Genomic DNA, 55,559 nt, shown 5'->3' with positions numbered 1-55,559 from the left:
GCCCGCGCCCTTGGACGACTCTTCGTTCAACGGGATGCGGATCATCCCATCGGGGGCGCTCATGGCCTTGGAGGTCAGGCCGGTGTATTCGCCCTTGATGTCGAAGTAACGCGCTTCACGGAAGTTGAACAGCTTCTCGTAGAAGTTGGCCCAATAGGCCATGCGCCCGCGGTAGACGTTGTGGGTCAGGTGGTCGATGACCTTCAGGCCGGCGCCCACCGGGTTGCGGTCCACGCCTTCGATAAACACGAAGTCGATATCGTAGATCGAGTTGCCTTCGCCGAAACGGTCGATCAGGTACAGCGGCGAGCCGCCGATGCCCTTGATGGCCGGCAGGTTCAGTTCCATCGGGCCGGTTTCGATATGGATCGGCTGGGCGCCGAGTTCCAGGGCACGGGTGTAGGCCTGTTGCGAATCCTTGACGCGGAACGCCATGCCACACACCGACGGACCGTGCTCGGCGGCAAAGTACGAAGCGATGCTGTGGGGTTCGTTGTTGAGGATCAGGTTGATCGCGCCCTGGCGGTACAGGTGCACGTTTTTCGAGCGGTGGCTCGCAACCTTGGTGAAGCCCATGATCTCGAAGATCGGCTCCAGGGTGCCCGGGGTCGGCGATGCGAATTCGATAAATTCAAAGCCCATCAGGCCCATTGGGTTTTCGTATAGATCTGCCATGATTTGGCGCCTCATCATCTTTTTAGAATTAAGTAAATTAATTGCCAGCAAGGATGAGGTAGGCCGGTGGCGCACAGGAAATGCCCCGCACGCTGCGGGCGAGGAAGTCACCGTAGATGAGTTGGAACCCGAGTAGCTTCATGGTTGGATCGGTCTCTTACGGGCGTCTCTGGCGGACGAGGCCTGCATGGAAACAGGCGCTTATTCTTGTATGCGTAAATTGATTCTACACAGCGTAAACCACTTTGTCCGTATTCCTTATCAAATCCCTATGCCCGGGCGGGCGCAAGGGGTTTGTTGCACAGGTAGATGCCCAGCAGGATCAGCACCGCGCCGCCGAACATCGGCGTGTTGAGTTGCTCGCCCAGCAGCAACGCGCCACAGACCACCGCCGTCAGTGGGTTGAGGGCAATAAACACCCCGGCCCGGGTCGCCCCGATACGCCGGATGCCGTCGTAATAACCGATGTAGGCCAGGGCCGAGCCCAGTACCCCGAGGTAAAGCAGGCCCAGCAGATGGGGCCAGTGGATGGCCCCCAGCGCCTGCACCGTCAGCCTGCCCGTCACCACGGTGGCGAGGCACAGCATCAAGGTGCCCAGCAGCACCGACCAGGTCACCGTCTGCAAGGGGCCAAGGCTGTGGTTCAACTCACGGGAACCCAGGGAATACACGCCCCAGCTCAGCACACAGCCGAAAATCAACAGGTCGCCGACCCATGCATCCGCCCTGCCCTGCAACAGCCACGGGTCGCGGCTGACAATCACGCCCGCAGCGCCAGCCAGGCACAGGACGATCCCCAGCAGCTTGCTGCGCCCCAGCCGCTCCTTGTACAGCCAACATGACGCCAGGCCGATCACCGCCGGGTTGAGGGCCACGATCAGCGAGGCGCGTGAAGCGTTGATAAAGTGCAGGCCATAGAAGAAACACAGGTTGTAGAAAAAGATCCCGAAAAACCCCAGCAGCAGCAACCGCGCCATCTGCGCAGGTGCGGGACAGGCCAGGGGGATACGCGCAAAGGCCATGAACAGCAGCAATGCCAGGCTGGCCAGGACAAAGCGCAGGCTCGCCGTCAGCAACGGATCCAGGTCCGCCGCGAGGAATCGGCCGGCAACAAAAGTACCGCCCCAGAGCATGGTCACGGCCGCCAGCTTGGCGTAGGTCAGGCGGTCGCCGGCAAGTACAAGGGTTGAGCTGGGCATAAGGATCCTGAGTATTGAAGAGGCGGTTTGGCGTATTCTTTTCCTAATGCCCAGTCATCGTAAAATGAGTAAAACCTCATGACCCTCACCCAATTGGAAATCTTCTCGCTGGTGGCGCAACTGCACGGGTTCACCAGCGCTGCCCAGCGCCTGGGCATCAGCCAGTCAGCGGTGTCCCACGCCATCAAGTCGCTGGAGCAGGAACTGGGGGTGGAACTGTTCCGCCGCCAGCAGTCACCGGTCGAACTCAGTGATATCGGCCAGCAACTGCTGCTGCGCGCGCGGGCGATGCTCGGGCTGGCCAACACCTTGCAACAGGAAGCGGCCGATGCCCGGGGCATGAAAAGCGGGACCTTGCGCATCGGCTCCTTCGGGCCAACCGCATCCATTCGCCTGTTGCCCAGGATCCTCGACCCCTTTTGCCAGGCCCATCCGGGAATCGAAGTGCATGTGGACGAGGGCCCTGATCGCCAGGTGCTGCAATGGCTCGACGAGCGGCGCATTGACGTGGGCTTTGTGGTGTTGGAACAGGAGCGCTTCGACACAGTTGCGCTGTTCGAGGACCAGATGGTCGCCCTGCTGCCCCTGGGCCATGCCCTCGCCCACCAGGCCAGCGTGACACTCAAGGAGCTGTGCCACGACCCGTTTATCCTGACCGAGGCGGGCTCTTCGGAGTTGGTGGAACGGTTATTCCACAGCGCCCGGCTCAAGCCCAACGTGCGTTACCGCTGCTCGCAACTGCTCAGCACCCTGGACACCGTCAGCCGGGGCGCAGGCGTGAGTGTGGTGGCCCAGGCTTCGCTGCCGCAGGACAGCCAGCTGCGCTACGTGCAACGGCCATTATCGCCCAACGTGCCACGGCAGATCGGCTTGGCGGTGCTGGACCGTCGCCAGTCCTCGCCGGCGACCCTGGCGTTTATCCAGATGGCGCAGCAACTCTCCCCTTTATAAAACCAACGCCTACAGGGGGCTGAGCGGCGCTTCATGGTTGCGGGCGTGGCCGTGATCGTCCAGGGTGGTGAAGTGCACCCGCGCCTCGCCCGCCCCACTGCCCGGCGCCCCATGCAGGGTCACGATAGCGCTGGATCGGGGAGCCAGCATGGGCGGGTCATCATTGCGGTACTGACGCCCTTCGATCCCCAGTACAACGCTGGCCAGGCTCACATGATAGGCACTGGGGTTTTGCACCTGCAGGGTGACGCCCTTGAGCACACGCCACTGCAGGCCCTGGGCGGCGGCCTCCGCCCGCCCTGGCGACAGCGGCGGACGCAGGAACAGTTTGATCCGGCTGCGGAAGGCGAGCTGCAACGCATGGCTCGTGTCCGCTGCGGGCCGGATACCCAGCACGTTGAGCCAATACACCTGCTCCACATCCGACTGCGCCGCCGCCCCATGGTAGGCCACTCGCAGCGCCTGGCCTTGGCCGGCGTCCATGCGCAGGATCGGCGGGGTCACCGTGAACGGTACATCACTGTCTTCAGGACGGGCCCGGGGGTCGCCCGCATCAATCCACACCTGCACCAGGCGCGGGCTGTCCGCCTCATTCGTCAGGTTGACCGTGACCTGCTCCGAGGTAGCCGGGTAAATGATACGGGTCCGGTCAATCACGATTTCACCCCGTGCGCTCCACGCCAGGCCTATACCCAGTATTGCCAGCGCCAGACGCATCCAGGCGCTGCTCATCGGTAGCTCAAGGTAAAGGTAGCCAGGCCATTGGCCGTGCCAGGGCGTACGGCGGGTTCGGTCTGGATGTAACGGGCCGTCAGCGGAATCAGGAAACTGCCATTGCTCGTGCTGCCGGCCTGCCACTGGTTGGGGTTGCCGATGGCGTTGGCGTCCGCGCCATAGCTCACTACGGTGCTGCCGTGGAGCAGTTGCAAGGCGATGCCGGAGGCGGTGGAATCCCCAGTCAGGGTCAGACGGTCACTGCGGTTGGCCGGCTGGGTCTGGTCGGTCACTGTCACCAGCACATCCTGCTGGCCCCCTGTCCCGCCCGCGCACTGCAGTTGAATATCGCGGGTGGCGCTGCCGGCGATACTGCCCACTCCCCCCCTGAACTCGGTCACGGCCACAGGGCCCAGATTGATCGGGACCGAGGGCGTGGCGACCGAGCAGGTGGGTTTCAGGGGTGGCCCGACAGCGATCGTGCCGAAGGTAAATAAATGCGCCGCATTGAAATCGGGGTGAACCCTGAACTGCGCGAACGGCCGCGAGAATATCGGCCCACCCTGGACCGCGCCGGTCACGAAGAACACCACGCGCACGCGTACGCCCCAGGTGGCAAGGCCAGGGCGCATCGGCCCGCGCAGGTTCGAGATGCCTTGGTTGATAAACTTCCACTCCCCACCGTCACGGTCCTGTGCCATCACGCCAAATCCCACGCCTGGCGTGCCCGTGGCAAAAATCGGCAGCGATAACCCGGAATGGCCAAAGTACTTGCCGGTAAAACCCATGTTATTGGGCACGCTCATGTACGACCAATGATCAGAAAGAACGCCAACCCCGTAGGAGCAACTCAGGGCGTTGGGGGAGTCGAGCACATACCCCTGGGGGTTGCCCAACACCTGCCCCATCTGCGGGTTGGCCGGCACACTGATGGGCTCAATGGAAAGCACCACGGGAGGTGCCGGGCTACACCGGGCATTGGCTTGTACGTCGCATGCCGACACCACGCCGACGATCATCAACGTTGCCAGCAGCGCACAGCGCTTGGGTACGCGGCCAGGCCGGGTTGTCGGGTTCATCGCGCCGTGACCTCCCGACCGGGTGCCATGCCCACGCATTGGCCCTGCAACAGATCGGCCCGGGTCTGGCGTCGGGCCGCCTGGGGCGGCAAGCGGTAGTGGATATAACAACGGTCGGCGGCCGTCTCGCTCCATTTGACGGTGAGCGTACCGCGCTCGGCGATACCCCTGACAAACGCTTTACTGGCCTGGCCAATGACCCCGACTTCGCCACCCTGCTCATCGAACACCTGGGCGGCGAATGGCAGCGGCTGGCCGTTTTCCCGCAGGGCCTTGACCACCACCGCACGGCCGGCCACCGTGGCGAACCGCAGGCGCGCCAACGCCCCGGAGGTGGGCACAATACGTTGCGTCGTCTCCTGCAGCTCTACGTCATAAGCGCTGCCCGCAGGATCGACCCCCACGGTATTGGGCTGGAATGCCCTGAGCGAAGGCACCACGGCATAGCCCTGGCGATCCACCCGCAGGTGGTTGCCATTGCTCAAGCGCGCGCCCTGCGCATGGGGGACATGTACCAGGGCGGCGGCTTCGCCAAGGTAGTGAGAGAACGTCAGGCCCTCTTCGTGGAGCACCATCCCACCGTCGGCGCTGAACGACCATTGGCTGCTGTCCTGGCTCTGGCCATAGCCTAGCCGCAGGGCCGCCGTGCTGGCGTTGTACCCGGCATACCCGTTGAAACTGCCCTGGGCGGCCCCTGGGGTTGCAGCGCGGCTGCCGGTGAGGCCGTAGTTGAGCGTCGCGTCGTCATCGAGCATGCCGCTGATACCGACTTGCTGCTGGCTGCCGCGGCTGTCACCGGTACTGCGACTGAGGCTGCTGCTCAGGCTGGGGGCGCGTGCGCTACTGCCCACGGGCATGGACAATGTGACCATCAGGCGGTTATCGACTTGGCCGGCGTTGTGCGAACGGGCAAAGAATAGCGATTCGCTGTCCTCCTGCTGGCTGGCCGTGTGAGCGGTTTTGACCCGGGAGCGTTGTGCGCTGAGGTTCCAGTTGAGTGTGCGCCAGGTGGCGCCGTAACTCAGATTAAAGGCGGTTTCCTGGCCCAGGCGCGGCCCCCAATATTGGGTAGAGCTGACATAGAACCCCAGCGTGCCCTGCCCCAGTTGCTGGCTGACGGTGAGGTCGACACGCTGCTTTTGCCGGGCGTAAATGCTCGCGTTCTGGCCTTGGCGGCCCAACTGGCGCACGTTGATGGCATCCGTCAGGTTCAGGTAGCCCTGCGTGGAAAAACGATAAGCACCCAAGACCAGGTGAGTCCCCGATTGCGCCAGGTGTTTGTTGTAGCCCACCCCTATATTCTGCCCCGACAGCTCTCCACTCCCTGGCACCTGCGTGCGCGAAGTCGTAGTGTCCAGGGAAAATGCGCCCACGCCTGTATTCAGGGCCAACCCGGTTTTGCCCTGGGCGTAGCCCTGGGAAACACTGGCGCCGCCATACAGCGTCAGATCGTCCAGCACACCCTGCTGCAGGGTGCCCTGGAACGCCAGGGGCGCCTGGCCCTCCACGCCCTGTTGACGGACCTCGCCAAGCGCCAGGCTGTAGCGGCTCGCGCCATGGCGCAGCAGCTGCGGCGCCACCGAGAAAGGCACGCTGTAGCTGTATTGGCGGCCATCGACCTCCCGCACCGTGACCCTCAGGTCGCCGCCACCTGTGGGGTACAAGTCAGTGATGACAAAGGGCCCGGGCGCCACTGTAGTCTCGTAGATCGTATAGCCGTCCTGGCTGACCGTGACCGTGGCATTGCTGTCGGCGATGCCCCGCACCACCGGGGCATAGCCTTGTTGCGATGGCGCAAGCATTTGCTCATCGGTGCCCAGGCTGATCCCCCGCATGCGAGCGCTTTCCAGGATCTGGCCACTGCTGAAGCTGTCGCCCAGAGTCAGGCGCGAATGCCAGGCACCCAGGCTGCGCTGCACGTAGGTCGCGGTATTCTGATAGCGCTCGGCACCGCGCCTGGAATCCCAGGACTGCGCGCCTTGGTGACGCAGGCGCCAACTGCCCAGGTTGATGCCACTGTTAAGCCCCAGGTACCCACGGTCTGCACCGCTGCCTGCTGTCATGGTCGAGGCGCTGAAGTTGTAGCTGAGCAAACCGGCATCGATCCCCTCATCCCACTGGGACGGATCGACGCCATCACGGGCCGCCGGCGTCAGGTACACCTGTGGCACGCTGAGGGCCAATTGCAGGGCACCGGGATCAACGGTGCTGGAGGCCATGGGGATCCATTGCGCCAAGTCCCCGCACATTGGGCCGGGGGCCACGGGCAGGCCAGCCGGCCGGTCGCCGTCGACCTTGTCCTGGGCCACGCCCAGGCGGGCCAGTAGCGGCCAGTCCAGGCAAGGGACTACAGCGTCCTGGCCGGGCAGCCCGATGAAATCCAGGGCATGGCGCCCGGCCGGCTGGCCATTGACCAACACATCGACGCGATACTTGCCGGGAGCCAAGCTGTCGTGGCGGTTGAACCGGGAAATATCGACACCCGGTGCAAGGCCACTGGAAAAGGCTTCCAGGTCGAAGGTCACCGACGACGCCAACGCCTCGGGGCAAAAAAACGCCGTAACGATCTGGCTGGCAGCCACAAGGCCGGGAAGGTACAGGGCTGGCAGGGGGAAATACCTGCGCATCCAGATTTGCATGTAAAAAAACATAAGTCAGGTTTCGTATCGCTAGAGAGGTGCCCGTTGGGGTGCCGAGAAACCACCGAAATCGTCGATGTACTGGAACTGCACCTGGGCATCCTCAGGCACCGTCTGCATCAATGGCGGCAAGGCCAGATCCAGGCTGGCGTAGGGTGCAACCATGCCTTGCTGGTCGGTCAGGATCCGTGCGGCTTCCGCCTGGGGCCCCATGGCCAATGCCACTTCATGAAACGTCACATGGAAAGGCGACGGATTGAATACCCGCAGCACCGCCTGTTTGCCGGTACGCAAGGTCCAGGTCAGTTGACCCGGCGCGTCCTGGGGATTGCCCGCCAAGCCATGGGGCCGGAAAAACACCTTGGTGCGAATGCGAAAGGCAAAACGCAAGCGGTTCTGGCTGTCTTCGGCGGTGGTCACGCCTGGCTTCTGGCCTTCGGGCGGCACCTCCAGCACATTCAGCCAAAACAGCGACTCCTTGTCGGCGGGCAGCGGCTGCTGGGTGTAGGCCAGGCGTATGGCCTGGCTCTTGCCCGGATCCAGGCGGAACACCGGCGGGCTGATACTGAACGGCACATCGCTGTGTTCGGCTGCCAGCCGGGTATCACCATCATCCATCCAGACCTGGACCAGGCGTGCGGCTTGCCGGTCATCGTTGGTGACCTGCACGGTGATTTCCCGGCGCGGCTGCGGGTAGACCTGGCGTGTGCCGCTGATGACCACCCCCGCCTGCACCTGCCCGACGGCCAGGCACAGGCAGAGCGCAACCTGAAGACGCAGCGGCAAACTAGGCATGGTCGGCACCCTCACGGGTCAGGACTGAACGTGGGTGTGGTACGCGCTCAGGGGAAAACCACTGAGTACTGCACCGCCGTACTGACCAGCCCGACCCCCGCCGCGCCGCCCGTGGCTACATACCGTGCGGCAAAGGGCAATGTCGCCAGGCCTGCGGTGACGGTGGCCGTGGTCGACGCATGCCCCGTGCGCAAGTCCAGCGGCTTGAGGGTGGCGCCGTCGATAATCTGCACTTCCACTTTGGCGGCGGCAGTTTTTGGCGCCGTGTTCCGCAAATTGCCCGTCGCGGGGTTGATGGCTGGGCTGGTGCTTTCATACAACACCGCGACCTTGGTCGCATCCGCGCAACTGGCACCACCGCCCACATAGATGAAGAAAGGTTTCGAGCTGGCGGTTGCACCGTCGCTCGCCAGGGCGCTGGCTTGCACCTTGTCCAGGACCACCGGGAAGTTCGCACCGGAACCTGCGACACCGCCGGTTCCACCGCTGATCGTGCAGGTAGTGCCGGTGATTTCACCGGTCAGGGTGATGGTGCCATCTGCCGCAATAGCCAGGGGGGCGATAAAACCGCTAGCAAGCAGCAGGACACTCATCAATAAATTGCTTTTCATGACACAAGTTTTCCTAAGCGTTAAGTAGATGCCCATCCAAATGACAGGCAGGAACAAGCCCACCCGCAGGATTCGGGCTTGCTGACACAAAAAGTTTTCAGGTCTTGAATCGTCGCCTCTTCCCGAGGCGGCGAACGGTTCCGGGCACAGGACCGCTGATACTCTTATTAGGGCCGCCATCAATCCAGACAATAACGCAATGGACCAGGCGGCTTTTAATCGTCAAAATATGTTGCAAAGTTTGGCAAGGTTAAAAAACATCCACAACTAGCTAAGTGGCTAGGTCAGCCCACCGAAACAGGCTTATTTCCCATAGGCCAACTATCATGCTGATATCCGACGCATCGCCTGTAATCGTTGCCAGGCGCCTCCCTTATTCCGCTACAGGCTGCGCACATGCCACTGACCCTCAAAGGCCCGCGAAAACGCGTCGCCCGCAACTTGATCACCGCATTGTGCGGGCTGTTGCCGATTTTGCTCGGGGTGCTCATCCTCCACCTGCAGGCCGAACGGACCCTGGAACAAAGCACCGCGCAGACGGCCATCGAGGCCGTGCGCCAGTTTGACCTGATGCTCGACAACACCGCCCTCGCCGCCCAGGCGCTGCTCCCCCTGGCGGGCAAGGACTGCGACAGCACCGCGCAACTGGCGCTGCGCGAGCAGGTCACCCGCCGGCCCTTTGTCCGCGCGACCACCTTGTCGTGGAAAAAAACCATTTATTGCAGCTCGTTGTTCGGCAGCACCTACGTGTCACCGGTCAACCCTGACGACTACGTCAACGGTCGCCTGTGGTTGATGAATGGCAACCCCGTCACCCCCGATACCGCCCTGCTGGTGTATCGCCTCGTTGAGGGTGACAAGGCCGCGTTTGCTTCGATTGACGGCTACCACCTGACCAACGCCCTGCGCCTGATCAGCCGTTACGCCGACCTGGTGTTGCAGGTCGGCCCCAACTGGCTGGGCAGCGATGGGAAGGTCCAACAGACTGCCACCCCGGTGTTTGCCGTAGCCCACCAACACCTCGCCTCCCAGCGCTATGCCTACAGCGTGGAAGCCGGCATGCCCGAGGGTGAAGTCTGGCGCTATATGGAAGCGCGCTACCCGGCGCTGTTCAGCCTGGTGGTGTTTTTCGGCGTATTGGCAGGGGTGTTGACGCACTGGTTGCAAAAGCGCTCGTCGGCGCCCACCCATGAACTGCAACGGGCGCTGGATGCCCACGAGTTTGTGCCGTACTACCAACCGGTGGTACGCGGCGACAGCCTGCAATGGGCCGGCTGTGAAGTGTTGATGCGCTGGAACCACCCGAAGGAGGGCCTGGTACGCCCGGATCTGTTTATCCCCCTGGCCGAGCACTGCGGCCTGATCGTGCCAATGACCCGGGCCTTGATGCGCCAGACGGCCACCCAACTGGCCCCCCATGCCGGGCGCCTTGGCGGCAACTTTCACGTGGGCATCAACATCACGGCCAGGCATTGCCAGGACTTGGCGCTGGTCCAAGACTGCCGCGAATTCCTTGCCGCCTTCACCCCGGGCCAGGTCCTGTTGACCCTGGAGCTGACCGAGCGCGAATTGATCGAACCCACCGACGTGGCCCGCCAGCTCTTTCAGGCCCTGCACGAACTGGGGGTGCTGATTGCCATTGATGACTTCGGCACCGGCCACTCCAGCCTGGCTTATTTGCGCAACTTCAACGTTGACTACTTGAAGATTGATCAAAGCTTTGTCGCGATGATCGGGGTCGATGCATTATCGCGGCATATACTCGACAGCATCATTGAACTGTCGGCCAAGCTTGACTTGGGCATCGTCGCAGAGGGCGTGGAAACACAAGAACAGCGCGATTATCTGGCGGCGCAAGGCGTGGACTTTTTGCAGGGCTACCTGTTTGGTCGCCCGCAGCCTTTTGACGCGTTCATTAAATCTTTTCACAGCCATTGAATGGCCATCTAGCGCCACAATGAAATATTGTTATTTATACAAAAGACATGATTTACTCGTGGCTCATTAACTACTACAATTTTTCCTGCCTGCGCTGAATCGGCAGGAGAGCCACTTTTACCGAGTCACGCTGAGGCTCTTGGCTTATAGCTTTGTTTGCAGTTGGTATCAGCCAAATACACTATTGGAGTAAATATTTTGTCCAGACTCGCCGAATTTCGTGCAGCAGAAAAAGCCCTTCAAGAGCAGCTCGCCCAGCTGGAATCCCTGAAGAACGACGCTGGCCTGAAGAAAGAAATCGAATTTGAAGAAAAACTTCAAGGCCTGATGAAAACCTACGGTAAGAGCCTGCGCGACATCATTTCCATCCTTGATCCAAACCCAGGCAAGTCGGGGATCCAGGTAGCGCCCGCCCCCAAAACCCGGCGTGCCCGCGTAGTCAAGGTGTATCACAACCCGCACACCGGTGAACTGATTGAAACCAAGGGCGGTAACCACCGCGGCTTGAAGGCCTGGAAAGAACAGTATGGCGCAGCCACTGTAGATTCCTGGCTTCGCGGCTAATACCAGCGCACTAATAAAAAACCCCGCAGACGCGGGGCTTTTTTTGTTTTGGTGCCTGGGTTTGAAACCCCGGCGCTCGCGAAAGTGAACTTTGCAATACATTCCACCGGGCACACATTTGACCACCGGGCACTGAGTGCCAATGCCTTATAGTTGTGCACTGTTCATCACGCAGCCAAGCCAGGCATCTAGCCTTTGCTCATCAAAGTTTCAAGCTTGCGCGTACCGAGCGGACTTCTTCCTTGCTCGACTCATAAGCATCAGCTTGTCCGGCGTATGAAAAAACATAGGCCTTATTCACATCAACAGCACCCACCAGTGTTTGCGAAAGCACATGCCGGCCGTTCTCGGTAACGACACAGGTAGTTTCCAGCGCCTCAAGACGACTTAAGGTGGTCGAGTGCATCTTGTTGCAGACACTTTGATAACCACTGCGGGCAAAGTCCTTCTGGATGGACTTGCGCATCTCCAGCAGCACACCTTGCAGATTGACCACATGCCCAGGTTCGATCGGTGTTCCCGTCAGCTCCATGACCATTAGCGTCTCGCCGTTTTCATCGTTCTTTATCGCACGCTGGCGAGAGACCGGCGACGGCGTGGCCGGTGCATCGGCATCCGGCACCACTTCCTCCACCTGCCAGCCGCTGGGCCAATGAATTTCGGGATCTGCCGCCCAAACAGCAGTGCTGCCCAAGATCAGGCACAAGGTGCTCAACAACGCTTTGTTCGATCGGCTCATTGCGAAAAACACTCGAAGTTCAAGCCGCAAAGTTTGAGCCTGGGCACAGGATGCTCGCAAGGCCCGTGTGAGTTTTTCATTTGGCGCGGCCTGCGCGGCTTGCGTATCATGGCCCGGCTGTACGGATACCTGCCAGCCGCAAGCCAAAGGGACCGCTCAAGTCACGAGCGGCGCCTGCCCCATTTTTTCTGGAGGGCCCATGAGCCTGCACGAATTGAACAACTTCCCGGGCGTCACCGCCCAACCCGACACCGCCACGGCGAACTTCGTGTTCAACCACACCATGCTGCGGGTCAAGGACATCACCAAGTCCCTGGACTTCTACACCCGTGTCCTGGGGTTTTCCCTGGTTGAGAAACGCGACTTCCCGGAAGCCGAATTCAGCCTGTACTTCCTCGCTCTGGTCGACAAGGCGCAAATTCCGGCCGATGCCGCCGAACGCACCCAATGGATGAAGTCGATCCCCGGCATCCTGGAACTGACCCATAACCACGGCAGCGAAAACGATGCCGACTTCGCCTACCACAATGGCAACACCGACCCGCGCGGTTTTGGCCATATCTGCATTTCGGTGCCGGATATCGTCGCGGCCTGCGAGCGGTTTGAAGCGTTGGGCTGTGATTTCCAGAAGCGCCTGACGGATGGGCGCATGAAAAGCCTGGCGTTTATCAAGGACCCGGATGCGTACTGGGTCGAGATCATCCAGCCAGCGCCGCTGTAAGCGGCCCGGGTGACGCGCAGCGTCATGGGAGGCATTCCCACGCAGAGCGTGGGAATGATCAGCATCGGGCCTTACGCCCGGATCAGGTGATCAAAAGCACTCAGGGAAGCCTTGGCGCCCTCGCCCACCGCAATCACAATCTGCTTGTACGGCACCGTGGTTACGTCACCGGCGGCAAACACGCCGGGCAGTGATGTCTCGCCACGGGCATCGACAATGATCTCGCCACGGGGCGACAGCTCCACGGTGCCTTTGAGCCAATCGGTGTTGGGCAGCAAACCGATCTGCACAAAGATACCTTCCAGGTCGATGGTCTTGAACTCGCCGGTATCGCGGTCCTTATAGGCCAGGCCGGTGACTTTCTGGCCATCGCCTTTCACTTCACTGGTCAACGCACTGGTAATCACGTCAACGTTCGGCAGGCTGTAGAGCTTGCGCTGCAACACCGCGTCGGCGCGCAACTTGCTGTCGAACTCCAGCAAGGTCACGTGGCTGACAATACCGGCCAGGTCGATGGCCGCTTCAACGCCGGAGTTACCGCCGCCGATCACCGCCACGCGCTTGCCCTTGAACAGCGGGCCATCGCAGTGCGGGCAGAAGCATACGCCCTTGGCCTTGTATTCCTGCTCGCCCGGCACCCCCATTTCGCGCCAGCGCGCACCAGTGGCCAGGATCACGGTCTTGGACTTGAGGGTCGCACCGCTTTCAAAGCGAATTTCGTGCAGCTCGCCGGGATTTTTCGCCGGGACCAGGCTGCTGGCGCGCTGCAGGTTCATGATGTCCACGTCGTACTGACGCACGTGGGCTTCCAGGGCGCCGGCCAGTTTCGGGCCTTCGGTTTCCTGTACCGAGATAAAGTTCTCGATGGACATGGTGTCCAGCACTTGCCCACCAAAACGCTCGGCGGCCACACCGGTGCGGATACCTTTGCGCGCGGCATAGATCGCAGCCGCCGAACCGGCCGGGCCACCCCCGACAACCAGTACATCGAAGGCGTCCTTGGCGCTGATTTTCTCGGCGGCTTTTTCGATACCGCTGGTATCGAGCTTGGCAAGGATCTCTTCCAGGCCCATGCGGCCCTGGCCGAAGTTCACGCCGTTGAGGTAGACGCTGGGCACCGCCATGACCTGGCGCTCATCGACTTCAGCCTGGAACAGTGCACCATCGATAGCAACGTGGCGGATGTTCGGGTTGAGCACGGCCATCAGGTTCAGTGCCTGGACCACGTCCGGGCAGTTCTGGCAGGACAGCGAGAAGTAAGTCTCGAAGCTGAACTCACCTTTAAGGCTACGGATCTGTTCAATCACTTCGACACTGGCCTTCGACGGGTGGCCACCGACTTGCAGCAGGGCCAGCACCAACGAAGTGAATTCATGCCCCATGGGGATGCCGGCAAAACGCAGGCTGATATCAGCACCCGGGCGGTTGATGGAGAACGACGGCTTGCGCCCATCATTGCCATCGGTTTTCAGGGTAATCAGCGTGGAGAGGCTGGTTACGTCCTGCAAAAGACCAAGCATTTCCTGGGATTTCGCACCGTCGTCGAGGGAGGCGACGATCTCGATCGGCTGGGTGACCCGTTCCAGGTATGACTTCAACTGAGCTTTAAGATTGGCGTCCAACATACGGGCGATTTCCTATTTCAAATCAATTCGGTAAAAAAAAACGCCCGAGCGAATCTCGCCCGGGCGTTTTTGAGGGCGGTGCGGCTTACTTAAGGTGCGGTCATCCGCCCTTGATACTTCACAGGCTTAGATCTTGCCGACCAGGTCCAGGGACGGAGCCAGGGTAGCCTCGCCTTCTTTCCACTTGGCTGGGCACACTTCGCCCGGGTGGGCAGCGACGTACTGGGCCGCCTTGATTTTGCGCAGCAGCTCGGAAGCGTCACGGCCAACGCCGCCATCGTTCAGCTCAACGATCTTGATCAGGCCTTCCGGGTTGATCACGAAGGTGCCACGGTCTGCCAGGCCAGCTTCTTCGATCAGCACGTCGAAGTTGCGCGAGATGGTCAGGGTTGGGTCGCCGATCATGGTGTACTGGATCTTGCCGATGGCTGGCGAGGTGTTGTGCCAGGCCGCGTGGGCAAAGTGGGTGTCGGTGGAAACGCTGTAGATCTCGACGCCCAGTTTCTGGAATTCGGCGTAGTTGTCAGCCAGGTCTTCCAGTTCGGTAGGGCAAACAAAAGTGAAGTCGGCTGGGTAGAAGAACACGACAGACCACTTGCCTTTCAGGTCAGCGTCCGACACGTCTACGAAGTTGCCGTTTTTGTAAGCGGTGGCTTTGAACGGTTTTACTTGGCTGTTGATGATAGGCATCGTTGACTCTCCGTCAGGGGTTAGTAAGTTGATGGGTGAATCCTACCCAGTCTCATCGTCGATGGCTCATTGGCAAACCTGATGCTGCCGATTGGTTTTGGCTATCAACCGACTGTATTAATAGAAGAAATCCTAAAGCAGCGGGTCGCGGGCCTGAGTCATGCCAAGAAAGGGCGTCGCTTCAACATAGCGCATGGCGGACTTCATGTCCTTCCAGCCGACATACGTCATCAACGACTTCAAATCCCAGCCGCTGCGATGGGCCCAGGTGGCAAAGCCCCGGCGCAGGGAGTGGCTGGTGTACTGCTCGGCGGCAATGCCTGCCCGCTCCAGCGCCTGGCGCAGCAGCGGGATCACGCTGTTGGCATGCAACCCCTCCTCGCCCAGGTTGCCCCAGCGGTCGATCCCGCGAAACAGCGGGCCGCGCACCAGGGCCGAGGCACTCAGCCATTCGCTATAGGCCTGCACCGGGCACAGGCGCAGCAGCGCCGGGGTTTGGTAGGTCTGGCCGAGGTTTTCGCGGTCGCTCTTGCTGCGCGGCAGGTACAGGGTGATGCCCGCGCCCGGCACCGCCTGCACATGCTCGATCTGCAAACGGCACAGCTCATCGCTGCGAAAGCCGCGCCAAAAGCCCAGCAGGATCAAGGCCGTGTCGCGCTTGGCACGCAGCCAGCGCGGTCGATCGCCCTCTGCCCGCGCCTGCTCGGCTTCGCGCTCAAGCCAGCCCACCACCTGCTCCAGATGCTGGAGCTGCAAGGGTTCGGCCTGTTTTTCCTGGGCCGGGTGCAAGGCGCGGATGCCCTTGAGCACCTTGCGCACTACCGGCGCCTTGGTCGGATCGGGAAAACCCTGGCTGGTGTGCCATTGCGCCAGCGCCGAGAGCCGCAGTTTCAGCGTATTGACCGCGAGCACCCCGGCATAGGCCACCAGGTATCGCGCCACGCTGTCACTGGTGGCGGGCAGGAAGCCGCCCCAACTCACCTCAAAGTGCTCGATGGCAGCGCGATAGCTGCGACGGGTGTTATCGCGGGTGGCGGCGTTCAGGTAACGGTCTAGCTCACTCATACCGCGATCGCTGGCAAGGGGGTGGTGTACGGATCATAGGGCTGGATCTGCGCCAAAGGGGTCTTCACACGGGATAATACGCCAATACCCCATCTGTTTAATCATGATTTTCAACGTATTTTAGTTCGTGATACAGTACGTAAATACATAATACATACCACAGTACTAAATCGACGGAGACGCCATGGCTCGCGGCGGCATCAACAAAGCAGTAGTTCAAACGGCACGCCTGGCAATCCTCGCCCGCGGCGAAAACCCCAGCATCGACGCCGTGCGCATCGAGATGGGCAATACCGGCTCGAAAACCACCATCCACCGCTATCTGAAGGAGCTGGACGAGAGCGAAACTCGCCTCAGCATTACCGAAGCGCCGCTCGACGACGAGTTGGGCGAACTGGTGGCGCGCCTGGCCCAACGCCTGAAAGAGAAGGCCCAGGAGCCCATCGACCTGGCCCTGGCGCAGTTCGAGCAACAGAAAAGCGCCCTGCTCGCCCAGGTAGAGGCACTTACCGCAGCCCACAGCCAACTCCAGCAGCAATTTGATATCCAGGGCGCAGCCCTGGCAGAAGAAAGCGCCGCCCTGCAAACCGCCAGCACCAGCCTGCAGACCGAGCAGACCCGTAACGCTGGGCTCAGCCAGGCGTGCAGCGACTACGAGCTACGGCTCTCGGACAAGGACGAACAGATTCGTTCGCTGGAAGAAAAGCACCTGCACGCCCGCGAGGCCCTTGAGCACTATCGCAATGCCATCAAGGACCAACGCGAGCAGGAGCAGCGCCGCCATGAAGGCCAGTTGCAACAGTTGCAGGCCGAATTGCGCCAGGCCCAGCAGAGCGCCATGGTGCGCCAGGACGAGATCACCCAACTGCATCGCGACAATGAGCGGCTATTGATTGAACACCGGGTTACGGCGAAGGAATTGACTGCCCTGCAGGAGCAAAGCCGTAAGGATCAGGCCCAGCAACTCAAGCTGAGCGAACAATTGAGCCTGATTGATAGCGAACGCACCCTGCTCCAAGAGCGTCTGCGGGTTGCCGTGCAGGACAGCCAATCACGCCAGGACGCACTGACAACACAGCAGCACGCCCACAAAGCCGTGGAACTGGACCTGATCAAGGCCCAGGCCACTATTGAGGCGCTGCGCCTGGCTGGCGTCGTTGCAACGGCGCCAGAGGCAACAGCCAACCCCTGATCAGCCAGCCACTGGCGTGCGCATGGTGACGAACTCTTCCGCCGCCGTCGGGTGCACGCCGATGGTCTCGTCGAAATGCTGCTTGGTCGCCCCCGCCTTGAGGGCGATCGCCAGGCCTTGGATGATCTCGCCCGCATCTGGCCCGACCATGTGACAACCCAGCACCTTGTTGGTGTCGGCATCGACCACCAGCTTCATCAGCGTACGCTCCTGGCACTCGGTCAGGGTCAGCTTCATCGGCCGGAAACGGCTTTCAAAGACCTGCACGTTATGCCCATCGGCCCGAGCCTGCTCTTCACTCAGGCCGACGGTGCCGATATTCGGCAAGCTGAACACCGCCGTCGGGATCATCGCGTAGTCCACCGGGCGGTATTGCTCAGGCTGGAACAGGCGCCGCGCCACGGCCATGCCTTCAGCCAAGGCCACGGGCGTCAGCTGCACGCGCCCAATCACATCACCAATGGCCAGGATCGACGACTCGGCAGTCTGGTACAGCTCGTCAACCTCGACAAAGCCACGCGCGTCCAGCTTGACCCCGGTGTGTTCCAGGCCCAGGTTGTCCAGCATCGGACGCCGGCCGGTGGCATAGAACACGCAATCGGCTTCCAGTACACGACCGTCTTTCAGGGTGGCCTTGAGGCTGCCATCGGCCTGCTTGTCGATGCGTGCGATATCGGCGTTGAATTGCAGGTCCAGGCCGCGTTTGGTCAGCTCTTCCTGCAAGTGCTTGCGCACCGCGCCATCGAAGCCACGCAGGAACAGGTCGCCGCGATACAGCAACGAAGTCTGTGCACCCAGTCCATGGAAAATCCCGGCAAACTCCACCGCGATATAACCGCCCCCCACCACCAGCACACGCTTGGGTAGTTCTTTAAGGAAGAACGCCTCATTGGAGCCAATGGCGTGCTCATGCCCGGGAATCTCGGGGATCTGCGGCCAGCCGCCAGTGGCGATCAGGATGTGCTTGGCGGTGAAGCGCTGGCCATTGATCTCGACCTCGTGGGGCCCAGTCAGGCGCGCATGGCCTTCATGCAGGGTCACACCACTGTTGACCAGCAAGTTGCGGTAGATACCGTTGAGGCGATTGATCTCGCGGTCCTTGTTGGCGATCAGTGTCGCCCAATCAAAGTCCGCCTCGCCCAGGGACCAGCCAAAACCGCTGGCCTGCTCGAAGTCTTCGGCAAAGTGTGCGCCATAGACCAGCAGTTTTTTCGGCACACACCCCACATTGACACACGTCCCGCCCAGGTAGCGGCTTTCCGCCACGGCCACCTTCGCGCCAAACCCTGCGGCAAAGCGTGCCGCCCGTACGCCACCAGAACCGGCGCCAATTACATAAAGATCAAAATCGTAGGCCATTTCACTCTCCTCGGCAGGGCATCAGAATACCCGCTTGCAGCCAAAAAACCAGAAAGCCACCCGAAGGTGGCTTTCTGGAGACTCAACAGACCAAGCTTGAATCAATAAGCCTTGCCAGTCTTGTAGAAGTGTTCGTAGCAGAAGTTGGTCGCCTCGATGTAGCCTTCAGCGCCACCACAGTCAAAACGACGCCCCTTGAATTTGTAGGCAATGACGCAACCGTCCTTGGCCTGCTTCAACAAAGCGTCGGTAATCTGGATTTCACCGCCCTTGCCTGGCTCGGTTTCTTCGATCAGCTTGAAGATATCCGGGGTCAGGATATAGCGACCGATGATCGCCAGGTTCGATGGGGCATCTTCCGGCGCCGGCTTCTCGACCATGTCGCGCACGCGAATCAGGCCATCGCCAATGTCGTCGCCAGCGATCACGCCGTACTTGTTGGTTTCCGAAGGGTCGACTTCCTGCACCGCAACGATGGTGCAGCGGTATTTCTGGTAGAGCTTGACCATCTGGGTCAAGACGCCGTCGCCTTCCAGGTTCACGCACAGGTCGTCCGCCAGGACCACGGCAAACGGCTCGTCGCCGATCAATGGGCGACCGGTGAGGATGGCATGGCCCAGGCCTTTCATCTGGGTTTGACGGGTGTAGGAGAACGAGCACTCGTCGAGCAGCTTGCGGATACCGACCAGGTATTTTTCCTTGTCGGTGCCCTTGATCTGGTTTTCCAGCTCATAGCTGATGTCGAAGTGGTCTTCCAGGGCGCGTTTGCCGCGCCCGGTCACGATGGAGATTTCGTTCAGGCCGGCATCCAGTGCCTCTTCGACGCCGTACTGGATCAGTGGCTTGTTTACCACCGGCAGCATTTCTTTAGGCATGGCCTTGGTCGCTGGCAGGAAGCGAGTACCGTAACCGGCTGCTGGGAACAAGCATTTCTTGATCATAAAAGTCCTTAATAAGGGCTGTGCGTACGAAATTCGGCGCAGTCTAATCAGGCCGCAGCCACCTTACAATGGGCGCTGCTGGCATTGCGATGTCAACATAGAGAAAAAATCTCGATGTAAGTTCCGCCCACGTTCAAACAAGCACGCCCAACGGCTCCGGGAAATATCCAGGGCGCCCCGGTTTCAAAGGGCCACATCCTTTTTAGCACGCTTTATGGGGTTCGGCACTGACCTGCAACAACTTACGCGCCCCCATGGCATTTGGCGCTATCATTGCCTGCTTGAACCAGACCACGAGATTGTTAATCGATGTCAGAACCCAAAGGCGTAAACGGCTACCTGATCACCAAGCGAGCAGACGGCTGGCACCTGATCAATTTTCACGGCGACAGCGTTGCCGGGGTATTCGCGACCGAAAGCCAGGCGATTGCGGTCGCTGAAGTGTTTGTAGACGAAGCCGGTCACGCGTCGAGCAAAAGGCCCAAGGGCAAATAAGCCCCCGCGATTGCCCATGCATGAAGGCCCCGATGATCGGGGCTTTTTTGTGCCCCCCTACCCGCCATCACCTTGGCGCTAACGTCGCGCAGCGCGCCGGGAGAACGAAAAAGTTCATTCCCTGGCCGATACGTTAGTTGCCTAAACGCAATAAATACGCGTGCCTTCCACAAATTTTAGTCCTACGCTTACAACAGCCTTTACTCCCTCCCTCAAGCCATATGTAGCCCAATTCTTACGGCTGCTTCTCAAGTTTTGGCAAATTGCCACAACTTTCCTATGCACTTCAGTATTACAAGACTACACAACCAAGAGAACCGGACGACTTTCTTACAAAAAGCGCTAGCCCAATAATTGCACCGCCTCGAACGTGCTCCTCAATTGCAATACACGTAATTGAAAAAATTGGACTGCACTGAACTCGATTGAGTTTTCTGCAAGCCACCCTTGAGGTAATAGAGCTGACTGGCTGGCCCTTTCCGGCCTGCCAGGCGGTCAGGGGCGGCGCAATAAAAAGTAGCGCCCCAAGTCGCAAGTTTCGATACCTGATAGGAGGAGAAAGCCAAACCGCTGAAACCTGGACACTGAACGGCACTTACCATAATCGCTTATTTAATAAGTCCTTCGCACTATTGCGAGCGGACGCCTAAATGACCTTTATCATGTGGACATCTGCAAATGAAAAACAAATTTAAAACCGCACTATTAACTATCGGGTTGTTCGCAGGCTCGATCGGCGCTGCGCATGCAGCAGATGGAACAATTACATTCTTGGGGTCTGTCCACTCGGGCGCGTGCTCTATCAAGCCTGAGTCCGTAGATCAAAGCGTTCACCTTGGCGCGATCGCAAAACATCAATTGCAGACCGGAGGTAAATCTGAAGCCCGACGCGTACTGATAGAACTTGAAGGCTGCGATTTGACCGGCCTTACCGATAACACCGTGACCACTACGTTCACCGGTGCGCCCTCCAGTGTGGTTCCAGGTGCACTGGGCACTGTAGGCAGCGCGGGTGGCATTGGCATCATGATGACCCATGGCAGCCAGCCCATTGAACTGGGTGTCGCAACAACCCCGCAAGCCATTTCCGTCGGTGATAACACACTGGAGTTTGGCGCGTATGTGCAAGGCGCCGCCACCGGCACGATTGAGCCTGGCGATTTCAGCGCGGTCACCAACTTCACCTTGGCCTATCAGTAAGTACCGCCCCCCGCCACTTCAGGTGGCGGGGGACGCTGGCGGGAGATACAGGTGAAAACAATTATAAGTTTCGCCGTCACCTCTTCATTGATGTTGTTCATCAGCCCCTGGGTGGCCGCAGATACCTCAGCGCAAGGCGATGGGCTCGTCACACTGGGAGGAGAAATCATTGACTCGGCTTGCGGGCTGGAACTGGTCAGTGCCGATCAAACCATCGAGATGCGCCCCGAACCCATAGGCCGGCTGTTACGCAATGCCATAGGAGACCCCCATCCCTTCCAGTTGCGCCTGGTCAATTGTTCGCTGACTCGCCCTGACCCATCACGCCCGGATGTAAACCTGCCTGATTGGCAGCACCTGCAAGTGACCTTTGACGGCCCTCGCGACAGGGACGGTCGCTCGTTTGCGGCTTTTGGCGGCTCGCAGGGGGTAGCCCTGCATATCTGGGATGCCGCCGGCCAGGAGAGCGTCCCGGGTGAACCAATGCCCCTGCTTCCATTGGTCGAAGGCGACATGACACTTCACTACACGCTTCGCCTGGTAGGCAACGGGCTGCCGCTGATGCCTGGTGCTCACGGTGCCGCCGTGCGGTTCAAGTTGGAATACTTTTGAACATTGATGAGTTGCTTTTTCATGTTGAATACGTCGAAGGTCAAATATGCGCTGCGTCCCAGCCTGTTCAGCGGGTTGATGTCACTGGCTGGCACGGCCATGAGCGCCGGGGATATCGAGTTCAATACTGACGTTCTTGATCTGAATGATCGCACCAATATTGACTTGTCTCAGTTTGCGCGCAGCGGCTTCATTCTGCCTGGCACCTACTCGATGGTCGTGCAGATAAACGCCCAGCCGACTGCCGAACAATCGGTGGCGTTCTACCCCCCGGACCATGATCCCAAAGGCAGCCAGGCTTGTTTATCCCCTGAGCTCGTGGAACAACTGGGCCTCAAGGCATCCAGCACGGCAAAACTCACCTGGTGGAAAAACGGGCAGTGCCTGGATATCCAGGGGTTGCCTGGCATGGAGGTCAGTGGCGACCTGGCCACCTCCACCCTGAATATCAACCTCCCCCAGGCCTATCTCGAATACAGCGACATCAACTGGGACCCGCCCTCGCGTTGGGATGAGGGCGTGCCGGGGCTGTTGGTCGACTACAGCCTTACCGCGCAGTCCAACTATCAAAAGGACGGCGGCAACCGCAATAACCTCAGCGGCAACGGCACGCTCGGGGCCAATGCCGGGGCCTGGCGCCTCAGGGCAGACTGGCAGGGACGTTTCGAGCGCGCCAATGAGGGTGTCGCCCAGGACCGCAAGCTGGACTGGACCCGCTACTACGCCTACCGCGCAATCCCTGCGCTGAAGGCGCGCCTGGTGGTGGGCGAGAACTACCTGTATTCGGACCTGTTCGACAGCTTCCGCTTTACCGGCGCCGCGCTCAATTCCGATGAAAGCCAGCTGCCACCCAACTTGCGTGGCTATGCCCCGGAAGTCGTCGGGGTGGCCAAGACCAATGCACGGGTCGTGGTCAGCCAGCAAGGGCGCGTGCTGTATGAAACCCTGGTAGCGGCAGGCCCCTTTCGCATCCAGGACCTTAATGACGCCGTGTCGGGCACGCTGGATGTGCGGGTGGAAGAACAGGACGGTACGGTGCACAGCTTCCAGATCGATACCGCAGGCGTCCCTTACCTGACGCGCCCCGGGCATGTGCGTTACAAGCTGGCGACGGGGCAACCGTCCAACCTGCAGTACGGCGCCGAGGGTGACGTGTTCGCGACCGGCGAGTTCTCCTGGGGGGTCAGCAATGGCTGGTCGCTGTTTGGCGGCGGGATCACGGATAACAACTACCGCGCGCTGTCCGTCGGCGCCGGTCGTGACCTGCTGGCGTTCGGCGCCCTCTCGCTGGACGTTACACAATCCCAGGCCAGCGTGTGGAACGAGAGGCTCTCAGGCAAATCCTACCGCCTCCAATACTCCAAGCACTTTGAACAGTACGACAGCCAAATCACCTTCGCCGGCTACCGGTTTTCCGAAAGGAACTTCCTGAGCATGAGTGAATACCTCAATGCCCGGCACTACGGTTTGAACGGCGAGCTCGGCGGGCGCGGGGGATACAACGAGAACGGCGAGCCCATTGATGATGTGAGGCCGATCGGCGGCAACAAAGCCCTGTATACCGCGACGGTAAACAAGCAGTTTCGCGACCTGGGGACCACCGTCTACGCCAGCTATAACAAACAAACGTACTGGGATCGGCCACAGACCCAGCGCTGGAACATGTCGGTGTCACGCTACTTTGATGTGGGCACTGTGAAAAACATGAGCCTGTCCCTGAATGTCTTCCGCACGCAGGAATACAACTATAAGGATAACGGCGCGACGCTGACGGTCAGCCTGCCATTGGGGCGCACCGGCACACTGTCGCTGGATGCCTATCAGGGCGCAGGCGATAACAGTTTTTCAACGCGCTTCAGCGATCGCCTGGATGCGCGCAATAGCTACCAACTGCGGGCCAGTGACAACTCAGCCAGCGGCTATCTGAGCCATATGGGGGACCAGGCCGATATCGACCTGAGCGCCAGCCAGCAAACCGGCAACAGTAGCCTCAGTGTGTCGGCGCGGGGCGGTGGCACGCTTACCGCCCACGGTGCCGCGCTGCACCGCACCCATAGCACGGGCGGAACCCGACTGATGGTCGATACCGGCGGCGTACCCGATGTGCCTGTACGCGGTTACGGCGCGCCCACCCGCAGCAACGCCTTCGGCAAGGCGGTTATCGCCGATATCAGCAGCTACCAGCGTACGGCCGCCAGCGTTGACCTGGAGAGCCTGCCGAGCAATGTCGAGGCCACTCAATCGGTGACGCAACTGACCTTGACCGAAGGGGCGATCGGTTACCGATCACTGGACGTGATTGCCGGTGAAAAAGCCATGGCCGTGCTGCGCCTAGACGATGGCAACTCACCGCCGTTCGGCGCAACGGTCAAGAACATGAAACAGCAGGACACCGGCATTGTGAATGACGACGGCAATGTCTATCTGAGCGGCATACAGGCCGGCGGGCAAATGGTTGTCAGTTGGGGAGGTGTCGAACAATGCGTCCTCACGCTCCCTGTCACGTTGCCCGCGGACGGTTTGACCGATGCCCTGCAATTGAGCTGCCGCAAGACAGCCACCGATCAATCCCTGCCCGTGCCAGCGGTGCTGACCGGGACGCCTACCGAGACGGAGAACCCATCCTCATGACGCTGAACACGCGCCTCACCCTCCAGGCATTTGCCGTGGTGGCCGTCGGCTTGAGCCATAGCGCATACGCCGCTGTCGGCCTGGATCGTACCCGAGTGATTTTTGATGGTGGCAAAGATGCCACCAGCGTCAACATCACAAATAACAACACCCAGTTACCGTATTTGGCGCAGGGCTGGATTGAGGATGAAGCGGGCACAAAAATCACCACGCCCCTGATCGTGCTCCCGCCGGTTCAACGCCTGGAGCCGGGCAAACAAAGCCAGGTCAAGGTCCAGGCGCTGCCGGCGGCCAAATCGCTGCCGCAGGATCGCGAGACGGTCTACTACTTCAACTTGAGGGAAATCCCGCCGCGCAGCGACAAGTCCAACACCCTGCAAATTGCCCTGCAGACCCGGATCAAACTGTTCTACCGACCGCAAGCCATTGCCCCAAGCCAGCAAGACTTGTCCACCCCATGGCAGGAAAAGCTGACCCTGACCCGCAAAGGGCCCCACTACCAGGTAAACAACCCGACGCCTTACTACGTGACCCTGGTGGATGCGCGCAGCAGCAAGGACGGCAAAACCGTGCCGGGCTTCGAGCCCTTGATGGTGCCGCCCAAAGGCGCGCTGACGCTGGGGCCATCGGCCGAGACACTCGGCACAACGCCCTATTTATCCTACGTCAATGATTACGGTGGGCGTCCATTGCTGGCCTTCACCTGCAGTGGCGAGACCTGCAAGGTCAACGCACAAGCGGCACCGCCCAATGAGTAGCGCCTGCTGCGGGAGAACATCATGAAGTTGCATACGGTGAAGATCTTGGGCGGCTTGTTGCTGGCCTGTGTGGGAGGCGTACACGCCGAGGATGATATCGAGGGCATGAATGGCCTGCTGAACATCAGCGGGGCCATGCATGAAACCCCTTGCAGCCTGGAGATGGCCTCGCTGCATCAAACCATTGACCTGGGTGCGGTCTCGACCAGCCAGCTGCAACGCCCCGGCGACCAGGCAACCGCGGTGGCTTTCCAGCTGCGGTTCAGCGATTGCCATCGCACCGCAGGCGGCATCCGCAGCGAACGTACGGGGAACCTGGCGTGGAGTGCCTTTCAACCGGTGCTGTCGGTGGCCTTTGTCGCCCCCGCCGATGCCGACGATCCACGGCTGGTCAAAGTGCAGGGCATCACCGGGATGGGCCTGCGCCTGACCGATGCCCTGGGCCGCGATGTACAGCTGGGCTCACGGGGCGAACCACTGTTTTTGGCCTTGGGCAGCAGTACCCGCACGTGGCATGTGCAGCCTACGCGCACCTCGGCGCCGCTGACCAGCGGGGCATTTCGCGCCGTGGTGGATTTCAGGCTCAATTATGATTAAGGGTAAAGCAATGGCTAAGGCAACCGGCGCACAGGCCATTCTGGCTGGCAGCCTGCTGTGGGCGGTCAGCCAGGGAGTGGCGGCCGATACCAATCTGATCATCCGGGCGCAAATCATCGCCCCTCCGCCGTGTGTCATTAACAGCGGGAGCACGCTCGATGTGCCTTTTGGCAATGACCTTCTGACATCACGGGTTGACGGGGTCAACTACCGTCGAGACGTGCCTTATACCGTGACATGCGACTCGCCCTTCAGCAACGCCATGACCCTGGAACTCAAGGGCACCGCCGCTGCGTTTGACAGTCGCGTACTGGTGACCCGCAAGACGGACCTGGGGGTAAAACTGTTCGCCAATGGTGCCGACTGGCCTCTGAATACGGCCGTGAGGTTTACCTACCCAAACTTTCCGATCGTGCAGGCGGTGCCTGTCAAGCGTGCGGGCAGCCGTCTGACAGGAGGGGCATTTGATGCCGCCGCCACCCTTGTCATCGAGTACCAATGAAGAGGAGCGATCCATGACCTGTTGGCAGCAGCGAGCGTTGTTCGCCTTGTGTTCCATCGGCCTTTGCAGCAGTGCGTCGGCCAACCTGACCTTCAGCGGAACACTGAACGAACCGCCACCCTGCACGATTGATGCAGGTAACACCATTGAAGTGGATTTTGGGGATGTCGGGGTCAAGCGGGTCGACGGTGTGAAATACCGTCGAGGGGTCGGCTACACCATCAGTTGTGCCCCCGCCACACTGCCATGGGTACTGAGGCTGAGTGTCAACGGCACGCCCACGGGCTTTGACGCCGCCGCCCTGCAAACCAGTGTGCCTGCGCTGGGCATTCGGCTCTTGCAGAATGACCAACCGTTTCTACTCAACACGCCACTGGACATCACCCTGTCGTCGCCACCGGCCCTGGAGGTGGTGCCCGTCAAACAGCCGGGGGCCACCCTGCCCCCCGCAAGGTTTACGGCGGTGGCCACGCTGTTGGCCGAATACGAGTAGGAGATCCGTCCATGGGACATGAAATGATGCATAAAGGATGGCCAAGGGCCGGGCTGGCCTTGCTGCTCAGCGTCGGCCTGATCCCCAAGGGGCTGGCGGCAGACAACCTGCGCATAAAGGGCAACCTGGTTGAAGAAGCCTGCACTATCCGCCCCGGCGACGAGGCAATCACCCTGGAACTCTGGGACCTGACCAGCAAGCACCTGTATATCAACACGCGTTCCCAGGGCAAGGGTTTCAAGCTGCACCTGGAGGATTGCAACACCACGGTCGGCAAGACCGTCACCATCACCTTCGGCGGCCGGGAAAACCCGGCGCTGCACGGGTTGCTTGCGCTGGATGCCGGGAGTGGCGCCTCGGGTATTGGCGTGGGCATCGAGACACCGGGCAATAAGCCTTTGCCGCTCAATACCGTCAGCGACGAACAGGTGTTGAGTGATGGCAGCAATGTCATCGAACTCAAGGCCTACGTCCAGGGTGAGCCGAATGCCATCCGGGATCAGACCATTGGCCATGGTCCCTACACCGTGACCTCCACTTTTACGCTGGATTATCCGTAATTCATCCGCTCAAAAACCAAACTCACAGGCTTTCAGGTCAGCCAGGTTTGCACGGACTGTTTGTTCGCTGGCCTGGCCCTGCCTACAGAAGCAACGAGAGATCAAAATGAAACGACTCTTTGGAGCCATTGGGCTTCTCCTGTTGATCAGCGTTAGTACGACCGCACGGGCTGTCGATTGTCGGGTCAATGGCGGTGAGTGGGCGCGTGTCACCCATCTGACCGTCCCCGTAGAAGTGCGACTCGATACAGATCGCGTGAGGATTCTGATGGAGGGCGCTCGGCTCGAATGCCGATTTACCGCAGGAGCAGGCCCGGTTTGGGGTGAGGACTACTGGGAAACCGGGAATGCCTCAGGGACGCCTTGGACATCCGGCCCCAAATTCACCGCCGAAAGGAGCGGCTTGCGCATCAATGGCGCGTTCCTCAATACCCCGGTCCCGTCGGGTATACGGGTGGCGACCATGCCCAACAACGGGGTCGGCTACCCGATCAATATCACCCCCTACATCCTGGTGCGTAACGATCCAACCAACCCAATCGACGTGCGGACAGGCGACACCCTCGGCCTGTTACGCCTCACCAGTTCAAATAATTTCGACGCCACCCGGCCACAACTCACGGTCACATATACGGCGGCCAACAACTTCACCATCTCCCCGTCAACCTGCACGATCAACAATAACAACCCGATCGAGATCAACTTCGGCGATGTACACCAAAGGGCTATCGGCACCGATCCGCTGACTACCACCATCCGCCGAGACCGCAGGCTCACCTACGCCTGCCCGGACCCGGGGATTACCACGCCGATCACCATTACCTACAAAGGCATCCCATCGTCGTTCAACGCCAATCTGCTGGTGATGAGCAACCCGGATGTCGGCACCGCACTCGTGCGGGGTGGAGCGCCAGTCCAGGTCGGTGGCGCCTTCCTGTCCCGTATCACCAATAGCGTGGGAGGCGACGATGTGACGTTCACCCTGGTCCGGCGAGCCGGCTCCCTGCCTACCCCGGGCCCCGTAAGCGGCAGCGGCGTGCTTGTGATGGGCGTGCCGTGACACACCCTGGAGGCCAAGGCGCAAGCCATCTTGTGCGCACCGTCACAGGCGCGCCAGGTGGCAGTTCGTTATACTCTTGCGCCAACGCCCCACGACTGTGTCAGCGCCCCTCCAACCCCTACGACGACGACTCAATTCATGAACAAGATCCTGGCACTGACTTCGCTGCTGGCCCTCGCGGGCTGCACCACCACTTCCGACATTTACCTGAAAAACGGCGAACAAGGCCTGACCATCGATTGCTCAGGCGAGGCCAACTCCTGGGCCAGTTGCTATGAAAAAGCCGATGCCTCCTGCGCCGGCACCGGTTACCGCATCGTGGGGACCGAAGGCACGCCGGCCCTGAAGGAAAGCGACAAGACCCTGGGCGCCGATGTGGGTAACTTCAAGGGCCGCAGTGTGGTGGTGGTCTGCAAATAGCCCGGGCGGCTACATGTGGATCTCGGCGAACTTGATGCCAAGGCTGCGAATGGTGTCGATCAGATCATCGAGCTTCTCAAAGGATTCGACCTCGTCCTGGTCATCCACCAGGAAAAAGCTGCGCCCGCCGCTTTTCTTGAAAAAAACAATCCATTCCCCCGAATTGGCTGGATTTTGGATCACATGGGTCGCAGAGATGTGACCCTCTGCATGCCGTTCTCTGACGCATTCACGTTTCATACTTGGTTTTCCAGAATGACAATGCCGCGCAAACCCGGGGTTTGCGCGGCATTTTTTGTGGTCAACCCATAGTTTAACGGATGCCTTGGCCAATCAGTACGCCATCGACCGTTTGCCCATACAGATTCACACCGTCATTGGCGTGGAACTTGATGCGGGTTTTCTCCACCGAGCCGTCCACCAGACGCGGATCCTGCGGGCGCTCGTGGCGGTTGACGTAGGCCGCGACGTCCCAGGCCTGCTGGTCGGTCAAGCTACCGGCCTTGCCCAGCGGCATGTTGTGCTTGATAAAAGAGGCCGCCGTGTTGATCCGGTGCATGCCGGCGCCCCAGTTGTAGGAGTCCTTGCCCCACAGCGGTGGCATCACGTAGCTGTCGCCCACCTTCTGCCCCTGCCCTTCGGCGCCATGGCACACCGCACACTGTGCCTTGTACACCTGGGCCCCCTGCGCCAGGTTGTAGCCTTTGGCCGGTGGCGGCACCTCGGGGTAGCCACGCCCCGGCAGTTCCACGCCCAATGGCGCCTTGCTCGCCAGCCAGTAGGCATACACCGACAGCGCGGTAATCTCATGGCTATCTGCCGCCGGTGGCTTGCCACCGTTCATGCTGAACTGGAAACAGCCCTGCAGGCGCTCGGCGAACGTGTTGACCTTGTCATTCTTCTTTCGATAGGCCGGGTACATCGGGTACGCCCCCCACAGCGGCGCCGAATTGGCCAGGCGCCCCTGATCCAGGTGGCAATTGCTGCAATTGAGGCCATTGCCGACAAACTGCGGGGCCAGGCGCTTGGTGTCGACGAACAATGCATAGCCCTGCTTCACCAGCTTGCCGTAGGCGTTGTCGGGCAGTTCGCTTTCCTGGGGCGGCTGGAACGCCGTTGCGACGGGAACGGCCGCCGGCACCTGCAATTGCGACTGATCTTCCATGGCAATCGGAGCGGCCAACACCGGCCCGCCGATCAACACGGCCAGCATGGGTGCAAATGACAGGTTCTTCATGGCTTGACCTCCTGGCCAGGCAAGGCGGCGAAGTAGCTGGCAATCCCCTGCACTTCATCATCCGTGAGGGATTTGGCCACATGCCCCATCAGGTCATTGGGATCATTGTGCCGGGTGCCACTGCGCCAGGCGTTGAGCTGGGAGACCAGGTAGGCGGCAGATTGCCCGGACAGCGGCGGGAACGCTTCGCCAACGCCGACACCTGACGGGCCATGGCAGCTGACACACGCAGGAATCGACCGCTCCCAGGCGCCTTGCAGCGCAAGCTTTTCGGCAGGGTTGGTGGGGGTAGCGCTGCGATGGCCGGCTTGCACGGCCGGCGCCGGCATCGCCGCCAGTGTCTGGGTCACCGCCGCGATTTCTTCCTCGGTCAGCGCCTTGGCCAGCGATGTCATCACCGGGTGGCTGCGCGCGCCACTTTGGAAGTCATGCAGTTGCTTGCTCAGGTAGGCCGCCGACAACCCCGCCAGCCGCGGGAAACCCGCAGCGGCCAACCCCAGGCCATCGGCGCCATGGCACGCCATGCACGCCGCCGCGCCAGGCTGCGCGCCCCCTTCACTGAATACCTTTTTGCCTTCCAGCGCCTGCGCGCTGCCGAGCATGAGCAGCAGGGCGCCACCCATCAACACTCTCTCCACAGACATCATCACGACTCCATTTTTATAGTTATATGCTTAGACCTACAATGCATAAGCATACAAATGGTAGGGTAATGAGCTGACAGTCACAACCGCCGCGTAGGAAATTTCAGGCAATAAAAAGCCCGGCACTGCAAGCGCAGGCCGAGCTTTTCGATCGGAGTTGATCGCGTATGAATGGCGCGTGGACTCAGCCGGAAATACAGTCTTCCGCAGCTTTCTTCACGTCACCCGGACGGATCGGCACATTGGACATGCTCTCGTAGAGCTTGATGCTGCTCCCGCTGGAACGGTCTTCAATCTCGAAAATAGCCGATGGGTCAGCCGAGAATTTTTGCGGCACAATCACGCGCACGCCTTCCTTATGGGGCTCGATCTGCGACGGACGCCGGGTCGACGACAGTTTCTGCACCACACAGGCCGCGTATTCCTGCGGTTTTTTCCCGGAGATGACCGCCAGGGTTGGCGGTGTCTGCTTGATGTCCGACACCGAAGCACATCCACCTATTGCCAGGGCCAGAACCAATACACTCCACTTCATACAAAACCTCCGATAAAGATCCTACGACAGCGGAGATGGTATTTTTCTCCCGCCCACGTAGGATTTATCCCTGATATATCGGTAAATAACTGTTTTAAATTGTCGAAGACGTCGACGACGACCCGATAATAAACGTGCTGGGGCTGATAAACTCCATCTTAACCTACGTATCGTTCTGATTTTTCAGAAAAAGCCCTTCTGGAGACACCCCCATGAAATTCATCCACCAGCGTGAACACTTGAACGAAGGGGACATTGTTGTCATTGAATGCTCGCAAACCTGCAATATCCGCCTGATGAGCGATGCGAATTTTCGCAGTTTCAAAAATGGCGGTCGCCACACCTATCACGGTGGCGCATTCGACACGTTCCCGGCCAAGATCACCGCCCCCAGCACCGGGTTCTGGAACATTACCCTGGATGTGGTGACGCGCCGCGCCATCAGCGTTACCCGCAAGCCGGCCTTGTCCCATAAAATCCGCATTGTCCGCCGCACCAGCAGCAAACTCAGCTGATTGCGCCGCCTTACGCCACAGGAATGCCCGTGAACCAGACCACTAAATACGTCATCAAATACAAGCTCAACGGCGAACGCCGTTTTGAATTTGCCCAATTGCAGTCGGCCAGCACTGAAGAAGCCCAAGCAGCCTTGGCGAAAATCCACGAGGCCAGTGACCAAATCACTGAAATCACCGTGAGCAAGGCCCTGTAAACCCTCACCAGCAGCGGAGTGATTGTGCAACATGGACCCGCATTCCACCGGCGACCTGTTCAGCGACGAGGCCCTGCAACAACCGGCCCGTCGCGAGCAAATCGGCGAACAATCCTACGTCCTCAGGGGCTATGCCCTGCCCTGGCTTGAGCGTGTCTTGCCCGAGTTGCGCGCGGTCCTGGCCCAGTCCCCCTTCCGCCATATGGTCACCCCCGGGGGCTTTACCATGTCGGCGGCCCTAAGCAGTTGTGGCGAACTGGGCTGGACCACCACCACCCAGGGCTATCGCTACAGCCCGCTTGACCCCGAACGCCAGCAACCCTGGCCGGGCATGCCGCCCATACTGCACGAGCTGGCGATCGATGCTGCCAGCGCCGCAGGCTTCGACGCCTTTGCGCCCGACGCCTGCCTGATCAACCGCTATGTACCGGGCGCCCGGATGTCGCTGCACCAGGACAAGAACGAGCGCAACTACAATGCCCCCGTGGTTTCAGTGTCCCTGGGGCTGCCGGCGGTGTTTCTGTTTGGCGGCCATCAGCGCAGTGACAAGACGCAGAAAATCTCGTTGTTCCATGGCGACGTGGCGGTCTGGGGCGGCGTCGATCGCCTGCGCTACCATGGCGTGCAGCCGATCAAGCCAGGCGTGCACCCGCGCATGGGGCCGCAACGGATCAACCTGACGTTTCGCACGGCCGGCTGACCCGGTGAATTCAACCGCAAGCAACGGAGTGTCCGGGCGGGCGCCGATGATTATCCTGGCCACTGATCCATTGCCGAGCGACTGCCATGAGCACTGAAGATGATCTGCGCTGGGCGGCCATTGTCGCCCGTGACGCCACGGCCGACCTGAGCTTCGTCTACGGGGTCAAGACCACGGGTGTGTATTGCCGCCCCAGCAGCAGCGCACGCCAGCCGCTGCGCAAAAACGTCGAGTTTTTCGACACACCGCAGCAAGCCGAAGCCGCCGGTTACCGCCCCAATAAGCGCACCTCGGCCGACCAGACCCAGGTTGCGCAACGCCATGCGCACCTGGTCGCCGCCGCCTGCCGCCATATCGAACAGGCCCAGGCCTTGCCCTCCCTGGAAGACCTGGCCAACGGCGCCGGCCTGAGCCCGTTCCACTTCCACCGGGTGTTCAAGACCCTGACCGGGCTGACGCCCCGGGGCTATGCCCGCGCCCATCGCTCGCGCAAGGTCAGGGCCCACCTGCAGGACAATCAGTCGGTAACCGATGCGCTGTACGACGCCGGTTTCAACTCCAACAGCCGCTTTTATGCGTCCGCCGACCAGTTGCTGGGCATGAAGCCCAGCGACTACAAGGCCGGTGGCACCCATAACGATATTCACTTTGCCGTCGGCGAGTGTTCCCTGGGGGCGATTCTGGTAGCGCAGAGCAATCGCGGGGTGTGTGCGATCCTCCTGGGGGATGACCCGGACCGGTTGGTGCGCGACCTGCAGGACCAGTTCCCGCAGGCCAATGTGATCGGCGCCGACCCCGGTTTTGAACAATTGATTGCCCAGGTGGTGGGGTTTATCGAAGCACCCGCCCTGGGCCTGGACCTGCCCCTGGACCTGCGCGGCACGGCCTTCCAGGAACGGGTCTGGCAGGCGCTGCGGGAAATCCCAGTGGGCAGCACCGCCAGCTATGCCGAGATTGCCCAGCGCATCGGCGCGCCCAGTGCCTTTCGCGCCGTCGCCCAGGCGTGCGGCGCCAATCGCCTGGCCGTGGCGATTCCCTGTCACCGTGTGGTGCGCAGCGATGGCCATCTGTCGGGCTACCGCTGGGGCGTGGAGCGCAAGCAGCAGTTGCTCCAGCGCGAGGGGCATACCCCGCCTGAACAGGCGCCGGCGTCTACTGAATAAAACAGGCTGGCCTTGCCCCGGCGGCCTCTGTTAAAAGTGCCGGGCAGCCCTTCCTGAGCGTTACACCCTGGAGAAGCGATCCATGAGCACCTGGCCAGACACCCGTATTCTTGACCTGTTGGGCATTGAACTGCCGATCATCCAGGCGCCCATGGCTGGCAGCACCAGCCCGCAGATGGTGATTGCCGCCAGCCAGGCCGGCGCCCTGGGCTCCATGCCGGCGGCCACCTTGAGCCTCGAACAACTGCGCCAGGCGCTGAGCACCATTCGCCAGGCCAGTGCCGGACCGTTGAACGTCAATTTCTTCTGCCATCAGCCGCCGGCCCCCAACCCCGAGCATGATCGCCAGTGGAAAGCTCTGCTGGAGCCCTACTACCGTGAGCTGGGTGCCGACTTTGAGGCGCCCACGCCGGTTTCCAACCGCGCACCGTTCGACAATGCCAGTTGCGAAGTGGTGGAAGAGTTGCGCCCCGAAGTGGTCAGTTTCCACTTTGGCCTGCCGGAAAAAGCGCTGCTGGAGCGGGTCAAGGCCACCGGGGCGAAAGTGTTGTCGTCCGCCACCACCGTCGAAGAGGCGATCTGGCTGGAGCAGCACGGCTGCGATGCCATCATCGCCATGGGTTATGAAGCCGGGGGGCATCGCGGGATGTTTCTCAGCGAGCGCCTTAGCAGCCAGATCGGGACCATGGCCCTGGTGCCGCAGATCGTCGATGCGGTCAGCGTGCCGGTGATCGCCGCCGGCGGGATTGGCGATGCGCGGGGGATCGTCGCCGCCCTCGCCCTCGGCGCTTCAGCGGTGCAGATCGGCACTGCCTACCTGTTCACGCCCGAAGCCACTATCACGCCCTCCCACCACCAGGCCTTGCACAGCGCCCAGGCCAGCGAGACGGCCCTGACCAATCTGTTTACTGGGCGCCCGGCGCGCGGGATTATCAACCGGCTGATGCGCGAGGTTGGGCCAATCAATCCAACGGCGCCGACCTTCCCCCTGGCCGGCGGTGCCTTGATGCCTCTGCGCGCCAGGGATGAAGCAGGCTTCAGCAGCCTGTGGGCAGGCCAGGCCGTTGGCCTGAAGCACGCCCTGTCTACGGCGCAACTGACACGCCAACTGGCCGCGCAAGCGCACGCCCAGTTGACCCGGCAACCGGCCTAGAGTGGCACCGGCTCGGCGGTTTCAAGCCCGCTGAGCCGGCGTTCATGTGCCGGGCTGAGCACCATGAAACGCTGCTGCCGCAAGGCGCTGATACCGTACACAATCCGTGCAAACAGCTCGTTGCTGTCTTCATACGGCTGGCAGGTCATGATCAAGGCAAACAACCCCTCGGCCTGGCGCGCCACCTGCATTCCACGGATAAACTCCAGGCCGATGGCGAACAGGGGCTGGCCGCTGGTGATCGACAACTGTTCATAATCGGCATGCCGTAGATGATGGACCTGGCGCTCCTTGCCCTTGGCCAGGGCAGCATGCAATGGGTCCAACACGGCCCTCAGGCACAGATCGAGGCTGGCCTGGTTACCCGAGGCATAGCGTTCGATCTCTGTCTTGAGCAGCCCCCGCCAGTGTTCATCCTCTTGGCCCGCGCGGGTGGCGATCCAGTCGACACAATCAACTACCGCGTTTTGCGTCACCGCTATCGGGCTGTCCACCCCCACCTGCAACGCATCCAGGTGCAGCAACGCACTGCGCACCAGCCCCGCCTCCTCAGCGACCACGCCGTCCATGAGTTCGCGGTAGCCTTCCATCGCCTCTGCGCGCCAGGCGTGTAAAAAGCCCAGCAGTTGAACGCGCAAGTCACCAATATTGCTCACCCCGATGCTGGCGCGCAGTATCTGCTCTGGCTCGCTGATCAAACCGTTGAGTGTGCTGACCTGCATCAGCAGTTCATCCTGATTGAACGCACCCGGACCGCCTTCGGTGACACTTGAGCCGAGCGCGGGCACGGAGGTGCGCTGTCGGAAAACCCCCGTCCACAATCGCGACAATTGGCTTTCCAGCAAGGGGATAAACCGTGAAGGCAAAGAGATAAGGCGATAGTTGCCCGTATTGAAAAAATGCCCCCAACTGATGCCCAAAGGAAACATTGCATCAATCTCATAGCTGGCCCTGGCAAGATGCTCGTACCCTTTGCACACCACCAGCTTGTCTTGCAGTGGCAGCAGCGAGCGCAGGTGCTCCTGCCAACTGTCAAAGGAGCCAAAGTAGGCACGCCCTTGGGCCTCGGAGTCCAGCCGGGACATGGCCATATCCAATACCGCCGTATCCCCCCGATTCCTGAGAGACAACGCAAAATGCCCGCGCGGTCGGTCATCGTGGGGCTCGGCAAAAATCAATACGCCGATCGCCTGGATGTCCCAGGACTTGTTCTGCAGATAGTCCGCACATTGTTTCGATAACATATAACTTGAGGCGCTCGAATCTTGAAGCGCACTGCGCAGTGCCGAGAGGTTGAGCCCCTCGCGCAAGGTTTTTTCCAGCCGATCGCGCAGTTCGCGCAACTCTTCAGGGCTGCGCATAAACAGATCGGACTCACTCTCCAGCTCCAGCTTGAAGGGCAGATCCGCAGAGGAGTGCCGGGTCAGCAGCGGGACAAAGGTTTTGGCGGCCTGGGTCGACTGCTTCAAGACCAGCCGCAGTTTTTTCCTGACAAGTGTGATATCCGCTCCCAGATCAACCAGCCCCAGCAGCACCCCCAACTTGCACTCCTGTACATAAGCCGCGTAGTCCGCAGGGCGGTCGGCCTGCTGCCCAAGCCAGTAACTGGTACTGGCGTCGCCTATATTCGCCAACAACCGTGCAGCGCCGGCCAGCATCAACCCGCCAACCCCCGTCAAGCTGCCGACAGCGGCAATCACCAGGCCGGCAACCGCTCGCAAGGCCGACCTGAACAGCTGGGTCCGTGCCCTTCGGCGTTCTTCGTTGGAAGAAAACACCACGTAATTCATCTGCTGCTTGATTTCATCAATGGCCACTTGCAGCAAGGCACTGTTGATATCGGCTGTCTCGCGAAACGATACCGGCTCAGGCGGATGGCGGCGGTAATGGTAGCCATAGCGGTTCTTCCGGGGATAAAAGTCGCTACGGGTGATACTGGTTTTTTCCGGGAACGGAAGATGCTGTGTCATGAACGCCACCAACGCATCACTGGGCTGACCGGCGACGGTACTCGGTTCCCACTTCGCCCACGTCAGCTCTTCCATGTTCAGTGATACCAGCAAGGCCTTTTGCGAGCTGTGCTTGAGCACAAAGACATTGGGTATGGCCTTGTCGTTGAATAACAACAGCCGGGGCTTTAATTCGCCATGCAAAAACGCAAAGGCGCACTCGCGCAACGCCAGGTCTTTCTCGCTGTCATCGGCCAGGAACCGACCGACCCTGACCCTGGCCAACGCATTACAGGTGTCATTGAATAACTGCTTGTACTCCAGGCCGTTAAACAGGTTGTTGATATCGGCGAAGAACTCGCTCAACAGGCTATCCCTCAACCCATCCAGTGCTTTTACTTCGGCCGCCGACAGTGCCTGGTTGCGCAGTTGCACGGAGGCGACGGTCTCCTGCAAAAAAGCAATGCGCTGAGGCTCGCCCACCAGGATCTGGTTAAACGAGAAGTAGCGGTATCGAGGCGGAACATACGCAGTGAAATGCGGCGAATAGACCGCATGCCCCACTTGGTACTTGTACCTGAACGCCGTCTGGGCCCTGAAGTCCTGCTGGGTTGACTCAGGCAACCCTGACTTCGCCAGGCTGCGGTCGATCAGTGTCTTGACATAGTTGCTGGTCAACTCCCCCACCCCAAGCCCCGCCAACAGCGCATCCCATTTCTGCCAGGATTTGGTGGCCACCGGAAGGGTTCTGCCGGAGGTAAAGTCTTCAGTCCACTGCGCCATTTCAAAGGGCAGCAGACGAATGTCGACAGCCATCTGCGTGGCATCGCACCTGAAGAACCAGCTGTTTTCCTGGTCTCTGGCCGGGCGGACGACGCCGTCCTGATTCAACACGCCGTAGGTCAGCCACGGGCAACAGTAGCTGAGGTAGATCCCCACGTAATACCACCAACGGTCCCGTGGCCAGAACGCTGGCGGAACCTTGATCACATACCTTGTGCGCGAGCCGCCCGGGATATTGTTGATCGTGACGTCCACAACCTGATCCGCCTCGATATTATCGCCAGGCAACGGTAAAGGCTTGCGCGCCCAGCGCGGGTAGATCCCGATGTCGACATCCAACACCGGTTCTTTGAAGCGCTTGAGCCATAGGCTGTTTTGGGCGGCGTTTGCGGAATAACTGAAATGGTCCCCACTCCTGACCCCTATGTGCATGCCTGGCCACTGCCCACTGATCATTTTTGGCCATTTGCTGGCCCCCCGTTCGCTCGGCGTCACCTCAAACCAGATCTCTGCCAGCAAGCGCTTGCTCACTCCCCAGACCGATAACAGCACCACCTCGCTCTTGAGCACCGCCCTGTCCGGCAACTCCAGATCCTGCCTGAGCATCTCGTCCTCGCTGCGTTGACCGGCGATGCGGATACTGCTCAAAAAAAACCGCGTAGCCGTCAGCTCCTGAGCCAAGGCGCCATAAAACTCCGGCATCTGCACGCTCGTCTTCACATTGCCTTCCGGTTGCCCCTTGCCATAAAAGCTGCGCCAGGGGTATCGATCCGTGAGGATGTGCCACAAAGGCACCTCCTCGCGCCGCACAATAAGCGGCGAACTGCCATCAGTCTCGAACTCATCAAATACCCTGAACTCCACCGGCAACATTGAGCGGGTGTTGATCAGTTGCCTGGCACTGGGCTCAAGCGTTGAAGCATCCAGCACACGTTCAAGCCAGTTTCGGACGTAGGCTTCACTGTTCCATCGTTCATCTGCCTGACTGTCTATGTAGGCGTATTCCTTTTCCATGCCCTTGTTCCTTCAGAGTCCTGTCACCGTCACGATTGGCGACGACAACGGCGAACTATCAGGGCTTGCACCGCGCCTGGCTGTAGGGGCCGTTTGGCAAGCGCGTGGAGAAAGGTCAGCCCGAGCCCCCCCACAAATCCCCAGGCAGGTCTGGGCCGTTGATTTTCCTTGCCATTTTTTCGCTATATACCTATACATACAGCGCCTGCCCCCAGAGCGCCGCTCCCGTGTCGGGCGTCTCGATCCCCACCTTTCATGCGGAGCCGTTCCTGATGTTCAGTCCCTCTCGCTTTATCCCAACGTGCCTGGCCACGCTGGTGACCCTGTTCGCCGCCACGCAGGCCCTGGCCGACGAAGTGCAAGTGGCGGTCGCCGCCAACTTCACCGCCCCCATCCAGGCCATTGCCGCCGACTTCAAAAAAGACACCGGGCACACCCTGGTCGCCGCCTACGGGGCCACTGGGCAGTTCTATACCCAGATCAAGAACGGCGCGCCGTTTGAAGTGTTCCTCAGCGCCGACGACACCACCCCACAAAAGCTCGAAAGCGAAGGGGATACGGTCAAGGGCTCGCGCTTTACCTATGCCGTGGGCACCTTGGCGCTGTGGTCGGCCAAGGACGGTTATGTGGACACCCAGGGCGCGGTACTGGCGAAAAATCAATACCAGCATTTGTCCATCGCCAACCCGAAAGCCGCCCCCTACGGCCTCGCGGCCACCCAGGTGCTGGCCAAACTGGGCCTGGCCGAACAGGTCAAGGGCAAGCTGGTAGAAGGCCAGAACATCACCCAGGCCTATCAGTTTGTGTCCACCGGCAATGCCGAGTTGGGGTTTGTCGCCTTGTCGCAGATCTATAAAGACGGCAAAGTCAGCAGCGGCTCGGCGTGGATCGTTCCCGGCCAGATGCATGACCCGATCAAACAGGACGCGGTAATCCTCAACAAAGGCAAGGACAACCCGGCTGCCAAGGCACTGGTTGACTACCTCAAGGGGCCAAAAGCCGCCGCCATTATCAAATCCTACGGTTATCAACTGTAAATGCCGCTATCGAGTGCCGACTTCTCCGCCATCTGGCTGACCCTGAAACTGGCGTCGCTGACCACGGCGATCCTGCTGGTCATCGGCACTCCGATTGCCCTGTGGCTGTCGCGCACCCGCTCCTGGTGGCGCGGCCCCATCGGCGCAATCGTGGCCCTGCCGCTGGTGCTGCCACCGACGGTGATTGGCTTCTACCTGCTGCTGACCATGGGGCCCCATGGTTACCTTGGGCAGTTCACCCAATGGCTGGGCCTGGGCACCCTGACCTTCAGCTTCGCCGGCCTGGTGATTGGCTCGGTGATCTATTCCATGCCGTTTGTGGTGCAACCGTTGCAGAACGCGTTCTCGGCCATCGGCAGTCGCCCCCTGGAAGTCGCCGCCACGCTGCGGGCCAATCCCTGGGATACCTTTTTCACGGTGATCCTGCCCCTGGCTCGCCCCGGGTTTATCACCGCCTCGATCCTCGGTTTTGCCCATACCGTGGGCGAGTTTGGCGTGGTGCTGATGATCGGCGGCAATATCCCCGACAAGACCCGGGTGGTCTCGGTGCAGATCTACGACCACGTCGAAGCCATGGAATACGCCCAGGCCCACTGGCTGGCCGGGGCCATGGTGGTGTTTTCTTTCCTGGTGTTGCTGGCGCTCTACTCCAGCCGTAAAACCAAAGCGGGCTGGAGCTGATGTCGATGATCGAGGTGCGCCTGCAACTGCAGTATTCCGGGTTTGCCCTGGACGTGGACCTGAAGCTGCCGGGGCGTGGCGTCACCGCGCTCTACGGGCACTCGGGCTCGGGCAAGACCACCTGCCTGCGCTGCATCGCCGGGCTGGAGCGGGCCGGCGAGGGTTTTGTGCAAATCAACGAGCAGGTCTGGCAAGACAGCCGCAACGGCGTGTTTGTGCCGCCGCACAAACGCGCCTTGGGCTATGTGTTTCAAGAGGCCAGCCTGTTTCCCCACCTGTCGGTGCTGGCCAACCTGGCGTTCGGCCTCAAGCGTATCCCCAGGGCCCAGCGCCGCGTGGACATGGCCCAGGCCACACAACTGCTGGGCATCGGCCACCTGCTCGATCGCCACCCCCAGCACCTGTCCGGCGGTGAACGCCAGCGCGTCGGCATCGCCCGCGCCCTGCTCACCAGCCCGCAGTTGCTCCTGATGGACGAGCCCCTGGCCGCCCTCGACAGCCAGCGCAAAAGCGAAATCCTGCCGTACCTGGAGCGCCTGCACGACCAACTGGAAATCCCGGTGCTGTACGTCAGCCATGCCCAGGATGAAGTGGCGCGCCTGGCCGATCACATTGTGTTGCTCAGCGAAGGCCGAGCCCTGGCCAGCGGCCCGATCGGCGAAACCCTGGCGCGGCTCGACCTGCCGCTGGCCCTGGGCGACGATGCCGGCGTGGTGATCGACGGCACGGTCAGCGGCCACGACGCCCACTATCAATTGCTGACCCTGCAACTGCCCGACAGCCCCCTGCAAATGCGCGTCGCCCACACGGCGCTGGCCCCGGGCCAACACTTGCGGTTCAAGGTGCGCGCCCGGGATGTCAGCCTCAGCCTGCAACCCGGGGCGCACAGCAGTATCCTCAACTGCTTGCCGGTGACCGTGACCCAGGAGATCCCCGCCGATAACAGCGCCCATGTGCTGGTGCGGCTCGACGCGGCAGGCACGCCGTTGCTGGCGCGGATCACCCGTTATTCGCGGGACCAGTTGCGCGTGCATCCCGGCCAGGTGCTGTGGGCGCAGATCAAGGCAGTTGCGGTACTGGCGTAGGAAAAATTACCGAACTGGGTTAGGCTGGCAATCCCTTCCAACCGCAGGACGACCGCCGACGTGAACAACTAAGCCTTCCAACATGTAAACGCAACGAGCCGCCTGGCGCGCTTGTTGGCTTGTGCCACATTGTTCTGGAGGTGCTGATGACTGACGTCAACCGGCTGCCTGTACTTGTTTCCTTGCATCACGTGGGTTTTCAGTTCGCCAATGGCGAGATTTTGCTGGAAGACCTCAACCTGTCTATCGATCACACCCCGACCGGGATTGTCGGCCGTAATGGTATGGGCAAAAGCGTGTTGGCGCGCTTGCTGGCCGGCGTGCTTGTGCCGTCTTACGGCGTTATCAAAGCCTCGGCCCGTATCGCCTATGTCCCACAAACCCTTGCGCTGTTACCGGGGCAGACCGTGGCCCAGGCCAGCGGCTGCGCCGAGACCCTGGCGGCCCTGGAGCGCCTGACCAGGGGCGACGCGCAGGCTGAAGACCTGGAACTGATCGATGATCGCTGGGACCTGGCCGAACGCCTGCGCCAGGCCCTGGACGGCGCCGGCCTGGCCGGGATCAGCCCCGCCCAGCCCGCCGCACAGCTCAGCGGCGGCCAACTGGCCAGGGTCGCCCTGATTGGCGCCCTGCTGGGTGCGCCGCAGTTGCTGATTCTCGACGAACCCACCAACCACCTCGACAACGCCGGCCGCGACTGGCTGTTAGCGACCCTCGCCACCTGGCGCGGCGGCCTGGTGGTGGTCAGCCATGATCGGCGCCTGCTCAATACCCTGGGCCGGATCATCGAACTGTCCCCCCTCGGGGCCCGGCTCTATGGCGGCAACTATGATGATTACCGTGCCCAGCGTGACGCCCAGCAACACGCCGCCCAGGCTGCCCTGGAGCATGCCCGGCTGGATCGCCGGCGCGAGCACCAGCGCCTGAAAAAGGACCTCGACAGCTTCCAGCGCCACGCCGCAAGCGCCCGTAAACATGCCGAGACGGCCAACGTCGATGCCTTCACCAAGTCCCGCTGGAAAGGTGCCGCCAACGAAATCGTCAGCCATGTGCGCAGCGCCCATGTGCAGCACAAACACGCCCTGAATGAACGCGTGCGCTCGGCCCACGAACGGGTGGTGGACGAAACGCCGACCTTCCTCGCCTTGCCCGGCACACTACTGCCCGCAGGTCGCCAGGTGGTGACCCTGGTCGACAGCCAGTTGCCCTGGCTCGACCCCTGCGCGCCGAGCACCTTTCTCAACGCCAGCCTGTGTGGCCCGGTCCGGGTCGCCATCAAGGGCCCGAACGGTTGCGGCAAGTCCACCTTGCTCAAGCTGCTGGCGGGCCAATGGCAGCCCATCAGCGGCGAATGCACGGTGCATGTGCCCTGCGCCTACCTCGACCAACAGTTGACGCTGCTCGATGACCGGCAATCGATCGTCGAACAACTCAAACGGATGGGCACTCCCCTGGCCGAAGCCGAGCTGCGCACGCGCCTGGCCCTGTTGCAACTGGACGCCTTGCGCGTGACCCAACCCATCGGCCAACTCAGCGGCGGCGAGCGGTTGAAGGCGGCCATGGCCCTTGCCTTATGGCGCAAGACCCCGGCGCAACTGCTGCTTCTGGATGAGCCCACCAACCACCTGGACCTGGAATCCGTCATGGCCTTTGAGCAGGCCTTGCAAGGGTTTGCCGGCGCGCTGCTGGCCGTCTCCCATGACGCAGCGTTTCTCCAGGCGCTCAAGCCGACTCACGTGCTGACGTGGACGGCCACGGGGTGGCGCTTGGAGGTCAATTGAAGGCGGTGCGCCAAATCATTGCAGTCGCCACAAAAGCGTCCTACGGTAGTGGCCGGATAATTGCCTTGAGGAACCTTTCGCCGTGCTGCCCTCCTCCCTTAAACCCACGGTCAATACCGCCCTGCAGCACCAGCACAAATGGCGCGGTCGTGTCGGATTGACCTTGGTCGCCAGCCTCTCGGTGCTGGCCGGCATGACCGACGCCATCGGTTTTATGGCCAGTGGCGATTTTGTCTCGTTCATGAGCGGCAACACCACGCGCCTGGCCGTGGCGATCAGTGAGGGCGACCTGGGGCTGACCGGTCGTCTCACGCTGTTGGTGGCGACCTTTATCCTGGGCAACGCGCTGGGCGTGATCATCAGCCGTGTCAGCAAGCGCCATGCGCTGCCGCTGTTGTTGTGCATCGCCACGCTGTTGTGCGGGGCGGCGGCGTGGCCGATGGCCGAGCCGTTGCCGGCAGTGCTGGCGGCGATCATTGCCATGGGCATGCTCAATGCGGCGGTGGAACAGGTCAATGGTTTGCCCGTGGGGCTGACTTACGTGACGGGGGCGCTGTCGCGTTTCGGTCGGGGGCTGGGGCGCTGGATGCTGGGGGAACGCCGTAATGGCTGGCGGGTGCAGTTGATTCCCTGGGCCGGGATGTTTGTCGGCGCAGTGATCGGCGCCTTGCTGGAGCATCAGCTGGGGATCAGGGCCCTGCTGGTCAGCGGCCTGCTGTCGGCACTGCTGGGCCTGGCGTCCCTGAAGATTCCGCGGCGTTGGCACTTGGGGTATATGCCACGCTGAAAAGATGCCCGCCCGACATTCAGGCCTCGACATCCATGTGCTGGTAAAGAGCCATAAAGTCGGGCGAGCGCTGGCATATTAAGGCAAAGCCGGCGGTGTGTCCGCCGGGGTATTTCTGAAGAAATATGCGGAAACAACTTACAGGCAGGTCGCCGCTGCGGCCAGGCGGCGTTTGGCCGCGAAATTATCGGCGGCGGCGTAGTAACTGACGGTGGTGCTGCTACCGGCACTGCGTACATCGACAAAGTAGTCACCGCTAGTAGTGTAGACCGTATGGCCCCCGCCTGGCGCCGGCTCCATAAAACCACCGGCATCGACACCGAACACCGCCTCGTCCTGCCAGCCGAACTGGATGCACTGGGCCACGACCAACGCGGCCTTGTCTGACGCCAGGGTTTTATAGGGCGCGCCAGCGCGTGCATCTTTCATCTTCGCCCCTGCGCAACCGGCCAGCGCCGCCAGGACCAACGCACCTATCACCACCATCCGCATGCCATCGCCTCCTTGAAAAAAACGCGACTGTAGCACTGCCTACCACAACCAGCGAAACAGATAGAACAGCGCCATGCTCGACAGCACCGTGGTCAACACACTACGGGTCCAGAACATCAAGGCCACGGCACAGACACCGGCCAGCAGGTAGGGGTTGGTGGGGCTCAGGTTGAGCCTGTGCTCGGCCAGGAAAATGATCGGCCCGCAAATCGCCGTCAACATGCCGGGCACCGCAAAACCGAGAAACTCCCGGGCGCCGCGGTTCAGGCGCACCGGCAAGCGCGGTTCAAGAAACAGGTAACGGTTGAAAAACACCGCCAGGCCCATGCCGATAATCATCACAAAAATCATCGCTGCCCCACTCCCAAGCGTTTGCAGGCATACCCTGCACTCATCCCCAACAACCCCGACACCACCACCGCCGATTCCCAGTGCCAGTAGCTGAGCAACACCGAAAACAGCAGGGCCACCGCCACACACACCACCGTCGGCACATCCCGCACCACCGGGGTGATCAAGGCGATAAAGGTCGCGGCGATGGAAAATTCCAGGCCCAGTTGATCGAGGTTGGGGATGCTCTTGCCGAGCACGATGCCGGCCAGGGTGAACAGGTTCCAGGCCACGTAGAACGTCAGGCCCACACCCAGGGCATACCAGCGGTTGAAGGTCTGGCGATCATATTGGCTGACCAGGGCGAAGAACTCATCCGTCAGCAAAAAGCCCAGGCTCATGCGCCACCGTGCCGGCAGGGGCGACAGGGTGCTGCGCATATGCATGCCATACAGCAGGTGTTGGGAGGTCAGCAGCAAGGTGGTGAGTAAAATGGCGATCAGGCTCGCGCCGCTCTTGACCATGCCAATCGCCACCAACTGCGCGGCACCGGCAAACACAATGGCCGACAGGCCCTGGCTTTGCAGGGGGGTGAACTGGGCGTCAATCGCCAGGGAACCGGCCAACAGGCCCCACGGGGCACAGGCCAGCGACAGCGGAATGATCGCAATCGCGCCACGGGCGAAAGCGTAATGCGGCAAGGCAGTAGGCATCGAGCACACTCATCAACAGACAGTCGACAAGCATGGCAGCGCGGATGGGGGTTTGTCTTGAACGATCTTGCTACGGGCAATACCCCAACACCGGGATGGGATATTGCCCATAGCGATTACTTCTGCAACGCAACCGCCGCCCTATCGATCAGCGCCGCCACCTCGACGGCCTTGGAGGCCAGCGACGCGTGGCTGGCGTCCAGCTTGAGGATTTCCCGGGCCTTGAGGCGCTCGGCCATGCGCACCTGGTTATCGGGGTGGATCATATGATCCTGGGTGGACACCTGATACCAGGACGGTTTGTGCTTCCAGGCCGGGTTGCTGACCTCGTTGCCAAAGGTGCTGGCCAGCGGGGCTTTCTGGGTGACCCCCATGACGTTGCCTTCTGACTCCGGCAGGTCCTGGCAGAAGCTTTCATGGAACAGCTCGGGCTTGACCCACAGGTAGCCATCGCTGTCGGGCACCAGGTTGGGGGCAGCCTTGGGTAGGTGCACCTGAGTGATTGCGCCAGGGCTTTCCCCTTCATCGGGCGCAAACGCGGCAATGAACACCAGGCCCTGCACGTTGGGCTCATTGCCCGCCTGGCTGATGACCGCACCGCCATAGGAGTGCCCGACCAACAGGACAGGCCCCTTGATCTGAGCCACCATCTTGCGTGTGCGCTCGGCGTCCTCGGCCAGTGAGGTCAAGGGCATTTCAACCGCGTGCAAATCGGTGTAGCCCTTTTTATGCAGCTCAACAATCACACGGCTCCAATGCGCAGCACCACCCCAAAAGCCATGCACTAAAACAATTGCCGGTTTATTGCTCATTCGATTATTTCCTGTGTAGTGAACAAGAAGGCCTCACGGTAATTGCCGCTCATAACCGCAGCCGCGCTCAGTGTCAGCGCATCAGGTGCTCGCGTCATCCAGCAGTCGCCGAACGGTCACAAGTTTTTATCAAGCCAGCTTGACGGACACCCGCTCGACCGCATCCCGGGCCTCACGCAATTCATGGGCATCCTGGTTAAGGCGGTGGATGGTGTTGAGCAGGCGCTGACGCAGCACTTCATCGCTGAGTTTTTCGACGGCGCGCATCAAGTCGAAGGCCGCGGTTTCGTTGTTGTCCGCGACAGAATCGAGGGTCTTGCGCAGATTGCGAGTGGCACGGGTCACACGGTTACTTCCTTTATCACCAATGGCGGGCACTTTAGGACAGTTGTGTTTCATTTTAATTTCAAGCACTTGCCACAGAACCCCGGTACCTTGTCACAGGTCAATCAAACGTCGTATACGCGCCCCACGGAGACTGTCCTTGATGCTTGCCGCCCTCGCCATCTTCCTGTTCACCATTGTCCTGGTCATCTGGCAACCCAAGGGCCTGGGCGTAGGCTGGAGTGCCTCCATGGGCGCGATCCTTGCCTTGGCTTGCGGCGTCATCAGCCTGGCGGACATCCCCGTGGTGTGGCAGATCATCTGGAATGCCACCGGCACCTTCGTCGCCCTGATCATCATCAGCCTGATCCTCGACGAGGCCGGCTTTTTCGCCTGGGCCGCGTTGCATGTGGCGCGCTGGGGGCGCGGCCGTGGACGGCGGCTGTTTGCCTATATGGTGCTGCTGGGGGCGCTGGTCTCGGCGCTGTTCGCCAATGACGGGGCGGCCCTGATCCTCACGCCGATTGTCATGTCGATGCTCCTGGCGCTGCGTTTTTCACCCGCCGCCACCCTGGCCTTCGTGATGGGCGCGGGGTTTATCGCCGACACCGCCAGCCTGCCGCTGGTGGTGTCCAACCTGGTGAATATCGTCTCGGCAGACTACTTCAATATCGGCTTCAACCAGTACGCGGCGGTGATGGTGCCCGTCAACCTCGTCAGCGTCGCCGCCACCCTGGCGGTACTGCTGTGGTTCTTTCGCCGTGATATCCCGCAACACTACGACCCCGCCGACCTGCCCGAGCCGGCCAGCGCCATTCATGACCCGGCCACCTTCCACGCGGCCTGGTGGGTGCTGGGCATCCTGCTGGTAGGCTGCTTTGCCCTCGAACCCCTGGGCATTCCCATCAGCGCCATCTCGGCCGCTTGCGCCCTGCTCCTGCTGGTGATCGCCGCCAAGGGCCACAAGATTTCCACACGCAAGGTGCTCAAGGAAGCGCCCTGGCAGATCGTGATTTTCTCCCTGGGCATGTACCTAGTGGTGTATGGCCTGCGCAACGCCGGCCTGACCACGTACCTGGCCACCTGGCTCAACACCTTCGCCGACTACGGCGTGTGGGGCGCCGCCCTGGGCACCGGGTTGCTGACGGCGCTGCTGTCTTCGGCGATGAACAACCTGCCGACCGTACTGATCGGCGCGCTGTCGATCGAGGCCAGCCATGCCGTGGGCGTGGTCAAGGAGGCGATGATCTACGCCAATGTGATCGGCAGCGACCTGGGGCCGAAAATCACCCCTATCGGCAGCCTGGCGACGTTGCTCTGGCTGCATATCCTGGCGCGTAAGGGCATCCGTATTACGTGGGGGTATTACTTCAAGGTCGGCATCATCCTGACTTTGCCGGTGCTGCTGATCACCCTGGCCGCGCTGGCCCTGCGCCTGAGCCTTTAACGGAGAGTTATCATGAAAATCCTGTTCATCTGCACTGCCAACAGCTGCCGCAGCATCCTCAGCGAAGCCCTGTTCAACCACCTGGCCCCGCCAGGGTTCCATGCCATCAGCGCCGGGAGCTTTCCCAAGGGCCAGGTCCTGCCACGCAGCCTGAGTACATTGCAGGCCGCGGGCATCAGCACCGACGGTTTGTACAGCAAGGGCAATGAGGCCTTTGCAGACAGCCCACCCGACATTGTGATCAGCGTGTGCGACAAAGCCGCCCAGGAAGCCTGCCCGGTGTACTTTGGCCCGGCAATCAAGGCGCATTGGGGGCTTGAGGACCCGTCGGACCTACACGGCGATGAGGCACAGATTGACGCCGCCTTCCAGGCCACCCTGCAGATCATCGAAACCCGCTGCCGGGCGCTGTTCGACCTCCCGTTCAGCCGCCTCGATGCAGCACAGATCAAGGCTGAGCTGGATCGTATTGGCTTGTTATAAGCGGAGAATGTCATGACCACCCTGCCCAACCTCGACCTCACATTGAGCACCCCACTCCACGCTGACACCGAACAACGGCCACGGATTCTCCTGCTCTATGGTTCCAACCGTACGCACTCTTTCAGCCGACTCCTGGTGGAAGAAGCGGCGCGCGTGCTTCAGCATCTAGGCGCCGAGACACGGATCTTCAACCCCGCCGGCCTGCCAATGCCGGACGCTGCTCCAAACGATCACCCCAAGGTCCAGGAACTACTGGCCTTGATGCAATGGTCCGAAGGCCAGGTGTGGTGCTCACCGGAACGGCACGGCTCGATGTCAGCAGTGTTCAAGGCGCAAATCGACTGGGTACCCCTGGCACTGGGTGCCATCCGCCCAACCCAGGGCAAGACCCTGGCGGTGATGCAAGTCTGCGGCGGTTCGCAGTCTTTCAACACTGTCAACCAACTGCGCGTCCTGGGGCGCTGGATGCGTATGCTGACCATCCCCAACCAGTCATCTGTGCCCAAGGCCTTTATGGAGTTCGACGATCAGGACCGGATGAAACCTTCAGCCCTTTATGATCGCGTGGTGGATGTCATGGAAGAGTTGGTCAAGTTCACCCTGCTGGTGCGTGAGCATCCGGAACTGGTGCAGCGCTATTCTGAGCGCAAGGAAGATGCTCAGGCGCTCTCTGACCGGGTCAATCAACGGTCGATCTGAACGCAGGTAAACGCGTATGCTTTGCTGCACCCGCCGCCACTGAGCCCACCCCATGAGTTCCCCGCACCACGCCTGGCTGGGCCATTACGAAATCAGCAGCACCACTTGCAGCGGCCTGATCTTTGCCCGCCATAGCCACGATGAATGCGTGATTGGCGTCAACTTGGTGGGCGCCGAACAAGTGTGGCTGGACCGCCGTACCTTCGAGGCCGGGCCGGGCAGTATCACCCTGTACAATCCTGGCCAGATCCAGGGCGGCGGCGCGGCCGAGGGGGCGCCCTGGCACTTTGTCAGCTTGTACGCCGAAGCCGACCGCCTGGCCACCGACCTGGGGCTGGCGCACCTGGAGTTTGATCGCGCGCTGTGCTTTGCCCCCGCTCTGGCGACGCAACTGGCGCACGCCGCCAAGGGCGCGCTGAGCGCCGACCCACTGGTGCGCGGGCTGAACGAAGATGCCCTGGTGTTGCTGCTGGGCGAGGTGGTCAGGCTCAGTGGTGTGCGCCTGCCGGGTGGCGCCAGCGCCGGGTCACCGATCGTTACCCGAGCCCAGGAACTGCTCGCCGCACAATTGCATCAGGGCGTGGCGCTGGACGTCTTGGGTGAGGAATTGGGCCTGTCGAAATTCCATGTATTGCGCACCTTTCAGAAAGAAACCGGCCTGAGCCCCCGCCAGTGGGCCATGCAACTGCGCACCCGCCGCGCACAAGGCTTGCTACGCAGCGGTCTGGGCGCTGCCGAGGTCGCCCATGACCTGGGTTTTGCCGACCAGAGCCATCTCAATCGGCACTTCCGTGCGGCCTATGGCATTACCCCTGGCCGCTATCAGAGCGCAATCCGGTCCAAGACAGCTCGGTACACCCAGCCTCAGACTGACCTGTAGGAGTTACAGGTTAATTGTGGGGGTAGTGATGTTGACGATCTTTTTTTCCGCACTGGTATTCGGTTTTGTGTTTTGCCTGTCCCCTGGTGCGGTGCTGGCAGAAACCCTGCGCCGTGGCCTGTTGCACGGGTTCACCCCGGCGTTTCTGGTGCAAATAGGCTCGCTGGTGGGCGATGCGACCTGGGCGGTGATCGGCCTCACCGGCATGGCCCTGCTGATCCAGCACGAAACGGTACGCGTACCGCTGACCGCCATTTGCGCGCTGTACCTGGCCTGGCTCGGCCTGCGCAGCCTGCTGGATGCCTGGCGCCTGCCGCAACCCGACAGCGCCCCGGCCAGCACCGGGCGCAATGCGCTGATGGTCGGGGCCGCCATCTCGTTGGCCAACCCGAAGAACATCGTGTACTGGGGCGCCTTGGGCAGCGCCCTGTCAGGCATCGTCGGCGCCACCCCGAGCCATGGCCAGACCCTGATGTTCTTCGCCGGTTTTATGTTGGCGTCGATCCTGTCGTGTTTTTTGATTGCGGGGTTGGTGAATATCTTGCGAAAGAACGCCTCGGCAACTTGGCAGCGGGTCAGTCATAGTGCCTGCGGGTTGGTATTGATCTATCTGGCATTACTGACCACTTATAGTCTTTAAACTTATATATTGAACAACATCAATCTGAATGAAGTCTGAACGAGCCACAAACAAGTTCATTATTGATTGACATCCCCTACCTGCCTGAGTAGATTGCCCGTGCCTGCAACTCGGGCCTTTTTTCAACCTCACAAAAGAAGCCAATGGACACAGTATCTAGTCGCTGTCCTTCCCCCATGAATACAGGGGTCGGGCGCCAAACCCAGAGTAAAGACGGGACTCGCCTTCCAGGCCGGGTAAGCTGCGCTAGAGCTTGATGCTCCAACGTGACTGCCTTGCGCCGGCGCCAGTCCGGTCCCGAGGTGTGTTATGAAGTTCCAGACCCTTGTTCTACCTGATGTACGCACGCTGGCCTCGGCCCTGCGCGCCAAGCTGTGCCGTGGTTCCCTGGGCGTTGCCCCCGTGCGCACGGCCTGTGTCTCCCCCTCCCCGCGTATCAACCCGGCGCATCTCCAGGCCCACTGGCGCCTGTGCCCCACCAGCGGCCATCTGGTCCAGCAATGGGACCACGCCGACCCTCAAGATCCGCAGAGACGGAACGTTTTCAGCCTGCTTGCCCAAGCACGCCTGCTACTGAGCGTTCGCGCGGCATAAGCTGGCTGGAAACAGCAACTTCCTGATTATTGGTCAATTAATTAACTGGCGTTCCTTGCGAACTAAGCCAGCCGTAGTTTTCTGCGCGCCCGTTAATTAACTCGCCTCTTTAAAGTTATTAGAACCCATCGCAAAAACTGCGACTCGGCATGCCCGCGCCCGCCTGTTTGCCAGGCAAGTAATGAGTATGTCGACAGGAGTAAAAACTATGAGCGCCGTAAAAACCACGCAACAGCCAACCCAGAACACCAGCGACAGCAAACTGTCGATGCGGGCCGCCCGTGAAGCGCAAAACGGCCTGGCGGCCACCCTGGCCAACGTCCGGGCGACCAAGGACGGCCTGACCGAACTGGATGCCTGCGCCCGCCTGCAACGCGAAGGCTATAACGAGGTGGCCCACGACAAGCCGCCCCATGCGGTGGTGCAGTTCCTCCAGGCCCTGAACAACCCGTTTATCTATGTGCTGCTGACCCTGGCGGTGATCAGCTTTGTCACCGACTACTGGCTACCCTTGCGCGCCGGCGAAGAAGTGGACCTGACCAAGGTCATTATCATCATGACCATGGTCGCCCTGAGCAGCCTGTTGCGTTTCTGGCAGGAACACCGCTCGGCCAAATCCGCCGAAGCCCTCAAGGCCATGGTGCGGACCACCGCCACGGTGCTGCGCCGCGAGCAGGTCGGCGCCAAGCCCACCCTGCGCGAAGTGCCGATGCGCGACCTGGTGGCCGGCGATATCGTGCAGCTGTCGGCCGGCGACATGATCCCGGCCGATATCCGCCTGATTGAGTCCCGTGACTTGTTTATCAGCCAGGCCGTGCTGACCGGTGAAGCCTTGCCGGTGGAGAAGTACGACACCCTGGGCGATGTCACGCAAAAATCCGCCACGCTTCAAGCCGCCGACCAGAGCAACCTGCTGGACCTGCCCAATATCTGCTTTATGGGCACCAACGTGGTCAGCGGCCGCGCCCAGGCCGTGGTGGTGGCGACCGGGCCCCGCACCTATTTCGGTTCGCTGGCCAAGGCCATCGTCGGCTCCCGGGTGCAAACCGCCTTTGACCGTGGGGTGAACAGCGTCAGCTGGCTGCTGATCCGCTTCATGCTGGTGATGGTGCCCATCGTGTTTTTCCTCAACGGCTTTACCAAGGGCGATTGGGGCGACGCGTTCCTGTTTGCCCTGGCGGTGGCCGTGGGCCTGACTCCGGAAATGCTGCCGATGATCGTCAGCGCCAACCTGGCCAAGGGCGCGAACGCCATGGCCAAGCGCAAAGTGGTGGTCAAGCGCCTCAACGCGATCCAGAACTTCGGTTCGATGGACGTGCTGTGCACCGACAAGACCGGCACCCTGACCCAAGACAAGATCATCCTCGAGCACCACGTCAACGCCTTCGGCCAGCGGGACGACCAGGTGCTGTCCCTGGCCTGGCTCAACAGCCATCACCAAAGCGGCATGAAGAACCTGATGGATCAGGCGGTGCTCGCGTTCTCCCAGCACAACCCCAAGTTCCAGGTGCCGTTTGCCTACAGCAAGGTGGATGAACTGCCCTTCGACTTTGTCCGTCGGCGCCTGTCGATTGTGGTCAAGGACAGCCACGGCGATCACCTGCTGGTGTGCAAGGGCGCCGTGGAAGAAATGCTCGCTATCGCCACCCATGTGATGGAAGGCGCTAGCGCCGTGGCCCTGGACGAGGGGCGTCGCCAGGCGTTGCTGCGCACCGCCAACGAGTTCAACGAGGACGGTTTCCGCGTGCTGGTGGTGGCCACCCGCAACATTCCCAAGGCCCTGGCGCGCCAGCAATACACCCCCACCGATGAACGCAACCTGGTGATCCACGGCTTCCTGACCTTCCTCGATCCGCCAAAGGAAACCGCCGGCCCGGCGATTGCTGCACTGCAAGAGATCGGGGTCGCGGTCAAAGTGCTAACCGGCGATAACGCCGTGGTCACCCGCACCATCTGCCGCCAGGTCGGCCTGGAACCTGGCGAGCCGCTGCTGGGCGTGGATATCGAAGCCATGGACGATGCCACCCTCAAGCAGCAGGTCGAACAACGCACGGTGTTCGCCAAACTGACCCCGCTGCAAAAATCCCGGGTGCTCAAGGCTTTGCAGGCCAACGGTCACACCGTGGGCTTCCTCGGCGACGGCATCAACGATGCGCCCGCCCTGCGCGATGCCGACGTCGGGATCTCGGTAGACAGCGCGACCGATATTGCCAAGGAGTCGGCCGACATCATCCTCCTGGAAAAGAGCCTGATGGTCCTCGAAGAAGGTGTGCTTAAAGGGCGCGAGACCTTCGGCAATATCATGAAGTACCTGAACATGACGGCCAGCTCCAACTTCGGCAACGTGTTCTCGGTGCTGGTGGCCAGTGCGTTTATTCCCTTCATGCCGATGCTGGCGATCCACTTGCTGCTGCAGAACCTGATGTACGACATCTCCCAGCTGGCCCTGCCGTGGGACAAGATGGACAAGGAGTACCTGGCCAAGCCGCGCAAGTGGGACGCGCAAAATATCGGGCGCTTTATGATCTGGATCGGGCCGACCTCGTCGATCTTCGACATCACCACCTTTGCCCTGATGTGGTACGTGTTCTCGGCCAATAGTGTGGAAATGCAGACCTTGTTCCAGTCCGGCTGGTTTGTCGAAGGGCTGCTCTCCCAGACCCTGGTGGTACACATGCTGCGCACCCGCAAGATCCCGTTCTTCCAGAGCACAGCCGCCTGGCCGGTGTTGCTGATGACCAGCCTGGTCATTGCACTGGGGATCTATGTGCCCTTCTCGCCCCTGGGCACGCTGGTGGGCCTGCAACCGTTGCCGTGGGCCTACTTCCCTTGGCTGGTCGGCACCCTGCTCGCCTACTGCTGCGTGGCGCAGCTGATGAAGACGATCTATATCCGCCGCTTCAAGCAGTGGTACTGAGTGCTTTGTCGTGTGGTTGTGGCGAACGGGCGTGCCCGCTCGCCACAACAGCCTCACCGAACCCTCTGTCAATTTGGAGCATGAGCCCATGCACAAACACACCCTCCTTTCGGCCTTCGAGTGGCTACCGGCGTCGCGGCAACGGGCGCTGCGCCGCAACCTGGTCTTTATCGGCGCCACCCTGGTGCTCGGCCTGCTGTCCAAGGCCTTCGCCGCTGGCGGTGCCTATACCGTGGACGATGGCGCAATCAACGCCCCCGGCGAATGCAATGTCGACGGTAGCTACACAGGCTCAACCGCGCGCTCCGCCCTCTCTGGCGCCTGTACATCCCGCGCCATGCCCAACCTGCAATGGGGCGCGGCCATCGAGAACGACCCCGACCAGACCCAGCTCAGCCCGCAACTCAAGGGGGCATTGTGGGCCTGGCAGGATGCGGGCGTGGAGATCGCCTGGGCAGCGGCGGCGCATATCGCGATGGATCGCCGACACCCCTTCGACGGCGCCGACCTGGGCCTGCCGCTGAGCTGGCAACCGTTTGAAACCCTGCGCTTGAACCTCAATGCCGGCTGGGCCCATGCCTATGACGATGGCGAACGCAATCACCGGCTGACCTGGGGCACAGGCCTGGAATACCGCGTGGCAGGCTGCCTGACCCTGCTGGCTGAACGTTACGGCCAGCAACACGGCGACCAGGCCTGGCAGGCCGGACCGCGCGTGCACCTGGGGAAACAGGTGGATGTGGACCTGGTGGTCGGGCGCAACCTGGCAGGAGACCGCGACCACTGGCTGAAGACGGGGGCTACCCTGCGGTTCTGAAAGACAGGATGGAAACCAAAGAGCCGAACCCCGGTGGTATTGCTGGCATTGATGTTGGCTGAACCACCGCTATCGCAGCCTCGCTAAAGCTCGACAGCTCCCACAGGGTTTCTCGGTGTTTGCCGGAGCTGTGTGCCTTAACACTGGCGTCCTACAGCGAACACGGTATGCCAACTGGCCCAAAATAATGTGGGAGCTGTCGAGCCCCGGCGAGGCTGCGATGGCGGCGGCACTGTTGGCATTGAGGCTGGCTGAACCACCGCTATCGCAGCCTCGCTAAAGCTCGACAGCTCCCACAGGGTTTCTCGGTGTTTGCCGGAGCTGT

At 61.1% G+C, this 55,559-nt stretch carries 57 protein-coding genes (1 of these 57 running past the window's edge); 34 read left to right on the top strand and 23 right to left on the bottom strand.

The window, feature by feature from the left end; all coding sequences use genetic code 11:
* Together hppD and AC07W7_RS08785 are read right to left on the bottom strand one after the other, a co-directional pair.
* A protein-coding gene (gene hppD, locus AC07W7_RS08790; RefSeq protein WP_076960798.1) for a 4-hydroxyphenylpyruvate dioxygenase crosses the window boundary here: on the bottom strand, nt 1-675 show its 5' portion. It extends 402 nt beyond the left edge of the window; 675 of the gene's 1,077 nt are visible here — the first part of the coding sequence; its start codon is at nt 673-675; the stop codon falls past the left edge of the window.
* A 269-nt stretch (nt 676-944) separates the two neighbouring features.
* The gene (locus AC07W7_RS08785) at nt 945-1,874 is read right to left on the bottom strand and encodes a DMT family transporter (RefSeq protein WP_076960797.1); all 930 of its coding nucleotides are present in this window, start codon (nt 1,872-1,874) and stop codon (nt 945-947) included.
* Between the two features lie 78 nt (nt 1,875-1,952).
* Here AC07W7_RS08785 and AC07W7_RS08780 point away from each other — a divergent pair, with 78 nt between their 5' ends.
* Nucleotides 1,953-2,825, top strand: a complete 873-nt coding sequence (locus AC07W7_RS08780; protein ID WP_495039123.1) for a LysR family transcriptional regulator — start codon at nt 1,953-1,955, stop codon at nt 2,823-2,825.
* Nucleotides 2,826-2,834: 9 nt separating this feature from the next.
* On the opposite strand, the gene AC07W7_RS08775 is transcribed toward AC07W7_RS08780, so the two are convergent.
* Genes AC07W7_RS08775 through AC07W7_RS08755 form a run of 5 tightly spaced genes read right to left on the bottom strand, consistent with a single transcriptional unit; the run spans nt 2,835 to nt 8,663 of the window.
* Entirely contained in the window at nt 2,835-3,557 is a 723-nt protein-coding gene (locus AC07W7_RS08775) for a fimbrial biogenesis chaperone (protein ID WP_495039122.1), read from the bottom strand.
* The gene (locus tag AC07W7_RS08770; protein WP_495039121.1) at nt 3,554-4,618 is read right to left on the bottom strand and encodes a fimbrial protein; all 1,065 of its coding nucleotides are present in this window, start codon (nt 4,616-4,618) and stop codon (nt 3,554-3,556) included. Before AC07W7_RS08770 ends, AC07W7_RS08775 begins: the two co-directional genes overlap by 4 nt.
* Nucleotides 4,615-7,257, bottom strand: a complete 2,643-nt coding sequence (locus AC07W7_RS08765; RefSeq protein ID WP_495039120.1) for a fimbria/pilus outer membrane usher protein — start codon at nt 7,255-7,257, stop codon at nt 4,615-4,617. Before AC07W7_RS08765 ends, AC07W7_RS08770 begins: the two co-directional genes overlap by 4 nt.
* A 30-nt stretch (nt 7,258-7,287) precedes the next feature.
* The gene (locus AC07W7_RS08760; protein ID WP_076960794.1) at nt 7,288-8,052 is read right to left on the bottom strand and encodes a fimbrial biogenesis chaperone; all 765 of its coding nucleotides are present in this window, start codon (nt 8,050-8,052) and stop codon (nt 7,288-7,290) included.
* Nucleotides 8,053-8,099: 47 nt separating this feature from the next.
* Nucleotides 8,100-8,663: a fimbrial protein gene (locus AC07W7_RS08755; RefSeq protein WP_169866657.1), complete on the bottom strand. Its 564-nt coding sequence runs from the start codon at nt 8,661-8,663 to the stop codon at nt 8,100-8,102.
* A 396-nt stretch (nt 8,664-9,059) separates the two neighbouring features.
* Between AC07W7_RS08755 and AC07W7_RS08750 the strand changes: the two genes are divergently transcribed.
* Together AC07W7_RS08750 and AC07W7_RS08745 are read left to right on the top strand one after the other, a co-directional pair.
* Nucleotides 9,060-10,601 (top strand): EAL domain-containing protein, encoded by a 1,542-nt coding sequence (locus tag AC07W7_RS08750; RefSeq protein WP_495039119.1) that lies wholly within the window; start codon nt 9,060-9,062, stop codon nt 10,599-10,601.
* 198 nt (nt 10,602-10,799) lie between these two features.
* Nucleotides 10,800-11,165 (top strand): histone-like nucleoid-structuring protein, MvaT/MvaU family, encoded by a 366-nt coding sequence (locus AC07W7_RS08745; protein ID WP_076960791.1) that lies wholly within the window; start codon nt 10,800-10,802, stop codon nt 11,163-11,165.
* A 202-nt stretch (nt 11,166-11,367) separates the two neighbouring features.
* Here AC07W7_RS08745 and AC07W7_RS08740 read toward each other — a convergent pair whose 3' ends face one another.
* Nucleotides 11,368-11,904, bottom strand: a complete 537-nt coding sequence (locus AC07W7_RS08740) for a DUF4946 domain-containing protein (RefSeq protein ID WP_495039118.1) — start codon at nt 11,902-11,904, stop codon at nt 11,368-11,370.
* Between the two features lie 199 nt (nt 11,905-12,103).
* Here AC07W7_RS08740 and gloA point away from each other — a divergent pair, with 199 nt between their 5' ends.
* Entirely contained in the window at nt 12,104-12,625 is a 522-nt protein-coding gene (gene gloA, locus AC07W7_RS08735; protein ID WP_076960790.1) for a lactoylglutathione lyase, read from the top strand.
* A 71-nt stretch (nt 12,626-12,696) separates the two neighbouring features.
* On the opposite strand, the gene ahpF is transcribed toward gloA, so the two are convergent.
* The 3 genes from ahpF to AC07W7_RS08720 all read right to left on the bottom strand — a co-directional run bounded on the left by ahpF (nt 12,697) and on the right by AC07W7_RS08720 (nt 16,005).
* Nucleotides 12,697-14,250, bottom strand: a complete 1,554-nt coding sequence (gene ahpF, locus AC07W7_RS08730; RefSeq protein ID WP_099168389.1) for an alkyl hydroperoxide reductase subunit F — start codon at nt 14,248-14,250, stop codon at nt 12,697-12,699.
* A gap of 126 nt (nt 14,251-14,376) precedes the next feature.
* Nucleotides 14,377-14,940, bottom strand: coding sequence for an alkyl hydroperoxide reductase subunit C (ahpC, locus tag AC07W7_RS08725; protein WP_076960788.1), 564 nt, complete (start codon nt 14,938-14,940; stop codon nt 14,377-14,379).
* A gap of 132 nt (nt 14,941-15,072) precedes the next feature.
* Nucleotides 15,073-16,005 carry a site-specific integrase gene (locus AC07W7_RS08720; RefSeq protein ID WP_495039117.1) on the bottom strand — a complete coding sequence of 311 codons (933 nt, stop codon included), beginning with the start codon at nt 16,003-16,005 and terminating at the stop codon, nt 15,073-15,075.
* Between the two features lie 184 nt (nt 16,006-16,189).
* On the opposite strand from AC07W7_RS08720, the gene AC07W7_RS08715 reads away from it, so the two are divergent.
* Nucleotides 16,190-17,197: a DNA-binding protein gene (locus AC07W7_RS08715; protein ID WP_076960786.1), complete on the top strand. Its 1,008-nt coding sequence runs from the start codon at nt 16,190-16,192 to the stop codon at nt 17,195-17,197.
* On the opposite strand, the gene gorA is transcribed toward AC07W7_RS08715, so the two are convergent.
* A complete protein-coding gene (gene gorA, locus AC07W7_RS08710) occupies nt 17,198-18,556 on the bottom strand; it encodes a glutathione-disulfide reductase (RefSeq protein ID WP_495039116.1) in 1,359 nt (452 codons plus the stop codon). It lies immediately after the preceding gene.
* A gap of 101 nt (nt 18,557-18,657) precedes the next feature.
* Nucleotides 18,658-19,497, bottom strand: a complete 840-nt coding sequence (galU, locus tag AC07W7_RS08705) for a UTP--glucose-1-phosphate uridylyltransferase GalU (protein WP_029294645.1) — start codon at nt 19,495-19,497, stop codon at nt 18,658-18,660.
* 309 nt (nt 19,498-19,806) lie between these two features.
* Between galU and AC07W7_RS08700 the strand changes: the two genes are divergently transcribed.
* From AC07W7_RS08700 to AC07W7_RS08650, 11 genes are all read left to right on the top strand, one after another.
* Nucleotides 19,807-19,992: a hypothetical protein gene (locus tag AC07W7_RS08700; protein WP_076960784.1), complete on the top strand. Its 186-nt coding sequence runs from the start codon at nt 19,807-19,809 to the stop codon at nt 19,990-19,992.
* Nucleotides 19,993-20,670: 678 nt separating this feature from the next.
* On the top strand, nt 20,671-21,192 hold the full coding sequence (locus AC07W7_RS08695) for a fimbrial protein (RefSeq protein WP_076960783.1): 522 nt from the start codon (nt 20,671-20,673) through the stop codon (nt 21,190-21,192).
* 51 nt (nt 21,193-21,243) lie between these two features.
* Entirely contained in the window at nt 21,244-21,804 is a 561-nt protein-coding gene (locus AC07W7_RS08690; RefSeq protein ID WP_495039115.1) for a fimbrial protein, read from the top strand.
* Between the two features lie 21 nt (nt 21,805-21,825).
* Nucleotides 21,826-24,435, top strand: coding sequence for an outer membrane usher protein (locus AC07W7_RS08685; RefSeq protein ID WP_495039114.1), 2,610 nt, complete (start codon nt 21,826-21,828; stop codon nt 24,433-24,435).
* Nucleotides 24,432-25,193: a fimbria/pilus periplasmic chaperone gene (locus AC07W7_RS08680; protein ID WP_076960781.1), complete on the top strand. Its 762-nt coding sequence runs from the start codon at nt 24,432-24,434 to the stop codon at nt 25,191-25,193. The genes AC07W7_RS08685 and AC07W7_RS08680 overlap by 4 nt, the downstream gene beginning before the upstream one ends.
* Before the next feature lie 21 nt (nt 25,194-25,214).
* On the top strand, nt 25,215-25,790 hold the full coding sequence (locus AC07W7_RS08675) for a fimbrial protein (protein ID WP_076960780.1): 576 nt from the start codon (nt 25,215-25,217) through the stop codon (nt 25,788-25,790).
* Between the two features lie 10 nt (nt 25,791-25,800).
* Complete coding sequence (locus AC07W7_RS08670) at nt 25,801-26,292, top strand: fimbrial protein (RefSeq protein WP_076960779.1); 492 nt, start codon at nt 25,801-25,803, stop codon at nt 26,290-26,292.
* A gap of 13 nt (nt 26,293-26,305) precedes the next feature.
* Nucleotides 26,306-26,785: a fimbrial protein gene (locus tag AC07W7_RS08665; RefSeq protein WP_076960778.1), complete on the top strand. Its 480-nt coding sequence runs from the start codon at nt 26,306-26,308 to the stop codon at nt 26,783-26,785.
* An 11-nt stretch (nt 26,786-26,796) separates the two neighbouring features.
* Nucleotides 26,797-27,345 (top strand): fimbrial protein, encoded by a 549-nt coding sequence (locus AC07W7_RS08660; protein ID WP_495039113.1) that lies wholly within the window; start codon nt 26,797-26,799, stop codon nt 27,343-27,345.
* A gap of 106 nt (nt 27,346-27,451) precedes the next feature.
* Nucleotides 27,452-28,405: a fimbrial protein gene (locus AC07W7_RS08655; protein ID WP_495039112.1), complete on the top strand. Its 954-nt coding sequence runs from the start codon at nt 27,452-27,454 to the stop codon at nt 28,403-28,405.
* A 138-nt stretch (nt 28,406-28,543) separates the two neighbouring features.
* Nucleotides 28,544-28,825 (top strand): hypothetical protein, encoded by a 282-nt coding sequence (locus AC07W7_RS08650; RefSeq protein WP_076960775.1) that lies wholly within the window; start codon nt 28,544-28,546, stop codon nt 28,823-28,825.
* 9 nt (nt 28,826-28,834) lie between these two features.
* Here AC07W7_RS08650 and AC07W7_RS08645 read toward each other — a convergent pair whose 3' ends face one another.
* The 4 genes from AC07W7_RS08645 to AC07W7_RS08630 form a co-directional block, all read right to left on the bottom strand.
* Entirely contained in the window at nt 28,835-29,065 is a 231-nt protein-coding gene (locus tag AC07W7_RS08645) for a hypothetical protein (RefSeq protein WP_076960774.1), read from the bottom strand.
* A gap of 73 nt (nt 29,066-29,138) precedes the next feature.
* Nucleotides 29,139-29,990 (bottom strand): c-type cytochrome, encoded by an 852-nt coding sequence (locus tag AC07W7_RS08640; RefSeq protein ID WP_495039210.1) that lies wholly within the window; start codon nt 29,988-29,990, stop codon nt 29,139-29,141.
* Nucleotides 29,991-30,058: 68 nt separating this feature from the next.
* Nucleotides 30,059-30,709: a c-type cytochrome gene (locus tag AC07W7_RS08635; protein WP_495039111.1), complete on the bottom strand. Its 651-nt coding sequence runs from the start codon at nt 30,707-30,709 to the stop codon at nt 30,059-30,061.
* A 181-nt stretch (nt 30,710-30,890) separates the two neighbouring features.
* A complete protein-coding gene (locus tag AC07W7_RS08630; protein ID WP_029294633.1) occupies nt 30,891-31,241 on the bottom strand; it encodes a hypothetical protein in 351 nt (116 codons plus the stop codon).
* A 212-nt stretch (nt 31,242-31,453) separates the two neighbouring features.
* On the opposite strand from AC07W7_RS08630, the gene AC07W7_RS08625 reads away from it, so the two are divergent.
* From AC07W7_RS08625 to AC07W7_RS08605, 5 genes are all read left to right on the top strand, one after another.
* Nucleotides 31,454-31,756: a DUF1883 domain-containing protein gene (locus AC07W7_RS08625; protein WP_034105160.1), complete on the top strand. Its 303-nt coding sequence runs from the start codon at nt 31,454-31,456 to the stop codon at nt 31,754-31,756.
* A gap of 29 nt (nt 31,757-31,785) precedes the next feature.
* A complete protein-coding gene (locus AC07W7_RS08620) occupies nt 31,786-31,953 on the top strand; it encodes a hypothetical protein (protein ID WP_162493895.1) in 168 nt (55 codons plus the stop codon).
* A 31-nt stretch (nt 31,954-31,984) separates the two neighbouring features.
* Nucleotides 31,985-32,653, top strand: a complete 669-nt coding sequence (gene alkB / locus AC07W7_RS08615; RefSeq protein ID WP_495039110.1) for a DNA oxidative demethylase AlkB — start codon at nt 31,985-31,987, stop codon at nt 32,651-32,653.
* An 86-nt stretch (nt 32,654-32,739) separates the two neighbouring features.
* The gene (gene ada, locus AC07W7_RS08610; protein ID WP_495039109.1) at nt 32,740-33,816 is read left to right on the top strand and encodes a bifunctional DNA-binding transcriptional regulator/O6-methylguanine-DNA methyltransferase Ada; all 1,077 of its coding nucleotides are present in this window, start codon (nt 32,740-32,742) and stop codon (nt 33,814-33,816) included.
* Between the two features lie 82 nt (nt 33,817-33,898).
* Nucleotides 33,899-34,969, top strand: coding sequence for an NAD(P)H-dependent flavin oxidoreductase (locus tag AC07W7_RS08605; protein WP_495039108.1), 1,071 nt, complete (start codon nt 33,899-33,901; stop codon nt 34,967-34,969).
* Here AC07W7_RS08605 and AC07W7_RS08600 read toward each other — a convergent pair.
* Nucleotides 34,966-38,715: a hypothetical protein gene (locus tag AC07W7_RS08600; protein ID WP_495039107.1), complete on the bottom strand. Its 3,750-nt coding sequence runs from the start codon at nt 38,713-38,715 to the stop codon at nt 34,966-34,968. The genes AC07W7_RS08605 and AC07W7_RS08600 overlap by 4 nt on opposite strands.
* Nucleotides 38,716-38,987: 272 nt before the next feature.
* Here AC07W7_RS08600 and modA point away from each other — a divergent pair, with 272 nt between their 5' ends.
* From modA to AC07W7_RS08575, 5 genes are all read left to right on the top strand, one after another.
* Nucleotides 38,988-39,752: a molybdate ABC transporter substrate-binding protein gene (modA, locus tag AC07W7_RS08595; protein ID WP_076961125.1), complete on the top strand. Its 765-nt coding sequence runs from the start codon at nt 38,988-38,990 to the stop codon at nt 39,750-39,752.
* Complete coding sequence (gene modB, locus AC07W7_RS08590; protein WP_038441011.1) at nt 39,753-40,433, top strand: molybdate ABC transporter permease subunit; 681 nt, start codon at nt 39,753-39,755, stop codon at nt 40,431-40,433.
* Between the two features lie 5 nt (nt 40,434-40,438).
* Nucleotides 40,439-41,518, top strand: coding sequence for a molybdenum ABC transporter ATP-binding protein (modC, locus tag AC07W7_RS08585; RefSeq protein WP_495039106.1), 1,080 nt, complete (start codon nt 40,439-40,441; stop codon nt 41,516-41,518).
* Between the two features lie 146 nt (nt 41,519-41,664).
* Nucleotides 41,665-43,299: an ABC-F family ATP-binding cassette domain-containing protein gene (locus tag AC07W7_RS08580; RefSeq protein WP_495039105.1), complete on the top strand. Its 1,635-nt coding sequence runs from the start codon at nt 41,665-41,667 to the stop codon at nt 43,297-43,299.
* An 82-nt stretch (nt 43,300-43,381) separates the two neighbouring features.
* A complete protein-coding gene (locus AC07W7_RS08575; RefSeq protein WP_076960766.1) occupies nt 43,382-44,086 on the top strand; it encodes a YoaK family protein in 705 nt (234 codons plus the stop codon).
* A 138-nt stretch (nt 44,087-44,224) separates the two neighbouring features.
* Here AC07W7_RS08575 and AC07W7_RS08570 read toward each other — a convergent pair whose 3' ends face one another.
* The 5 genes from AC07W7_RS08570 to AC07W7_RS08550 all read right to left on the bottom strand — a co-directional run bounded on the left by AC07W7_RS08570 (nt 44,225) and on the right by AC07W7_RS08550 (nt 46,778).
* Nucleotides 44,225-44,578, bottom strand: coding sequence for a hypothetical protein (locus tag AC07W7_RS08570; RefSeq protein ID WP_495039104.1), 354 nt, complete (start codon nt 44,576-44,578; stop codon nt 44,225-44,227).
* A 39-nt stretch (nt 44,579-44,617) separates the two neighbouring features.
* Nucleotides 44,618-44,929, bottom strand: a complete 312-nt coding sequence (locus tag AC07W7_RS08565) for an AzlD domain-containing protein (RefSeq protein ID WP_076960764.1) — start codon at nt 44,927-44,929, stop codon at nt 44,618-44,620.
* Nucleotides 44,926-45,621, bottom strand: coding sequence for an AzlC family ABC transporter permease (locus AC07W7_RS08560; RefSeq protein WP_076960763.1), 696 nt, complete (start codon nt 45,619-45,621; stop codon nt 44,926-44,928). Before AC07W7_RS08560 ends, AC07W7_RS08565 begins: the two co-directional genes overlap by 4 nt.
* A 116-nt stretch (nt 45,622-45,737) precedes the next feature.
* Complete coding sequence (locus tag AC07W7_RS08555) at nt 45,738-46,433, bottom strand: alpha/beta hydrolase (protein ID WP_495039103.1); 696 nt, start codon at nt 46,431-46,433, stop codon at nt 45,738-45,740.
* A gap of 129 nt (nt 46,434-46,562) precedes the next feature.
* On the bottom strand, nt 46,563-46,778 hold the full coding sequence (locus AC07W7_RS08550; RefSeq protein ID WP_003212603.1) for a hypothetical protein: 216 nt from the start codon (nt 46,776-46,778) through the stop codon (nt 46,563-46,565).
* 142 nt (nt 46,779-46,920) lie between these two features.
* Here AC07W7_RS08550 and AC07W7_RS08545 point away from each other — a divergent pair, with 142 nt between their 5' ends.
* From AC07W7_RS08545 to AC07W7_RS08510, 8 genes are all read left to right on the top strand, one after another.
* On the top strand, nt 46,921-48,204 hold the full coding sequence (locus tag AC07W7_RS08545) for an arsenic transporter (protein WP_197882953.1): 1,284 nt from the start codon (nt 46,921-46,923) through the stop codon (nt 48,202-48,204).
* 12 nt (nt 48,205-48,216) lie between these two features.
* Complete coding sequence (locus tag AC07W7_RS08540; protein ID WP_495039102.1) at nt 48,217-48,687, top strand: arsenate reductase ArsC; 471 nt, start codon at nt 48,217-48,219, stop codon at nt 48,685-48,687.
* Between the two features lie 12 nt (nt 48,688-48,699).
* The gene (gene arsH, locus AC07W7_RS08535; RefSeq protein WP_495039101.1) at nt 48,700-49,386 is read left to right on the top strand and encodes an arsenical resistance protein ArsH; all 687 of its coding nucleotides are present in this window, start codon (nt 48,700-48,702) and stop codon (nt 49,384-49,386) included.
* A gap of 52 nt (nt 49,387-49,438) precedes the next feature.
* Nucleotides 49,439-50,266 (top strand): AraC family transcriptional regulator, encoded by an 828-nt coding sequence (locus AC07W7_RS08530; protein WP_495039100.1) that lies wholly within the window; start codon nt 49,439-49,441, stop codon nt 50,264-50,266.
* A 28-nt stretch (nt 50,267-50,294) separates the two neighbouring features.
* Nucleotides 50,295-50,906: a LysE family transporter gene (locus AC07W7_RS08525; RefSeq protein ID WP_495039099.1), complete on the top strand. Its 612-nt coding sequence runs from the start codon at nt 50,295-50,297 to the stop codon at nt 50,904-50,906.
* Nucleotides 50,907-51,215: 309 nt separating this feature from the next.
* Nucleotides 51,216-51,500 (top strand): hypothetical protein, encoded by a 285-nt coding sequence (locus AC07W7_RS08520; RefSeq protein WP_495039098.1) that lies wholly within the window; start codon nt 51,216-51,218, stop codon nt 51,498-51,500.
* A gap of 208 nt (nt 51,501-51,708) precedes the next feature.
* Nucleotides 51,709-54,417 (top strand): magnesium-translocating P-type ATPase, encoded by a 2,709-nt coding sequence (mgtA, locus tag AC07W7_RS08515; RefSeq protein ID WP_495039097.1) that lies wholly within the window; start codon nt 51,709-51,711, stop codon nt 54,415-54,417.
* Nucleotides 54,418-54,505: 88 nt separating this feature from the next.
* The gene (locus tag AC07W7_RS08510; RefSeq protein ID WP_495039096.1) at nt 54,506-55,234 is read left to right on the top strand and encodes a PA4824 family protein; all 729 of its coding nucleotides are present in this window, start codon (nt 54,506-54,508) and stop codon (nt 55,232-55,234) included.
* The last annotated feature ends 325 nt before the right edge of the window (nt 55,235-55,559 follow it).

The organism is Pseudomonas sp. GW821-FHT01D09 (assembly GCF_059422465.1).
Note: the sequence above shows the minus strand (reverse complement) of the source record. Positions and strands in the feature narration are given on the sequence as shown.

Bases quoted from the DNA above. Each gene is read 5' to 3' on its own strand.
- AC07W7_RS08785 (WP_076960797.1), bottom strand. From the start codon at position 1,874: ATGCCCAGCTCAACCCTTGTACTTGCCGGCGACCGCCTGACCTACGCC.
- AC07W7_RS08780 (WP_495039123.1), top strand. From the start codon at position 1,953: ATGACCCTCACCCAATTGGAAATCTTCTCGCTGGTGGCGCAACTGCAC.
- AC07W7_RS08775 (WP_495039122.1), bottom strand. From the start codon at position 3,557: ATGAGCAGCGCCTGGATGCGTCTGGCGCTGGCAATACTGGGTATAGGC.
- AC07W7_RS08770 (WP_495039121.1), bottom strand. From the start codon at position 4,618: ATGAACCCGACAACCCGGCCTGGCCGCGTACCCAAGCGCTGTGCGCTG.
- AC07W7_RS08765 (WP_495039120.1), bottom strand. From the start codon at position 7,257: ATGCAAATCTGGATGCGCAGGTATTTCCCCCTGCCAGCCCTGTACCTT.
- AC07W7_RS08760 (WP_076960794.1), bottom strand. From the start codon at position 8,052: ATGCCTAGTTTGCCGCTGCGTCTTCAGGTTGCGCTCTGCCTGTGCCTG.
- AC07W7_RS08755 (WP_169866657.1), bottom strand. From the start codon at position 8,663: ATGAAAAGCAATTTATTGATGAGTGTCCTGCTGCTTGCTAGCGGTTTT.
- AC07W7_RS08750 (WP_495039119.1), top strand. From the start codon at position 9,060: ATGCCACTGACCCTCAAAGGCCCGCGAAAACGCGTCGCCCGCAACTTG.
- AC07W7_RS08740 (WP_495039118.1), bottom strand. From the start codon at position 11,904: ATGAGCCGATCGAACAAAGCGTTGTTGAGCACCTTGTGCCTGATCTTG.
- gloA (WP_076960790.1), top strand. From the start codon at position 12,104: ATGAGCCTGCACGAATTGAACAACTTCCCGGGCGTCACCGCCCAACCC.
- ahpF (WP_099168389.1), bottom strand. From the start codon at position 14,250: ATGTTGGACGCCAATCTTAAAGCTCAGTTGAAGTCATACCTGGAACGG.
- ahpC (WP_076960788.1), bottom strand. From the start codon at position 14,940: ATGCCTATCATCAACAGCCAAGTAAAACCGTTCAAAGCCACCGCTTAC.
- AC07W7_RS08720 (WP_495039117.1), bottom strand. From the start codon at position 16,005: ATGAGTGAGCTAGACCGTTACCTGAACGCCGCCACCCGCGATAACACC.
- AC07W7_RS08715 (WP_076960786.1), top strand. From the start codon at position 16,190: ATGGCTCGCGGCGGCATCAACAAAGCAGTAGTTCAAACGGCACGCCTG.
- gorA (WP_495039116.1), bottom strand. From the start codon at position 18,556: ATGGCCTACGATTTTGATCTTTATGTAATTGGCGCCGGTTCTGGTGGC.
- galU (WP_029294645.1), bottom strand. From the start codon at position 19,497: ATGATCAAGAAATGCTTGTTCCCAGCAGCCGGTTACGGTACTCGCTTC.
- AC07W7_RS08700 (WP_076960784.1), top strand. From the start codon at position 19,807: ATGTCAGAACCCAAAGGCGTAAACGGCTACCTGATCACCAAGCGAGCA.
- AC07W7_RS08695 (WP_076960783.1), top strand. From the start codon at position 20,671: ATGAAAAACAAATTTAAAACCGCACTATTAACTATCGGGTTGTTCGCA.
- AC07W7_RS08685 (WP_495039114.1), top strand. From the start codon at position 21,826: ATGTTGAATACGTCGAAGGTCAAATATGCGCTGCGTCCCAGCCTGTTC.
- AC07W7_RS08680 (WP_076960781.1), top strand. From the start codon at position 24,432: ATGACGCTGAACACGCGCCTCACCCTCCAGGCATTTGCCGTGGTGGCC.
- AC07W7_RS08675 (WP_076960780.1), top strand. From the start codon at position 25,215: ATGAAGTTGCATACGGTGAAGATCTTGGGCGGCTTGTTGCTGGCCTGT.
- AC07W7_RS08670 (WP_076960779.1), top strand. From the start codon at position 25,801: ATGGCTAAGGCAACCGGCGCACAGGCCATTCTGGCTGGCAGCCTGCTG.
- AC07W7_RS08665 (WP_076960778.1), top strand. From the start codon at position 26,306: ATGACCTGTTGGCAGCAGCGAGCGTTGTTCGCCTTGTGTTCCATCGGC.
- AC07W7_RS08660 (WP_495039113.1), top strand. From the start codon at position 26,797: ATGGGACATGAAATGATGCATAAAGGATGGCCAAGGGCCGGGCTGGCC.
- AC07W7_RS08655 (WP_495039112.1), top strand. From the start codon at position 27,452: ATGAAACGACTCTTTGGAGCCATTGGGCTTCTCCTGTTGATCAGCGTT.
- AC07W7_RS08650 (WP_076960775.1), top strand. From the start codon at position 28,544: ATGAACAAGATCCTGGCACTGACTTCGCTGCTGGCCCTCGCGGGCTGC.
- AC07W7_RS08645 (WP_076960774.1), bottom strand. From the start codon at position 29,065: ATGAAACGTGAATGCGTCAGAGAACGGCATGCAGAGGGTCACATCTCT.
- AC07W7_RS08640 (WP_495039210.1), bottom strand. From the start codon at position 29,990: ATGGAAGATCAGTCGCAATTGCAGGTGCCGGCGGCCGTTCCCGTCGCA.
- AC07W7_RS08635 (WP_495039111.1), bottom strand. From the start codon at position 30,709: ATGATGTCTGTGGAGAGAGTGTTGATGGGTGGCGCCCTGCTGCTCATG.
- AC07W7_RS08630 (WP_029294633.1), bottom strand. From the start codon at position 31,241: ATGAAGTGGAGTGTATTGGTTCTGGCCCTGGCAATAGGTGGATGTGCT.
- AC07W7_RS08625 (WP_034105160.1), top strand. From the start codon at position 31,454: ATGAAATTCATCCACCAGCGTGAACACTTGAACGAAGGGGACATTGTT.
- alkB (WP_495039110.1), top strand. From the start codon at position 31,985: ATGGACCCGCATTCCACCGGCGACCTGTTCAGCGACGAGGCCCTGCAA.
- ada (WP_495039109.1), top strand. From the start codon at position 32,740: ATGAGCACTGAAGATGATCTGCGCTGGGCGGCCATTGTCGCCCGTGAC.
- AC07W7_RS08605 (WP_495039108.1), top strand. From the start codon at position 33,899: ATGAGCACCTGGCCAGACACCCGTATTCTTGACCTGTTGGGCATTGAA.
- AC07W7_RS08600 (WP_495039107.1), bottom strand. From the start codon at position 38,715: ATGGAAAAGGAATACGCCTACATAGACAGTCAGGCAGATGAACGATGG.
- modA (WP_076961125.1), top strand. From the start codon at position 38,988: ATGTTCAGTCCCTCTCGCTTTATCCCAACGTGCCTGGCCACGCTGGTG.
- modB (WP_038441011.1), top strand. From the start codon at position 39,753: ATGCCGCTATCGAGTGCCGACTTCTCCGCCATCTGGCTGACCCTGAAA.
- modC (WP_495039106.1), top strand. From the start codon at position 40,439: ATGATCGAGGTGCGCCTGCAACTGCAGTATTCCGGGTTTGCCCTGGAC.
- AC07W7_RS08580 (WP_495039105.1), top strand. From the start codon at position 41,665: ATGACTGACGTCAACCGGCTGCCTGTACTTGTTTCCTTGCATCACGTG.
- AC07W7_RS08570 (WP_495039104.1), bottom strand. From the start codon at position 44,578: ATGCGGATGGTGGTGATAGGTGCGTTGGTCCTGGCGGCGCTGGCCGGT.
- AC07W7_RS08565 (WP_076960764.1), bottom strand. From the start codon at position 44,929: ATGATTTTTGTGATGATTATCGGCATGGGCCTGGCGGTGTTTTTCAAC.
- AC07W7_RS08560 (WP_076960763.1), bottom strand. From the start codon at position 45,621: ATGCCTACTGCCTTGCCGCATTACGCTTTCGCCCGTGGCGCGATTGCG.
- AC07W7_RS08555 (WP_495039103.1), bottom strand. From the start codon at position 46,433: ATGAGCAATAAACCGGCAATTGTTTTAGTGCATGGCTTTTGGGGTGGT.
- AC07W7_RS08545 (WP_197882953.1), top strand. From the start codon at position 46,921: ATGCTTGCCGCCCTCGCCATCTTCCTGTTCACCATTGTCCTGGTCATC.
- AC07W7_RS08540 (WP_495039102.1), top strand. From the start codon at position 48,217: ATGAAAATCCTGTTCATCTGCACTGCCAACAGCTGCCGCAGCATCCTC.
- arsH (WP_495039101.1), top strand. From the start codon at position 48,700: ATGACCACCCTGCCCAACCTCGACCTCACATTGAGCACCCCACTCCAC.
- AC07W7_RS08530 (WP_495039100.1), top strand. From the start codon at position 49,439: ATGAGTTCCCCGCACCACGCCTGGCTGGGCCATTACGAAATCAGCAGC.
- AC07W7_RS08525 (WP_495039099.1), top strand. From the start codon at position 50,295: ATGTTGACGATCTTTTTTTCCGCACTGGTATTCGGTTTTGTGTTTTGC.
- AC07W7_RS08520 (WP_495039098.1), top strand. From the start codon at position 51,216: ATGAAGTTCCAGACCCTTGTTCTACCTGATGTACGCACGCTGGCCTCG.
- mgtA (WP_495039097.1), top strand. From the start codon at position 51,709: ATGAGCGCCGTAAAAACCACGCAACAGCCAACCCAGAACACCAGCGAC.
- AC07W7_RS08510 (WP_495039096.1), top strand. From the start codon at position 54,506: ATGCACAAACACACCCTCCTTTCGGCCTTCGAGTGGCTACCGGCGTCG.